Annotated in this window: 39 protein-coding genes and 1 tRNA gene; 20 read left to right on the top strand and 20 right to left on the bottom strand. The window is 61.2% G+C overall.

Going from position 1 to position 47,163, the window contains the following annotated elements; translation table 11 throughout:
- The 8 genes from VGY55_16615 to VGY55_16580 form a co-directional block, all read left to right on the top strand.
- The coding region (locus tag VGY55_16615) for a hypothetical protein (GenBank protein HEV2971601.1) at positions 1-367 on the top strand (367 nt) is incomplete at its 5' end.
- Between the two features lie 107 nt (positions 368-474).
- The gene (locus VGY55_16610; GenBank protein HEV2971600.1) at positions 475-846 is read left to right on the top strand and encodes a response regulator; all 372 of its coding nucleotides are present in this window, start codon (positions 475-477) and stop codon (positions 844-846) included.
- Entirely contained in the window at positions 839-1,951 is a 1,113-nt protein-coding gene (locus tag VGY55_16605) for a chemotaxis response regulator protein-glutamate methylesterase (protein ID HEV2971599.1), read from the top strand. The genes VGY55_16610 and VGY55_16605 overlap by 8 nt, the downstream gene beginning before the upstream one ends.
- Before the next feature lie 4 nt (positions 1,952-1,955).
- Positions 1,956-2,795 carry a protein-glutamate O-methyltransferase CheR gene (locus VGY55_16600; GenBank protein ID HEV2971598.1) on the top strand — a complete coding sequence of 280 codons (840 nt, stop codon included), beginning with the start codon at positions 1,956-1,958 and terminating at the stop codon, positions 2,793-2,795.
- 56 nt (positions 2,796-2,851) lie between these two features.
- Positions 2,852-3,337 (top strand): chemotaxis protein CheX, encoded by a 486-nt coding sequence (locus VGY55_16595; GenBank protein HEV2971597.1) that lies wholly within the window; start codon positions 2,852-2,854, stop codon positions 3,335-3,337.
- Positions 3,338-3,433: 96 nt separating this feature from the next.
- Positions 3,434-3,799 (top strand): response regulator, encoded by a 366-nt coding sequence (locus VGY55_16590; protein HEV2971596.1) that lies wholly within the window; start codon positions 3,434-3,436, stop codon positions 3,797-3,799.
- A gap of 43 nt (positions 3,800-3,842) precedes the next feature.
- Positions 3,843-4,316: a chemotaxis protein CheX gene (locus tag VGY55_16585; GenBank protein ID HEV2971595.1), complete on the top strand. Its 474-nt coding sequence runs from the start codon at positions 3,843-3,845 to the stop codon at positions 4,314-4,316.
- Positions 4,317-4,358: 42 nt separating this feature from the next.
- Positions 4,359-5,723: an MFS transporter gene (locus tag VGY55_16580; GenBank protein ID HEV2971594.1), complete on the top strand. Its 1,365-nt coding sequence runs from the start codon at positions 4,359-4,361 to the stop codon at positions 5,721-5,723.
- Positions 5,724-6,172: 449 nt separating this feature from the next.
- Here VGY55_16580 and VGY55_16575 read toward each other — a convergent pair whose 3' ends face one another.
- Positions 6,173-7,027 (bottom strand): PEP-CTERM sorting domain-containing protein, encoded by an 855-nt coding sequence (locus tag VGY55_16575; GenBank protein ID HEV2971593.1) that lies wholly within the window; start codon positions 7,025-7,027, stop codon positions 6,173-6,175.
- Positions 7,028-7,478: 451 nt separating this feature from the next.
- Here VGY55_16575 and VGY55_16570 point away from each other — a divergent pair, with 451 nt between their 5' ends.
- The gene (locus VGY55_16570) at positions 7,479-8,933 is read left to right on the top strand and encodes a hypothetical protein (GenBank protein ID HEV2971592.1); all 1,455 of its coding nucleotides are present in this window, start codon (positions 7,479-7,481) and stop codon (positions 8,931-8,933) included.
- A gap of 109 nt (positions 8,934-9,042) precedes the next feature.
- Entirely contained in the window at positions 9,043-10,482 is a 1,440-nt protein-coding gene (locus VGY55_16565) for a hypothetical protein (GenBank protein HEV2971591.1), read from the top strand.
- 124 nt (positions 10,483-10,606) lie between these two features.
- Here VGY55_16565 and VGY55_16560 read toward each other — a convergent pair whose 3' ends face one another.
- The 9 genes from VGY55_16560 to VGY55_16520 form a co-directional block, all read right to left on the bottom strand.
- Complete coding sequence (locus tag VGY55_16560) at positions 10,607-11,539, bottom strand: TIM barrel protein (GenBank protein ID HEV2971590.1); 933 nt, start codon at positions 11,537-11,539, stop codon at positions 10,607-10,609.
- A gap of 98 nt (positions 11,540-11,637) precedes the next feature.
- Positions 11,638-12,690: a class I fructose-bisphosphate aldolase gene (locus VGY55_16555; GenBank protein HEV2971589.1), complete on the bottom strand. Its 1,053-nt coding sequence runs from the start codon at positions 12,688-12,690 to the stop codon at positions 11,638-11,640.
- Between the two features lie 125 nt (positions 12,691-12,815).
- Positions 12,816-13,961 (bottom strand): DUF1559 domain-containing protein, encoded by a 1,146-nt coding sequence (locus VGY55_16550; protein ID HEV2971588.1) that lies wholly within the window; start codon positions 13,959-13,961, stop codon positions 12,816-12,818.
- A 140-nt stretch (positions 13,962-14,101) separates the two neighbouring features.
- A complete protein-coding gene (locus VGY55_16545; GenBank protein ID HEV2971587.1) occupies positions 14,102-15,262 on the bottom strand; it encodes a DUF1559 domain-containing protein in 1,161 nt (386 codons plus the stop codon).
- Positions 15,263-15,341: 79 nt separating this feature from the next.
- Entirely contained in the window at positions 15,342-16,487 is a 1,146-nt protein-coding gene (locus VGY55_16540; protein HEV2971586.1) for a DUF1559 domain-containing protein, read from the bottom strand.
- A gap of 92 nt (positions 16,488-16,579) precedes the next feature.
- A complete protein-coding gene (locus tag VGY55_16535; GenBank protein ID HEV2971585.1) occupies positions 16,580-17,731 on the bottom strand; it encodes a DUF1559 domain-containing protein in 1,152 nt (383 codons plus the stop codon).
- Between the two features lie 340 nt (positions 17,732-18,071).
- Positions 18,072-18,923, bottom strand: a complete 852-nt coding sequence (sdhB, locus tag VGY55_16530; protein HEV2971584.1) for a succinate dehydrogenase iron-sulfur subunit — start codon at positions 18,921-18,923, stop codon at positions 18,072-18,074.
- Entirely contained in the window at positions 18,920-20,935 is a 2,016-nt protein-coding gene (sdhA, locus tag VGY55_16525; protein ID HEV2971583.1) for a succinate dehydrogenase flavoprotein subunit, read from the bottom strand. The genes sdhB and sdhA overlap by 4 nt, the downstream gene beginning before the upstream one ends.
- 25 nt (positions 20,936-20,960) lie before the next feature.
- Positions 20,961-21,719: a succinate dehydrogenase gene (locus VGY55_16520; GenBank protein HEV2971582.1), complete on the bottom strand. Its 759-nt coding sequence runs from the start codon at positions 21,717-21,719 to the stop codon at positions 20,961-20,963.
- A 629-nt stretch (positions 21,720-22,348) separates the two neighbouring features.
- Between VGY55_16520 and VGY55_16515 the strand changes: the two genes are divergently transcribed.
- From VGY55_16515 to VGY55_16500, 4 genes are all read left to right on the top strand, one after another.
- On the top strand, positions 22,349-22,762 hold the full coding sequence (locus VGY55_16515) for a response regulator (protein ID HEV2971581.1): 414 nt from the start codon (positions 22,349-22,351) through the stop codon (positions 22,760-22,762).
- 513 nt (positions 22,763-23,275) lie between these two features.
- Positions 23,276-25,012, top strand: a complete 1,737-nt coding sequence (locus VGY55_16510) for a response regulator (protein HEV2971580.1) — start codon at positions 23,276-23,278, stop codon at positions 25,010-25,012.
- Positions 25,013-25,169: 157 nt separating this feature from the next.
- Entirely contained in the window at positions 25,170-26,390 is a 1,221-nt protein-coding gene (locus VGY55_16505; protein ID HEV2971579.1) for a metallophosphoesterase, read from the top strand.
- A gap of 23 nt (positions 26,391-26,413) precedes the next feature.
- Positions 26,414-26,743: a hypothetical protein gene (locus VGY55_16500; protein HEV2971578.1), complete on the top strand. Its 330-nt coding sequence runs from the start codon at positions 26,414-26,416 to the stop codon at positions 26,741-26,743.
- Positions 26,744-26,852: 109 nt separating this feature from the next.
- Here the strand turns inward: VGY55_16500 and VGY55_16495 are convergent, their stop codons facing one another.
- Positions 26,853-27,971 (bottom strand): citrate/2-methylcitrate synthase, encoded by a 1,119-nt coding sequence (locus VGY55_16495; protein HEV2971577.1) that lies wholly within the window; start codon positions 27,969-27,971, stop codon positions 26,853-26,855.
- Between the two features lie 2 nt (positions 27,972-27,973).
- A complete protein-coding gene (prpB, locus tag VGY55_16490; GenBank protein HEV2971576.1) occupies positions 27,974-28,858 on the bottom strand; it encodes a methylisocitrate lyase in 885 nt (294 codons plus the stop codon).
- A gap of 252 nt (positions 28,859-29,110) precedes the next feature.
- Between prpB and VGY55_16485 the strand changes: the two genes are divergently transcribed.
- The 3 genes from VGY55_16485 (at position 29,111) to recJ (ending at position 32,860) form a co-directional block, all read left to right on the top strand.
- A complete protein-coding gene (locus VGY55_16485) occupies positions 29,111-30,715 on the top strand; it encodes a DUF6798 domain-containing protein (protein ID HEV2971575.1) in 1,605 nt (534 codons plus the stop codon).
- A 116-nt stretch (positions 30,716-30,831) separates the two neighbouring features.
- Positions 30,832-30,996 carry a 50S ribosomal protein L33 gene (rpmG, locus tag VGY55_16480; protein ID HEV2971574.1) on the top strand — a complete coding sequence of 55 codons (165 nt, stop codon included), beginning with the start codon at positions 30,832-30,834 and terminating at the stop codon, positions 30,994-30,996.
- A gap of 79 nt (positions 30,997-31,075) precedes the next feature.
- Positions 31,076-32,860, top strand: coding sequence for a single-stranded-DNA-specific exonuclease RecJ (recJ, locus tag VGY55_16475; protein HEV2971573.1), 1,785 nt, complete (start codon positions 31,076-31,078; stop codon positions 32,858-32,860).
- Between the two features lie 5 nt (positions 32,861-32,865).
- Here the strand turns inward: recJ and VGY55_16470 are convergent, their stop codons facing one another.
- A complete protein-coding gene (locus VGY55_16470) occupies positions 32,866-33,084 on the bottom strand; it encodes a DUF2934 domain-containing protein (GenBank protein ID HEV2971572.1) in 219 nt (72 codons plus the stop codon).
- Between the two features lie 276 nt (positions 33,085-33,360).
- On the opposite strand from VGY55_16470, the gene VGY55_16465 reads away from it, so the two are divergent.
- Both VGY55_16465 and VGY55_16460 read left to right on the top strand, forming a co-directional pair.
- Positions 33,361-33,434: transfer RNA gene (locus VGY55_16465), tRNA-Val, on the top strand.
- Between the two features lie 35 nt (positions 33,435-33,469).
- Positions 33,470-34,141 carry a PEP-CTERM sorting domain-containing protein gene (locus VGY55_16460; protein ID HEV2971571.1) on the top strand — a complete coding sequence of 224 codons (672 nt, stop codon included), beginning with the start codon at positions 33,470-33,472 and terminating at the stop codon, positions 34,139-34,141.
- Positions 34,142-34,152: 11 nt separating this feature from the next.
- Here the strand turns inward: VGY55_16460 and VGY55_16455 are convergent, their stop codons facing one another.
- The 3 genes from VGY55_16455 to VGY55_16445 form a co-directional block, all read right to left on the bottom strand.
- A complete protein-coding gene (locus VGY55_16455; protein HEV2971570.1) occupies positions 34,153-35,058 on the bottom strand; it encodes a hypothetical protein in 906 nt (301 codons plus the stop codon).
- Between the two features lie 200 nt (positions 35,059-35,258).
- On the bottom strand, positions 35,259-39,569 hold the full coding sequence (locus tag VGY55_16450) for an efflux RND transporter permease subunit (GenBank protein ID HEV2971569.1): 4,311 nt from the start codon (positions 39,567-39,569) through the stop codon (positions 35,259-35,261).
- Positions 39,570-39,700: 131 nt separating this feature from the next.
- Positions 39,701-41,872, bottom strand: a complete 2,172-nt coding sequence (locus tag VGY55_16445) for an efflux RND transporter periplasmic adaptor subunit (protein HEV2971568.1) — start codon at positions 41,870-41,872, stop codon at positions 39,701-39,703.
- A 1,030-nt stretch (positions 41,873-42,902) separates the two neighbouring features.
- Between VGY55_16445 and VGY55_16440 the strand changes: the two genes are divergently transcribed.
- The gene (locus tag VGY55_16440) at positions 42,903-44,039 is read left to right on the top strand and encodes a sialidase family protein (protein HEV2971567.1); all 1,137 of its coding nucleotides are present in this window, start codon (positions 42,903-42,905) and stop codon (positions 44,037-44,039) included.
- Positions 44,040-44,048: 9 nt separating this feature from the next.
- Here the strand turns inward: VGY55_16440 and VGY55_16435 are convergent, their stop codons facing one another.
- From VGY55_16435 to VGY55_16420, 4 genes are all read right to left on the bottom strand, one after another.
- On the bottom strand, positions 44,049-44,516 hold the full coding sequence (locus tag VGY55_16435) for an arsenate reductase ArsC (protein ID HEV2971566.1): 468 nt from the start codon (positions 44,514-44,516) through the stop codon (positions 44,049-44,051).
- Positions 44,503-45,162, bottom strand: coding sequence for an aquaporin (locus VGY55_16430; GenBank protein HEV2971565.1), 660 nt, complete (start codon positions 45,160-45,162; stop codon positions 44,503-44,505). The genes VGY55_16435 and VGY55_16430 overlap by 14 nt, the downstream gene beginning before the upstream one ends.
- 32 nt (positions 45,163-45,194) lie before the next feature.
- Positions 45,195-45,542 (bottom strand): metalloregulator ArsR/SmtB family transcription factor, encoded by a 348-nt coding sequence (locus VGY55_16425; protein HEV2971564.1) that lies wholly within the window; start codon positions 45,540-45,542, stop codon positions 45,195-45,197.
- A gap of 71 nt (positions 45,543-45,613) precedes the next feature.
- A partial coding sequence (locus tag VGY55_16420; GenBank protein ID HEV2971563.1) for an HAD-IC family P-type ATPase occupies positions 45,614-47,163 on the bottom strand: 1,550 nt, incomplete at its 5' end.

Below are 47,163 nucleotides of genomic sequence, written 5' to 3'. Positions count from 1 at the left end.
CGAGGCGATCCAGGACGACACCAAAGGCGCCGTCGATGCGATCAAGCAGATCAGCGGCGTGATCAACCAGATCAACGACATTTCCAATACGATCGCCAGCGCCGTGGAAGAGCAAACGGCGACCACCAACGAGATCAGCCGCAACGTAGCCGAGGCAGCCAAGGGCAGTGGTGAAATCGCTCAAAACATCACCAGCGTCGCCCAGGCGGCCCAAAGCACGACGCAAGGCGCCGGCAACACGCAGCAAGCCGCGGACGAATTGTCTCGAATGGCCGCTGAGCTGCAACAACTCGTTTCGCGATTCACATACCAACACGAGGAACAACTCGCGCCTGGCAGCGGAAAAAGCGGGAACGTACGTCGCTAGGCGTAGTCCCACTGCCAGGCAGGGGCTTCAGTCGGTTCGCGGCTTGAGCCTCCGCTCTGTATTCCTCGGGCCGCCACTTTTTCATAGGGAGACCTCCTTTGCGTGCGATGGTAGTCGACGATTCGCGGGCGCTGAGGCGGATTCTCGGCGATATCATGCGTGAGCTTGGGTTTGAGGTGGTCGATGCCGGCCACGGCCGCGAAGCGCTCACAATGCTTGAAACCACCGGCCCGCTCGACCTGGTGTTGGTCGATTGGAACATGCCCGTGATGAATGGCCTCGAGTTCGTGCGTGCGGTTCGTGCCAACGCCGCCTACGAAAGCATGCCGCTGATCATGGTCACAACCGAGACCGAGATCGAGCAGATGCAATGCGCGCTGGAATCCGGCGCCAACGAATACGTGATGAAGCCGTTCACCGCTGACGTGATTCAGGACAAGCTCCGACTCTTGAACGTGGTGTGCGCCTCCGATGCGTAAAGCAAGAATTCTGATCGTCGACGATGCCGTGGTCGTGCGCCGCCTGGTCACGGATGTCCTTGCGGCCGAACCGGGCTTCGAAGTCGTCGGCGCGGCCGCCAACGGGCGGATTGCGCTGGCCAAGATTCCGCAGGTCAATCCCGATTTGATCACCTTGGACATGGAAATGCCCGAGATGGATGGCCTGACGACCCTGCGCGAGATCCGCAAGCTATACCCCAAGCTGCCCGTGATCATGTTCAGCACGCTCACATCTCGCGGAGCAGCCGCCACGCTCGACGCGCTTTCGTTCGGAGCCAACGATTATGTGACCAAGCCGGCGAACGTGGGCAGCATCATGGCGGGCATCCAGAGCGTTCGCAGCGAATTGGTTCCAAGAATCCGCGCGTTTTGTCCCTGGTGCAGTGACGGCGAGCAAGCCGCCTCGCCCGCGGTCGTCGCGGCGAAACCGGTTCGCGCTGCGCCGCGAATCAAGGTCCGGCCCGAGATTGTGGCAATTGGCGTGTCGACCGGAGGGCCGAACGCATTGGCGGATTTGCTCCCCAGGCTGCCGGCCGACTTTCCGTTGCCGATCGTGATCGTGCAGCACATGCCTCCGCTGTTCACCAAGCATCTGGCCACGCGGCTCAACTCGCAATGCAAATTCGAAGTCGTGGAGGCGGCCGCCGGCGATGTGTTGCGGCCGGGCAAAGCCTTGATTGCTCCCGGCGATTTTCACATGTCGCTTGTCAAGCGCGGCACTCAGACCGTGGTGCATCTCGATCAAAGTCCGCCGGAGAACTCCTGTCGGCCATCGGTCGATGTGCTCTTTCGATCGGTTGCCGATCTGTACGGGGCCCGCACCCTGGGATTGATCTTGACCGGCATGGGACAGGATGGACTGCGAGGCTGCGAATGGATCCACGACCGCGGCGGCCGCATCGTCGTTCAAGATGAAGCGACCTCGATTGTGTGGGGCATGCCGGGGGCGGTTTCCCGCGCCGGCCTGGCCGACGCCGTCGTGCCGCTCGACAGAATGGCGCCGGCAATCGAAGGCGCCCTGGCAATCACGCCGCCTGCAATCGATACCAAGATCCTCAACCATGTAGCCAGCGCGTGCGTGTAGCAACATGACTCAAGCAATCAATGCGCTCGACGCGGATAGCTTTCTTTACGTGAGCGATCTGGTGCATAAGCGGTCGGCGATCGTGCTCGAACCCGTCAAGGGCTACCTGGTCGAATCGCGCCTGACGCCGTTGGCCCGCCAACACGGTTTCGGCACGCTGCAACAAATGGTTTCGGAGCTGCGCGCGCGGTCGCCGGGCGATTTGCACCACAAGGTCGTCGAGGCGATGACCACCAACGAGACCAGTTTCTTTCGCGACATCCACCCGTTCGAGACCCTGAAAACGGAAGTGTTGCCCAAACTGATTGCCAACCGGGGGTCGCAGCGGGCATTGAACATTTGGTGCGGCGCCTGCTCGAGCGGCCAGGAGCCGTATACCATCGGCATGGTGATTCGCGAATACTTTCCAGCCCTTGCCACTTGGAATGTCAAGCTGGTAGCGAGCGATCTGTCGAGTCAAGTTTTGGCCCAAGCCCGGCAAGGTTTGTACAGCCAAGCCGAGGTCAATCGAGGCCTGCCCGCGTCGCTGCTGGTCAAGCATTTTCAGAAGTCGGGCATGCAGTGGCAAGTCAAAGACAATGTTCGCAAGCTGGTTCAATTCATGGAGTTGAATCTGATCGAAAGGTGGCCGCCACTGCCGCAAATGGACGTAATCTTCTTACGAAACGTGCTGATTTACTTTTCGACTGAAACCAAGAAATCCATCCTGGACAACGTCGGCAAGCTGCTTGCAACGGACGGGTTTTTGTTTCTCGGCGGGGCGGAAACGACGCTCAATCTCGACGATTCGTTCGAACGCGTCAACTTCGCCAAGACCGTGTGTTACCGTTTGCGCGGCAAGTGATAGCGTGTGCGGGCTCCTGAATTTGACGGCTTCCGTCACCGGAATGAGAGGCAAACATGCAATTTGCTGCCGAGGAAATCGTCCAATTAACGCAGGACATTTTTTCAACCATGCTTCTCCTCGACGTGGTTGCCGCCGCCAATGCGCCGCCGCCGCGGAACGATCCACGCCTCACTGCTTGCGTGCAAATCGCCGGCGCTTGGAAAGGCGCGGTGATGTTCGACGCGTCGGTGAGTTTTTCTCGGCAGGTCGCCGCGATCATGTTCAACGTGGCCGAGGGCGATACCACGGCGGCCGACTCGCAGGACGCTTTGGCCGAATTGGCAAACATGATTGGCGGCAACCTGAAGAGCCTGCTGCCCGGACCGTCGTTTGTGTCGCTTCCGTCCGTGACGGAAGGCAATGACTACAGCTTGAGCGTGCCGGGCACTCGGCTCATCAGCCGCGTGCAATTGGATTGCCAAGACGAATTGCTCGAAGTCGCGCTGCTGGAAGAAGAGTTGGAAAACGCTCGCTCGCCGAGTTGCTCTGTTGCCACCTAAACGCCCACACGATGTTCACTCCTGCTTTCGTACTCGCCCCATTTGGGGGAATTTGATTGACGCTCTAAACAAGGCTTTCCCAGGGAGACGGTATCCATGGCTCTCAAGGTTCTACTCGTCGACGATTCGAGCACGATGCGAAAGATCATTTTGCGGTCATTGGCCGCGGTGGGAATTCCCGAAGCAGTCGAAGCCGGCGACGGCAACGAAGCGCTCGCCAGGTTTGGCGAGCAGCCCTTCGATCTCGTCCTGACCGATTGGAACATGCCGAACAAATCCGGCATCGAATTGACTCGCGACATCCGCGCCACCGGCAGCAAGGTTCCCGTGTTCATGATCACGACCGAGGCGGAGAAGGGCCGCGTGATCGAAGCGATCCAGGCGGGCATCTCCGATTACCTCGTAAAACCATTCACCGCCGAAGTGCTCCGCGAAAAGCTGAGCAAGCTCGCTGGCGCCTGATGATCCGCGGGGCCAATTCTTTCGCACACGAAAGTCGATTCCTATGAAAGTCGAATACATCAATCCGTTCATTTCGTCGATCACCAAGGTCTTCTCGACGATGCTCAATAGCGAATTGACCCGTGGCAAGATCTATCTCAAGGATCATCATTGTCCCGAGCATGAGATCAGCGGGATCATCGGCCTTTCGGGCAAGGCGGCGGGCACGGTGGTGCTGAGCCTGAATCGCCAGGCGGCACTCTCAGCGGCGGAGGCCATGCTGGGAGAGCGCCCGCTAGAGATCAATGCCGAAGTGCGCGACGCCGTGGGCGAACTGGCCAACATGGTCGCCGGCGGCGCAAAGGCGCAACTAGAGCAATTCAACATGTCGCTCACGATCCCGACCGTCATTACCGGGAAGTTCAGCGTGCAGTTCCCGTCGAAAATCCCGCCGATCTGCGTCCCATTCGAGTCGGAATGGGGCTCGCTGACGTTGGAAGTCGGCCTCGTCGAGTCTGAGGCGCCATGCCACTGCTGAAGTCGCTCAATCCCCAATTCCTTTCTCAAAGAGGCAAGTCGTATGAGCCAGACGATTCCCATGTTGTCGGACCCTTACCGCAATGAACGAGCGGCCCGCGGAGGCACCGCGAAAAGCCCGCATTCGGCCCCGGCGATTCGCGCCGGCGTCGTGGCGGCGAATACGATCGCCTTCGCGCTCTGCTTTGCCGTGTGGGTGATGTTCGGACCGTCGGTCCGCACGATTTGCGCCGAATTGAGAATCTCGCCGACGTTGGCGAACCTGATCAAGGCGATTCCGATATTGATTGGTTCGACGTGCCGAATTCCGGTCGGGATTCTGACCGACCGCCTTGGCGCACGCTTGATGTTTCCGCTAATCATGCTGATCGGGGCAGGCGCCACGCTGGCTCTCAGCTTTGCCGCCACGCTCACGGCAATCATCATCGGCGGCTTGGTCGTCGGACTGGTCGGCACCACGTTCATCGTGGGGGCGCAGTCCACTTCGTCGTGGACGGCCAAGGAAAAGCAAGGGTTCGCCTTAGGGATCTTCGGAGCGGGTAACGTGGGCACCGCAATCACCACATTCGGCATGCCGCTGTTGCTGGTCGCGGTCGGCTGGCGAACTGCCTTGCAGACTTACGCCGGCGTTCTCGTGATTGCCGCGATTGCCTATTGGCTTGTGATGCGCAACGCCCCTCGCAAAGGCGCCGCGCCGACCCTGGCGGGACTGCTCGCGCCGCTGAAGGATCTCCGGGCCTGGAAATTCGGTCTATACTATATGGCCACATTCGGCGTGTTCGTCGCCGCGACCTTGACTCTCTCCGATATCTACATCGACGGATACGGCCTGGCGGCGACCACCGCCGGCCTATTGGCCACGACGTTCACTTTCACAGCCAGTCTCAGCCGAATCCCCGGCGGTTGGCTCGCGGATCGGCTGGGCCCCGGCATCGTCACGCGGACGTCGCTCGTGGTGACTGCGATCGGGCTGGCGCTCGTAATCGTGGGCCTGCCGCTTTGGGCTACAGTCTTGAGCGTCTTCGTCGCGGCCGTCGCGATGGGGATCGGCATGGCAGGGACGTTCAAATACATCCCCGAGCATTATCCGACCAATGTCGGCGCGGTCGGCGGCATCGTCGGGGCGCTCGGCGGCGTGGGCGGGTTCTTCCTGCCATTGCTGAGCGGGGTGATCAAGACGGCGGCTGGTTCGGTCTATCTCCAGGTTGCTCCGCTTGCCGCGCTAGCCGCGGTCGCGTTGGGAGTCTTAGTGCTCTCCGAGCGGCGGTCGAGACAGGTGACGATGCCGATCTTCGCGGGGACCAACGGCGGCTGGCCTGCTATCGCATTGCCAGTCGACGAGAGCATCGATGACATCGAAGCCGAAGAACTCGGCGAAGAGGAAGAATTAGTCGCCACGGCGCAGTAAGTACGAACTGCGAAACTTAGCGTCCGTAAGCGAAGCGCGAAGAGCCAAGTGGATAATCACTTCAAGCTCTTCGCGCTTTTTATTTCGTCAGACTCTCAATCCTTCACGCCTTTCGGCTCGCTCAAGCCGGAGCGTGCGAGCCTCCCGCGACGTCGCTCACTTTACGCTTCGCTCGAACTGAATTTAGGAGGCACCGAGCCATTCGAGTCGCTCGGCGCGGGGATTAGGGTCGCGGACAAGGTGCCGGTAGAAAGAGCCACACCAAGAAAAACTAATGCGATGAGCGGGCGGCGCAAAGAGCATGAATTCATTAGTCCCTCCACAGGATAAAGCGATTCAAGGGTTGTTCATTAGCGATTCGAATTGAAGTCGGCTGCATTTGAGCGATAGGAACTATTCTTTCAACCGTCGTGGCCGGCGCGTGAGCAGCGGCAACAATTGCCAGCGGATTAGCAGACGCCGCCGAGGTTCCAACGGCGCCGCCGAATCGAAAAGACAGGGAGACCGAGCAAACCGAGTACGGCGAGCACAAACGTCGAGGGCTCGGGCGTGGGAGGGGGTGGGTCAGGTGTCACTGGTGTGACGAGCGGGTATTGTGATTCCCGCAACAGGCTGTGATTGACCTCGTAGACGTCGAGATTGTTGACCACGCCGCCGGTGTAGTTGAACTCGCCGTTGATCCAGCCCTTGCCAGTTCCATAGTTGGCCGCGACAGTGCCCAAATCGCCGCCCGTCACGTTGCCGGTAAGCAACGTGTCGCCCAAGAACGTGTATTTGACAATGACGTCGAAAATTGAGAAGTCTCTGCCGCCCAGAAAGGCGGGAAGGGACGTGTAGCCATCGAACGAGCCCATGTCGGAACCCGCGCCTCCCCAAATCGGATTGCCGGACCCATCGTCATTCAAGATTACGCCGAGTGCGGTGATGCCGTAGCCCTCAGAATGATCGAGCTGGGCGACGCCGCTCGTGATCCCATTGCCGGTCCAATCGTGGTTCGGCCCGTATCCGGCTCGCACCATGTCAGTAATATTGGCCAGATTCGAGAGCGCTGTCGCCTTGTCGTTTGCATAAACGAGCATGTCGTTGTTGTTCAGATCAAGTTTCCCAAAATAGACGCGCGATCCGAGCGGTGCGCCGTCGTTGTTAATTGAAACGGAGCCAGAAATCGAAAATGAGGCTATCTTGGTGGCGGTGTTCGAGTTGAAGGGGTGCTGAATTAACCCCGCGACTGAAATGCATGGAGAACTTGCCATGCCAAGAGCAAAGAGTGCGATCAGCGGGCGGCGGAAACGGCATTGATTCATTAGGCGCTCCTCACGGTGCGGTGGTTCAAGAATTGTTCATTAGCGATGCCAAGGCGAATCGATCGCCGATTCAACGCTCGAAGGAAGCCATACTATGATTCAAACATCCGCCCGTAAGAGCGGCGATTGCTGCTCTGCCGAGGCGTCGCGAGTCGGGGATTCTCGATGCCCCATCGTAAATTGCCGTGCGCTCGTTGGCAAGGAAATCGACTGGAATTGACCGAGGTTTTATACGGTGACCCGCAATCGCAGTTGCCTGGTAACGAACTCCGGCTGAGCGGCGCAGACTTCGCTTGCCGCGGTCGATCGGAGTGGGAGATAATGAGTGAAGCCGCCGAGGTGGGGCGCCGCTGTGCGTGCCGGATGGGCCTTTGATTCGTTGCCTCGCCGCTCGGCATTCAGAGCGTGCCCTACCGTCTGCAAACTATTCAGTTGCCGCGTTGCGCGACGAATGACTGCTTACGAATCCACCGACGTGCCTGTGGTCTGCAAAGCCTGCGGAGCGCGGCTGAGAATCCGCCAGGGTCCGTCGGGAAAAGTCTATCCGTGCCCGAAGTGCGGCGGCCCCGTCGATCTCGATCAGCCGACCGCTCCGCCGGTGCTCGATCACTTGTGGACGCCGATTGCACCGAGCGCGGCTGCGAGCGCTCTTAACGCCGATCCGCCGCGGCGGATCCCCTCCGCTCCACGGAACGCCGCGGGGCCCAAAGGGCACCCCGTTCCCTACAGCGCTCTCGACGCTGGAGAGCGCAACATTCTTCCAGGCGCGGACAAACCACTTCCCGATCCTCCGGCTCGCAAGAAATACTTCGCAGTCGTTTGCCCGACCTGCCACACGCGGATGACGACCACGGAAGACCAGGTGGGGCAAATGCTGAAATGCCCCGACTGTCGCCGCTCGGTCGTCGTGCCGCCTGCTCCGCCGCCGCCGAAGCCGAGACGTCTTTGGAGCGAAGACGACGGAATCGAGGTGCAGTATCAGCCTGCCTGCGAACCGCCGCGGGTGAAAATAGGACCGGTCCACAATCCAGAGATTCTGGAAGTGGCGCGAGCGGAAGCCGCCCGCCGCGAGCCGCCCCCGTTGCCGCGCTGGCCGCTGGTGACCGGCGTATTCAGCTTTCCTTGCTATTCCAACGTGTGCGTTCGCTGGCTGGGCCTTTCCCTGTGGTTGGCGATCGTGCTCGCGCTCTTGCAAGGCTACATCGCCATGATGGCGGAGCGATCTCTTGGCAGTTGGATGGGCGCGGTTTTCGTCTCCCTGCTCTTGTTCGTCTCGGGAGGCGTTTGGTGGATCGTCATGTCGAGTCCGTTGCTGGCGGTGCTCGAAGACACGTCGGAAGGGGTTGACCGAGTCGAGAATTGGCCGCATTCCGTCTGGCTGTACAACAGCATTCGCGACCCGATCTTCGTATTAAACGCTGGGCTGCTGTCTCTGCTGCCCGGTGTCGCCATTGACGCGGCGCTCGGCGGCTTCTTCGTGATGAGCTGGATCGCGATTCCGATCGGCTCGGTTATTTTGTTTCCGATCCTGTTGCTTTCGATGTTGGAGGTCGATTCCGTGTTTGCGCCGGTCTCGCTGCCGGTGTGTCGGAGCATGCGAAAGGCTCGCTTGGCCTGGATTGGGATGTACTCGGAATCCGCCTTACTTTGGGCGCTCACCGGCGTTACTGCCTGGTATGCTTGGAAAAATGGCTCAATGGTCTGGCTCACCCTGGGCGCCTCGGTGGTCGTAGGTGGACTGTTCATCTATTTTCGCCTTCTCGGCCGGCTGGGATGGATTTGCAGCGAGCGACTGGCGGAGGAATCGGATGCCGGCGCCCACGCCGACGCGGATGAAAACGTCGAAGAGGACGACGACATCGAAGAAGCGCTCGCAAAGCGCGCCATGAAAGCCGCGAAACATTGACCTACGTTTCGTCATAAATCGCTTGCCGCGCTCGCTACGATTGAGGGATAATGCGGATGGGCGGCATTGATCGATCGCGTTTCTTTCGATGGCGATGGAGCGGATTAGAGTGGCGGCCGACGAACCCAACGACGTGCAAGTGGTCTGCAAGGCCTGTGGAGCGCGGCTGAAAATCCGGCAGGGCCAGCCGGGAAAGGTCTATCCCTGCCCAAAATGCGGCGGACCCGTCGATCTCAACCAGCCGTCCTCCCCGCCAGTTCTCGATCCCCTGCTGCCGGCGCCGAGCGCGGCTGCGAACGCTCTTAACGCCGAAGCGCCCAAGGTCGTTTCCTCCTCTCCGCCGAACGCCACAGGGCCCAGAGGGCACCCCGTTCCCGACGGCACTTTCGACACCGATGATTACAAAGTCCTTCCCGGCGTCGATCAGCCTGCCGCCGATTCGCCTGCTTTCAAGAGATACTTTCCGGTCATATGCCCGCTCTGTCACACGCGGATGACGGCGACGGAGGACCAAGTCGGACAAATGCTGACCTGCCCGGACTGCCGCCGCAAGGTCGTCGTGCCTCCCGCGCCGGCTGCGCCGAAACCAAGAAAGCTGTGGAGCGAGGACGACGGAGTAGAGGTGCAGTTCGAGGCGCCGTGCGAGCGGCCGCCAGTGGAGTACGTTCCGCTGCACAACGAGGACATTCTCGAAGTGGCGCGGCGGGAAGCTGCCCGCCGCGAGCTGCCGCCTTTGCCCCGCTGGCCGTTGGCGGCCGGCGTGTTCAGCTTTCCGTGCCATTCGACCGTGTGGTTGCGGTGGTGCGGGTATTCGATCTGGTTGGCGCTGGCGTTCGCTCTTTTCTACCTCGACATCTCGCTGCTGCGGTCCAACGGCCGGACGGTGACTGGGGCACTTGCTTCGATGGGCGCCATCTTGTGTACGTTGGCCGCGTTGTTCGCCTTCAGCACGTTTTGCGTGGGATTCTCTGGAAACCTGTTGGCCGTGGTCGACGACACCTCCGAGGGGCTCGACGAGATTCATAATTGGCCGGACAGCGTATTCATGAACTTTCGCTGCTGCTTTATGATCATCTGCGCCTTCATTCTATCGGCCATGCCCGGCGGCATGATCGGCGGGGCGCTAAGCGCCGCGACGGAATTCGGTTGGCTGGCGGCGCCGCTCAGCGGAGCGATCTTTTTTCCGCTCGTGCTGTTGTCGATGATGGCGGAAGGTTCGCCGCTCGATCCCGTCTCGGTCCCGGTGTGGCGAACGCTGATCACGTCGAAGTCGGCTTGGGGAGTTTTCTATGTCGAAACGATCGCGCTCGTCGGGGCGATCTTCGGAATTGTCTGGACCCTCGGGCTGCTCGGCCCGGCTTGGAGCGTTGCCCCCGCTGCAGTGGTGATTGTCGGCGGGCTGTTGATTTACTTTCGCCTGCTCGGCCGCCTGGCGCTCATCGGCGCCATCCAATCGGCCGACGAAGAAATCATCGACGACCGTCACGAAGCGGCCGATAAGCCGGAAGCAGGGCACGCTTTGCGTGCCGGCGCTGCAACAAAACTGTAATCGACGCGACGACGCGAGCAGTCGCCGATTGTTCTCGACTCGCGGAGCGCCGCGAAGGGCGTTGGCTAAGTAGGTCGCGGCAACGTGCGCAGACGACGATTACTTCCGACTGCAATCGTGGAAGTCAAACGTCGCATAGCCGCGCCGCCTGCGCGAGCGAGGCCAGCGCATCCGGCTTCTTCGGAATGAATTCCTGCCCGACGTAGCCTTGATAGCCGGTCTCGACGATCGCCCGCATGATCGGCGGGTAGAAGAGTTCTTGCGATTCGTCCAACTCGTTTCGCCCCGGCACGCCGGCGGTGTGATAGTGGCCGATGAATTCGTGATACTGCTTGATCCGGGCGATGATGTCCCCTTCCATGATCTGCACGTGATAAATGTCGAACAACACCTTCATCCGTGGGCTGCCGATCCGCTTGCAGACTTCGACGGCCATTTCGATCTTGTCGCAGAAGTAATCGGGGTGCCCTTTCATCTCGATGTTCACGCGCGAGTTGAGCATTTCGAGGCAGAGCGTCACGTTCCTTGCTTCCGCGTAGCCGACAATTTTCTTGAGGCCCGCGACCATGTTGGCCAGGCCCTCGTCGTCTGAGATGCCGCGGCGCATGCCGGAGAACGTGATGACGCTGGGGAATCCGGCGTCGCTCGTGGCGTCGATGCTCTTGCGCAAAATGGCCACGCATTCGTCGTGCTCTTCCTTGTGGGCGAACCCTTTGACGAAACCGTGGCCGGGGCTGATCGCGCAGGTCAGGCCGAGCTTCTTGAGCGTCGGCCAATCGGCGGGCGGGACCAATTCCAGCGATTTCAGCCCGAGCCGTGCCGCACCGGCGGCGAGCGTCTCGACCGGCATCGGCTTGAAGCACCAATGGATGACCGACTGGTTGATACGGCCGTTGGCTATCTTGAAATCGGCGTCCGCGGCGGTGGCGGCCAGGGCCGAGCCGACGCCCGTCAGCCCGCTTGCCGCGGCCGTCAATCCGGCGGCGCCGGCCAAGAGCGCGCGGCGAGAAAGTGCGGCGCTGAGTGCCCGTGCAGTCGAAGATTTGCGATGAGGCATGAAGTTGTCTCGGTAATGGTGAAAAGATGACAAGGTGACCGTATCGTCCGCTTGCGCGTTCACCTTGTCACCCCTTCACCTTGTCACTTGCCGATCCCTCAAGCGATCGTCACTGCCGGATCGAGGTACACATCCTGAATCTTTTGCAACAGCGCGACGCCGTCGGACATCGGTCGCTGGAAGGCCTTGCGGCCGCTGATCAGACCCATGCCGCCGGCCCGCTTGTTGATGATCGCCGTGCGCACGGCCTGAGCCAGGTCGGCCGCTCCGGCGGATGCCCCGCCCGAATTGATCAGCCCAACGCGCCCCATGTAGCAGTTGGCCACCTGGTATCGACAAAGATCGATCGGGTGCGGGGAAGAGAGTTTCTCATAAACCAGCGGCGAGGTTTTGCCGAACTTGAGCGCGGTGAATCCGCCGTTGTTCTCCGGCAGCTTCTGCTTGATGATGTCGGCCTGGATCGTCACTCCCAGGTGATTTGCCTGGCCGGTCAAGTCGGCCGCGAGATCGTAATCCTTGTCGGCCTTGAAGGCGTTGTTCCGCAGGTAGCACCAGAGGATCGTGGCCATTCCCAATTCATGCGCCCGAGCGAACCATTCGGAGACTTCCATAATCTGTCGATCCGACTCCGGCGAACCGAAGTAGATCGTCGCGCCCAGCGCCACCGCCCCCATGTCCCAGGCCCGCTCAACCGTGCCAAAGCGGATTTGGTCGAACTTGTTCGGGTAGGTGAGCAGCTCGTTGTGATTCATCTTCACGATAAATGGAATCTTGTGGGCATACTTGCGGGCGACGGCCCCGAGCACGCCGAACGTCGAGGCCACGCCGTTGCAGCCCCCATCGACGGCGAGCCGCACGATATTCTCCGGATCGAAATAGTCGGGATTTGGCGCGAACGACGCTCCGGCTGAATGCTCGATCCCTTGATCGACCGGCAGGATCGAGACATAGCCCGTACCGCCGAGCCGGCCATGGTCCAAGAGCCGAGCCAAGCTCCCGAGCACGCGCGGGCCGCGATCGCTCGGCACAAAACAGCGGTCGATCGAATCGGGCCCCGGCAAGTGCAATCGTTCGCGCGGAATCGTCTGGCAGCGATGCCCAAGCAGCCCATCGGCCTCCGCGCCGAGTAGATCGTGAATCCATTTGCTCATGGCAAGTCTCTCTGTTTCGCGCTTGCTGAGATCGCCCAACAAATCCGGATGGGAGAAGGGGACGGTCCCCGTTTTGCAGCGCGGACTTCGCAAAAGGGGGACCATCCCCGCCGGATTTGGGCGCTCTAATAATTGTTGGTGGTAATCGTTTGGCCGTCGTTCGAGAGGTTGAGCTTGTCCCAGACTCCGAGGCAGCCTGGTGGGGTGCCAGGGGTGCCCAGTTGGACGAAGTCGCTAATGAACCGCACGCTACCATCGCAAAAACAGACGTTGACGCCGCCAGTGTGCATGCTTCGCGCGCCTTGTTGCCAGTCGGGTCCGTCGCCCGACCAGCAGGACATTCCCATCCGAATCAGCTTGGCCGCGCCGCCGAGGGCGGCCTGGACTTCGCTGCAAGCCCGCGGATCGTCGGCGTCGGGCTGACTGCAGTTTGGCCCGTTGGCGACCGTGACGTAGCCGTGGCCCCAGAGGGCGCTGGGACAGGCGCCGCTCATAGCCCAAATGCCGCGGGTATCTTGGGAGATAAGGCCGGCGCGGATTTCGCCCAGCAAGATCGTATCACTCGTGCCGTCGTGGATATCGGTGATCCGCAGGGCGATATTGGCCCCCATGACGCCCTGCTTATAACGATCGGCCCAGCCGCCGCCCGACGGCGTGGTGCCGCCTTTACCGGTGCCGCTCCGAACCAGGTCGTCGGCATCGCCGTCGCCGCTGTTGCCCAAATCGCCTAAGGACGCGTTGGCCGCATAGTTGCCGCGTGCCCAGCCGTCACCCATGTTGCTGGTGTGAGCGGGGCTGGCCGAGCCGTTGAACGGCTTTTCGTTATAGGCGTCGGACGGACAGAGCATCACCGACAAGTGAATCCCGCGAGCTTTGGCGTTTGTCAGGTCGGGGATCGGCTTTGTCAGCGTGAAGCTCGAAAGCAAATCGCGCTGCTCGAGCTGCGGCAGAATGTTGATCACCCAATTCTCCGCCAATTGCGCGTTGTTGCTGGCGTTGAGGTTCGTGAGATCAAGCCTTCCGTTGACCCGCCAAGTGGAGCTGTACGGGAAGGTCTTATGGGCGGATTGGAAGTTCTGCAGGGCCAATCCCAATTGTCGGATATTGTTGCTGCATTGCACGCGGCGGGCCGCCTCACGAGCCTGTTGCACGGCCGGCAGCAATAGCGCGACGAGGATGCCGATGATCGCGATCACCACCAGCAATTCGACGAGCGTGAACGCGCGGCGGATGACCGAAAATCGGCGGTTAGCAGATCGACGGCTAGCCAATCGATGGCAGCGTCGTGGCGAGATTACTCGGTTCGTTCTCACGGGTCTTGAATGGAATGATGGTGATGAGATTCCAACCAAAAACGACATGGTCAGTGCAAAGCGACAACCCGGTTTCGTTCTTTGTCGCTAGCACTTTTTCAATAAACATTCTTGCCGATCGCAAAGCCGTCGTTCGATAGATTGAGCTTGTCCCAAACCGCCAGATGGGTCGGCGCGGTGTTGAGCTTATCTTGAAAATCCAGCTCGACGAAATCGGTGATGTAGTGGACGCTGCCGTCGCACATGCAAATGTTCCCGCCTTGGGGATGCGTGCTGCGGACGGTTTGTTGGCGGTCGGCGCCATCTCCACTGTAACAGGCCATTCCCATCTGAATCAGTTTGTTCGATCCCCCTGTGCCCACTCCGCAGCCGCTGCCGAGGGTTTGCTGGACTTCACAACAAGTCCGGCAATCGTCGGCGCTCGGATCCGCGCAGTTGGGTCCGTTGTCGTCCTGAAAATAGCCGTCACACCAAAGGGCGCTAGCGCCGCCGGTCATGGCCCAGGTGCCGCGGGAATCGAAGCTGGTCACGCCGGCGCGAATCTCGCCGAGCAATATCGTGTTGCTCGTGCCGTCGTGGATGTCATTGATCCGGAACGAGACGTTGGCGCCCATCACGCCGGCCGTGTATTTGTCGGCCCAGGCGCCAACGCCAGTTCCTTTCAGGCTGTCGTCGCCGCCCATGTAGCCCAGCGATGAGTTGGCCCCGTAGTTGCCGCGGCCCCATGTGGTTCCCATCGCGCTTACCGCGCCGCTTGTCCTCGCGTCGAACATTGTCGTATTGTAAGGATCGCTCGGACAAAGCAGCGTTGAGATATGCGCACTGCGGGGGATGTCGTTCGACTTGTCGGGAATCGGCTTTTGGAGATTGAAGGCGTTCTTAACGTCCTTTTGCTCGATGTATGGAAGGATCATGATGACCCAGTTTTCCGCCAACTGTCCGTTGTTGGCGGTCGCCAAGCCCGGAAGCGTGTTATCGAGCGTCCACTTGGGGCCGCTTCTCCAATACCCGCTATAGGGGAATTTCCTCGTCGCCGTCTGGAAGTTGAGCAGAGCCAGGCCCAACTGCTTGATGTTGTTCGAGCATTGCACTCGGCGGGCGGCGTCGCGGGCCGCTTGGATCGCCGGCAGCAAGAGCGCGATCAGGATGCCGATGATGGCGATCACCACCAGCAACTCGACCAGAGTAAATGCGCGGCGCGCCCGTTGATCGTCAAAACGTCGCCGTCCCGCGGTGGTCGGTTTCGGTACCACGGGCATTTGGTGATTGACAGAACGACACGATAACAGAGCCAGATGAGTTCGCACTTCGTACCTCGTCCTAGAGTCTTCGTCACTATCAATAATTGCTGCCGCTAATCGTCTCGCCGTCGTTGGAAAGGTTGAGCTTGTCCCAGACGCCCAGGGAAGAAGGGGCCTGGGGACCGTATTGTACGCCCAATTGAACGAAATCGCTAATGAATCGCACGCTGCCGTCGCAAAAACAAACGTTGACTCCTTGGGGATGCAGACTCCGCGCCGTTTGCTGCCAATCCGGCCCGTTGCCGGGCCAGCAGGGCATCCCCGCTCGAACGAGCGCCTGCTCACCGCCGACCGCCGCCTGGACTTCGGTGCAAGCCCGGCAATCATCGGCCCAAACCTGAACACAATTGGGACCATTGTCGTCCTGCACGTATCCATGGCACCAGAGGGCGCTGGGGCAAGCACCGCTCATGGCCCACACGCCGCGGGTATCTTGGGGAATCAGGCCGGCCCGGATTTCGCCGAGCATGATCGTTCCGCTCGTGCCGTCGTGGATGTCGGTGAGCCGCAGGGAGACATTGCCCCCCATTACGCCGCACAGGTACTTGTTGGCCCAGGCCGGTATTCCGTCGCCAATGACTTGGCTGGTGTCGCCCATGTAGCCGAGCGATGCATTGGCCGCATAATTTCCGCGGCCCCAGTTCTTGCCCATCGATGAAGTTAACCCGCTGACCGTGCCATCGAAAGGGGTGGCGCTGAACGGGTCGGTCGGACAGATCATCGTCGGAATGTGGGCGCCGCGCAGCGTGGCATTCGATGAATCTGGAATCGGCTTGGATTGATTCCAAGACTTGTATAAGTCTCTCTGCTCGATGAACGGCAGGATGTTGATCACCCAGTTCTCGGCCAGATTGCCGTTATTGGGCGTCGTCATGGCCGAATTGAGGCTTGTGCCGGCGGGAACCAGTTGGTTCCAATGACCGACTTGCCGCCAAGTCGAACTGTAAGGGAACGTTCGATGGCCCGATTGGAAGTTAAGCAGGGCCAGACCTAACTGCTTGACGTTGTTCGAGCATTGCATGCGGCGGGCGGCGTCGCGCGCCGCTTGAATGGCCGGCAACAACAGTGCGATGAGGATGCCGACGATGGCGATCACCACCAGCAGCTCGACCAGAGTAAAGGCGCGGCGCAGACCAAGGTCTTGAAAGCCTCGCCAAAGCGCGGATGGCCGGCTCGTCTTCATGAGATCTGAACGATGAACAGGCGACGACGCGCCGACAATGTGAAAGGCGTGAAAGCGATCACCCGGTTTCGTGCCGTGTCGCTCGCACCTTTTCAATAAGCGGCCTTGCCAAGCGCAAAGCCGTCATTGGAAAGATTGAGTTTATCCCAGACTGCCAGATGGGTCGGGTTCGTGTTCAGAAAATCTTGCACGTCGCGTTCGACGAAATCGGTGATGTAGTGGACGCTTCCGTCGCACATGCAGAAGTTCGCGCCCTGCGAATGCATACTGCGGGCGGTCTGCTGGCGGTCGGCGCCATCGCCATCATAACAGGCCATTCCCATCTGAATCAGTTTGATTGAGCCCCCTGCGCCTAGTCCACAGCCTCCGAGGGTTTGCTGGACCTCGCAGCAAGTCCGGCAATCGTCGGCTCGTGGATCGGGAGCATTGGGACCATTGTCATCCTGAAAGTAGCCGTGACACCAGAGGGCGCTGGCGCCGCCGGTCATGGCCCAAGTGCCGCGGGTGTCGAAGCTGGTGACGCCGGCGCGGATTTCGCCGAGTAAGATCGTGTTGCTCGTGCCGTCGTGGATGTCGGTGAGCCGGAACGAGGTGTTGGCGCCCATCACGCCCGCCGTGTATTTGCCGGCCCAGGCCGCCACTCCGGTTCCTTGGAGGCTGTTGTCGCCGCCCATGTAGCCCAGCGACGAGTTGGCCCCGTAGTTGCCGCGGCCCCAGAGTTTTCCCATCGCGCTGACCGAGCCGTTTGTCCGACCGTCGAACAACGTCGTGTTGTAAGCATCGCCCGGACAAAGCAGAGTTGAAATCTGCTGGCTGCGAGGGATGTCGTTCACGGCAGCGGGAATCGGCTTAGTCAGATCGAAGGCGTTCTTGATGTCCCTTGCCTCGATGTACGGAAGGATCATAATCACCCAGTTTTCCGCCAACTGCCCGTTGTTGGTCGTCGTCAGACCGGGAAGAGTATTATCGAGCGTCCATTTTGGTCCGCTCCTCCAATACCCACTATAGGGGAATCTCCTGGTCGCCGTCTGGAAGTTGAGCAGGGCCAAACCCAACTGCTTGATGTTGTTGGAGCATTGCGTTCGGCGGGCGGCGTCGCGGGCCGCTTGGATCGCTGGCAACAACAGCGCGATCAGGATGCCGATGATGGCAATCACCACCAGCAGCTCGACCAATGTGAACGCGCGGCGGATGGCCGCTAATTGAGAACACTTTCGCGATGGCGAATTCGAGGGAGTCGTCATGGCTTTTCCTAAGGGGTTCGAGGAATAGGAAGGGTATGAAGTTATCGACGAATTGAATTCAATGCGATTGCATTGCGGGCGCAGCGGAACGCTGGTTGCGATGCTGGCTCAATCAAGAACAACTGACGAGATTAAAATATCCCATTAACATTACCAATTTTGGGCCGCGAACGGAAGCAAAAACCGTCAGAGGAATTAGGGTGTTCTCGTCAAAATGAGCCGGGGCATCCAGTATACTCATTGATATGCCCCTATAGTAGGGTATTGCCGCGTTCGGTTCGCAAGCGAACCGGCTAACGACCGACTTCTGGTCTCCGACGCCTGATCTCCGGCCTCCGTCTTACTCTCTCCCAAAAAACCACTTCACGGTTCGCACCGTGGCCGCCCAGCCGGCTTGGCCGATCGAGCGGGTGAGCGGGATGCGCTTAGGGCAAACGGCCACGCAATTCTGGGCGTTGCCGCAGATTTGGATGCCCCCTTCGGCGGTCAAGGCGTCGATCCGCTCGTTGGCGTTCATCGCACCGGTCGGATGGGAGTTGAAGAGCATCACCTGGCTAATGGCATGGGGCCCGACAAAAGCACGGCGATAGGCCTCCTGCTCGCGGGCCTCGAATTGCTCGGCGCTCTCGCCTTCGTGCCGCTGAAGTTCGATCTTCGCGTATTGCGGACAAGCCTCTAGGCAGCAGCCACAGGTCATGCACTCGCTCAGCGGATAGCATTCCTGCTGCAATTCGGGCGAAATCCGCGGACCCGGTCCAAGATCGTAGTATCCATCGACCGGAATCCAACAGCTCAGCTTTTTGAGCGCCTCGAACATTCGCCCGCGATTCACGACCAGATCTCGCACGACGGGGAATTTCGACATCGGCCGCAACTCGATTTCCTCGGGATTCTCTTCGAGCAATCGATCGACCAAGGCCGAGCAAGCCTGCCGCACATGGCCATTGATCACCATCGTGCAAGCGCCGCAGACTTCTTCCAGGCAGTTGCAATCCCAGGCTACCGGGGCCACCTTCTCGCCGTCGATCGTCTCGGCGCGAGCGGCGATCCGCTGGAGCACGCTAATCACGTTCATATCGCTCTCGCGCGGGATGCGATGCCGTTGCCAATAGCTGGGCTGGCCGGGGCCGTCCTGGCGGAGGATGCGAACTTCGATCATATCCGGATGGCCGTTGCCGTTATGCTCAGTCATGTACTCGTCACTTTCGCCGGGATGGCCGTGGGCGCCCCATTGCCGCTTGCCGGCTTAGCCTGCTTGGCCGCTTGCCGTTCCTTCCACACTTGTTCGATGAGTTCCGCGCCGACGAGACCGTATAGCCGCGGGCGGGGCGGGATCAACGACGTGTCTACCTCCTCGTAGGTCAACTGCGGCTCTCCGCTTGAATCCAACACGGCGATCGTCGATTTCAGCCACTTGCGCGTGCTCTCCTCAAAGGTGTCGCACCAAACTTCGGCCAAGCGCCGACGCTCGCTCGCATCGGTCGCATCGACGCCGGGCGGGGAGAACTCCGGCTTGAAATGCGCGCCGCGGCATTCGTCTCGCTGCCGCGCTCCCTTGAGGATCGTCTTGGCGAGCGGAAACATGTCGATGAGCGCCTTGGTGAACAGCACGTTTTGATTCGTCCAATTGCCCGTGTCGGAGAGCGAGCAGCGCTTGGCGGCCGATTCGAGCTTTTGCACCTCGCCATAGGCTTTGTCGAGTTCGTCGTTGTGCCGCACGACGGTGGCGGCGCGGGTCATCGCGCGGCCCAATTCCTCGTGAATCAGGTATGGGTTCTCGCCGCCGGCGGGGCGCTTGAGCAACGCTTCGTGCCGCTCGCGATGATGCTTGACGGCTTTCTCGAAGAGACCGGCCGGCTGATCGGCGGCCGATCCACCTGTCAGCGATTTGAGCCGCGTTTCGACGCCCGGGGCGACGATCAGGCCGCTGAAGATGCAGCTCAACAGCGAATTCGCCCCCAACCGATTCGCCCCGTGATATTGGTAGTCGCACTCACCGATTGCGTACAGCCCCGGGATATTGGTCTGCTGATTGCGCGGCGAGCCGATCCGCAGGCCCCCTTCGGGCGTCCGCTCGTAATCGACCCACAGACCGCCCATCGAGTAATGGACGGCGGGGAAGATCTTCATCGGCACGACGCGCGGATCGACCCCTTGGAACTTCTCGTAGATGTCGAGAATCCCTTCGAGCTTGAGATCGAGCACGGCTCGGGGGATGTGAGTCAGATCGAGATAGACGCAAAGCCGGTCTTTCTCGACGCTCAGTCCTTCGCGCGTGCAGACGTTGAAGATCTCGCGGGTGGCGATGTCGCGCGGCACGAGGTTGCCATATTTCGGGTAGCGATCTTCGAGGAAATAGTATCGCTCGGCCTCGGGGATTTCGCGCGGATCGCGCGGATCTTGCGGAGTTCGTGGGACCCAGACGCGGCCACCTTCGCCGCGAGCGCTTTCGCTCATCAGGCGGAGCTTGTCGGCCCCCGGCACCGCCGTGGGATGGACCTGAATAAATTCGCCGTTGCCGTATTTCGCTCCAGCCGCAAACGCTCGGCTGGCGGCGCTACCGTTGCAGGCCATCGACATCGTCGAGCGGCCGTAAATCAGCCCGCACCCGCCGGAGCCGATGATCACCGCGTCGGCGGGGAAGGCTCGCATCTCCATCGTCACCATGTCTTGACCGACGCAGCCGCGGCAGTTGCCCGAGTTGTCGAGCACCGGCCCGAGGAAATCCCAAAACTCGTATTTCGTCACCTTGCCGGCGACTTCCCAGCGCCGCACTTGCTCATCCAGCGCGTAAAGAAGTTGTTGACCTGTGGTGGCGCCGGCGAAGGCGGTCCGCTTGAAGAGCGTGCCGCCGAATCGCCGCTGATCGCGGAAGCCCTCGGGCGTGCGGTTGAACGGCACCCCGAGCCGATCCATCAGGTCGATGATCTTCGGGCCCCAATCGACCATTTCCTTCACGGGGGGCTGATGCTGCAAAAAGTCGCCGCCGTAGACGGTGTCGTCGAGATGGAGCCATTCGCGATCCCCCTGCTGGCGCGTGAGCGCGTTGACGCTGTTGATTCCGCCTTGCGCGCAGACGCTGTGCGAGCGCTTGACCGGCGTGAGGCTCATCACGTCGACGTCGATCCCCAACTCGGCGAGTTTCATGGCGGCCGACAATCCGGCCAGCCCGCCTCCCACGATCATTACGCGCTGCTTCGCCATGTCGTTAAAACCCTTTTGGCTTCGTTCACTTGCTCTTCGACTCGTCGAAGCTTGCCACGGGGACTTGCCCGGCCTCCATCTTCTGCACCTCTTCGATCCGCTGTTCGATGCCCTGGGTCTGCTTGACGTCGACTTGGCCAAATCCGATCAGGGAACTCAACCCGACGATCCCCAGGAGAATTCCGAACGCCAGGCAAATCCAGCCGGCTCGCCGCATGGCACACTGCGTTGTCCAGATGCCCCAGGTGATTCCTTGCGTCCATAGGCCGTTAGCCAAGTGGAAGACACTGGCCAGGATGCCGATTCCGTAGAGCACGCGGGTCGAAAACGCCGCCAGTGCCGTGGCGACCGACGAAGTAGCGGCCTCGGCGTCAAACTTCCCGCCCCCGAAGGCCGTTCCCATTTTATGCATCTGGATAACATGCCAGAGAATGAATGCGAAAGCGATCATCCCGGTCGCCCGCTGAAGCGTGTAGCGGATGTTGCCGTTATAGGGATAGGCGGCGGCGTTCGGCATCGCGCCGGAGATAATCACGAATCCGATCGCCGCGTGGAACAGAATTGGAAAGAAGATGAACCCCCATTCCACCACGGGCAAAATGATCCCGAGAGAATGGATGCGGTTGACCTGAGCCTGATACGTTGCCGGGCTGTCGAGCACGGTCGCGTTGGTCAGTAGATGAACGACCAGATACGCGCCGATCGGAATCAACCCGGCCAGCGAAAACAGACGGTAGATCAGGAACTGATGACGAGCGAAAAACGAGAGTTCGTTCTTTTCCACATAAACCTTTCGCGCCGCGAAACAGCGGAGATTCGCGGGCTGGCGCTTCCTTGGAGCCGACGTTTGCGCGCTCCCGAAAGATTCAGAGTATAAGCCGCGACCCCAATCCCGCAACCGCCTTGATCGCAAAGTTTGAAATGCTGAACGTTCGCGACGGATGACTCCATCGTTGGCCCGAATGCTCGGTCATGCATTTCGAATCTCCTCACCCAGAATTATGTGTGCTCGATCAACCGCAGCCGGATCCTTGCTCGACTGTTCTCGGCTCCAATCCGAGCTTGGTGGCACTGTTTGAAGAATCGAGATAGGGACCAAGCTCGTTTCGTACTTCGTACTTTGTACTTCGCACTTGCTCCTCCTGCCCAGATGGCAGCGGTTGCCGAGAAAACTGTCATTCGCGGTTCTTTGCAGTCCGCCTATTTTGACTTTCTCGGCATCTCGGAATATGCTACAAGCATCGGCCATATCGGCACTTATGGACGATGATCGTTCGCGGCCCAGCAGCAAGCAGGGTTCGGCACTCTTCTTGCTCAATGCAATTTGGCGTCGGGGCTGCGCCCATGCGACGAGAGATAAAGGCTGTCGGCCAGCGGCCCTGATGGTAGAGTGCAGTCAAGAAGGCGGATTTCGTGGTTGTTCCTTCCCTGTTGATTACTGATGACGATACGGCGTTCCGCGAAACGTTGTGCGGTTTGTTTCAGCCCCGCGGGTTCCGGGTTTTCTCCGCGGGGGATGGCGAGGAAGCGCTCAAGATTCTGGGTCAGGAGAATGTGCATTTGGTGCTGCTCGATATGCACATGCCGCGATTGACGGGCCTGGAGACGCTCCGGCGCGTGAAGCTGTTCCGATCGCGGCTCCCTTGCATTCTGCTTTCCGCGCGGATGGACGAGGCATTGGCACAACAAGCACGGATGGCCGAGGCGTTCTCCGTACTGGCCAAGCCGGTGAGCCGACTCTCGATCACCAACGCCGTGGATCACGCACTGCGGCGGATTTACGGCTGGCCAGATGAGCTGCGCGATCCTCAGACCGGCGAACACTAAGGGAGCTTCAAAGCTGTTTTGATATTTTTGGGTGCCATGCCCACGCGGGGCACCCGCGCCAGCGGGTCGGCGTGGACATGGACTGGGTTGGCGCATGGCCACTCAGAGCAGTGGCCGTGGCACCCGTCAAATCAAATTTGAAGCCCCACTGACGTTCATGGCCGCTTGGCAGCTTTCACCCCGGCGGCCGGGTGATTCGTTTTAGTCGGCTCCTGCACGATCTGCCGGATGTTCGGCCGGAGTCGCATTCATCATCCTGAGCGCTGCTGGAAAATCAGGTAGTCCTTGGCGCCGGCTGAATAAGCAGCGAGTTCGAGGCCGATTCAGCCTATAAGCGCCACAAACCCGAATTGTTTAACCCGGAGCCAGCGGCGACGGCGATGCGGCGCGCGAGCAAAGGCACAATCGCCGCTGGCTCCGGGTTAAAACGAATCCGTGGTTGTTTGCGCCGCGAGCTAATCCTATAATACTAACGACTACATTGATAAGTCCGTTGGATGGGAGTCTCTCGGATTGCCGGCTAAGCGCAAAATCCTGTTTCTTCGCGATGCGAACGACGGGCAGAACCTGCCGCCCGTGAATCTGGCATCCTACATCGGCGACAATGTCGAGGTGGACGAGGTTCGCAGCCCGATGCGAGCCCTGGCGCGACTGGCCCACGAATCCTACGCGGGCGTTTTCGTCGATGGGGAGCATCTCAACGAGGCGTTTCGGATTGGCAAGCTGTTGCAGAACGAGCGAATTCTGCAAGGCATGCCCGATGGCATCGTGCTGGTCGACGCCGACAATACGATCATCTGGGGCAATGGCCGCGTGAAGGAATGGAGCGGCCGGGACTCGGTCGTGGGGATGAATTTCTACGCGGCGCTCAACAGCCCCGAGATTCTCGGCCCGGATTTTTGCCCGTTCCATTCGGCCCTGGCCACCGGCAAAGACAGCACGACGACGCTGCGCTCCGGCGACAACCGGTACTTCCACGTCCATGCCGCTCCGGTCTCGGAGCCGGGCAGCCCGCCGCTGCACCTGATTATCACGGTCCATGACGTAACGAAAGAAATGCTCCAGCAGCAGAAGCTGGCGGCCATCCATCAGGCAGGAATGGAGCTGGCCGACCTGACTCCCGACGAACTCGCGCACATGACCGTCGAGGAGCGGATCGAGCTGCTGAAATCGAACATCCTGCACTACACGAAAGACCTGCTGCAATTCGACGTAGTCGAAATCCGCCTGCTCGATCAGCAGACCGGCAAGCTTGAGCCGCTGTTGGCCGTCGGCATGGAGCAGTCGGCCGCGGATCGCGTGCTCTATGCCAAGCCGCAAGACAATGGCGTGACGGGCTTCGTCGCCGCCACCGGCAAGAGCTATCTCTGCGAAGACACGACCGAAGACCCGCTCTATCTCGAAGGCTGTAAGGGGGCCAAGAGTTCGTTGACGGTGCCGCTGATCTTGCACGACCAGGTCATCGGCACCTTCAACGTGGAAAGCCCCGAGCCGCGCGCCTTCAGCGAGAGCGACTTGATGTTTCTCGAGATTTTCACGCGCGACGTGGCGGTCGCCTTGAACACGCTCGAGCTACTCCACGCCGAAAAGGCCAACGCCGCGGCCCAGAGCGTCGAAGCGATTCACGGCGCCGTGGCCCTGCCGGTCGATGAGATTCTGAACGACGCCGTCAATGTGATGGAGCGCTACATCGGCCACGAGCCGGAGGTGGTCGAGCGCCTCCAGAAAATCCTCCGAAACGCCCGCGACATCAAGCAGGTGATCCAAAAGGTCGGGCAAAAGTTGGCCCCGACGCAGGCGACTCCGCATGCCAAACAGCCCGATAAGCGCCCCAGCCTCCGCGCCCGCCGCGTGCTGGTCGTGGATTCCGACGATACGGTTCGCAGCGCCGCCCACGCGCTCTTGGAGCGTTACGGCTGCATTGTCGAGACGGCCCACGACGGCGCCGAGGCGATCTGCATGGTCCGCAACCTATCGGACGACGACGGCTACAACTGCATCATCGCCGACATCCGCCTGTCCGACATGAACGGGTATGAATTGATGCTCAAGCTCAAGGACCTGCTTGGCACGGTCCCGCTGGTGCTGATGACCGGATTCGGCTACGATCCGGGGCACTCGATCGTCAAGGCCCGCGCGGCCGGCTTGCAACAGCAAATGGTGCTCTATAAGCCGTTCCGCTTGGACCAATTGCTCGACACCGTCGAGCGGGCGGTCGCCATTCCGCGGCCGGTCCAGCAGCCGCTATGAGGTCAATGTCGAATGTCGAAATCCGAATGTCTAAGGAATGACGAAGCACGAATGACCGGTCGCGGCGGATCTTCGGCATTCGTGCTTCGTCATTCTTTCGTCATTCGTCATTAGTCATTCGTCATTTCTCTGGTCTCCTTGCTGAAGCGGCTGATCCATGCGGTCGTTCGATATCATTCTGTCGTTATCGGCTCTGTTGGGGCACGCGGCGATTTGCGTCGGGGTGCTCAATCGCAGCCACGCGGTCGGAGTTTCGCGCGGATTGGTCAAGTCGCTGACGGTTCTGGGCTTTGTTTTGCTGCCGCTTCTGCCCGCGATCGCTCTCTGGCCTTTGCTCGGCGAAGGCGCCACGCCGGCCGTTTTGCAAGTCACGACGGGAGGAGCCGGCTGGTGGCTGGCGTATCTGATTCCGTGCTGGATCGCGGCCGCCGTGGTTATCTTCCGCTGGGTGCGGCGCGAATTGCTCCGCTATCAGCCGGTGGTCTTGCAATCCAACCACACGCTCAAGATCGACATCGCCGAGCGGCTCGGGCATCGGCCTGTCCACGGACTCTTTTGGCGCATGCTAACCAGCCTGCCCGGCAATCAAGACTTAATCGCCCATTTTCACGAAGAGTCGCTCGAATTGCCGCGACTCGATCCGGCGCTTGACGGCCTGTCGATCCTTCATCTTTCGGATTTCCATTTTACCGGCCGAATCGGGAAGGAATTCTTTCAAGAACTGACGCGGCTGGCAATGGAAAACCCGCCCGATTTGATCGCGCTGACGGGCGATTTCGTCGACAACGCGGACTGCATCGACTGGATTCCAGACGCGCTCGGCGCGCTGACGGCCGGGCATGGCGTCTATTTCGTCCTCGGCAACCACGATCCCCGAATGCGGCAGGTGCCTCGGCTGCGGCGCGCGCTCACCGGAGTCGGTTTCGTCGATTTGGCGGGGCGTTGGCTAAAGTTGGACATCAACGGTCGCCCGGTCGTGGTCGCCGGCAACGAGATGCCCTGGATTCCGCCCGCGCCGGAGATGCGCGATTGCCCGGCGGAGATCGGCGGCTCGCGGCCGTTTCGCTTGCTGTTGGCCCACACGCCGGATCAGTTGCCTTGGGCGCGGCAACACGATTTCGATCTGATGCTGGCCGGTCACACGCACGGCGGGCAGATTCGCCTGCCCTGGATCGGCCCGATCTTTTGCCCGAGCCGCCACGGGCTGGAGTACGCCTCCGGCATGTTTCACGAGCCACCCACGGCGCTGCACGTTAGCCGGGGAATCTCCGGCGAAACTCCGTCGCGCTGGTTTTGCCCGCCCGAAGTTGCCCGGCTGATCCTTCGCTCACCAGCTCGCGGCGAGCAACGCGGCGCGTCACCGAGTTCAGACCGTTAACTTCTTCGCGGAGCCATGTCGTTATGTCTGATCGAGAACGTTGGATCGTCTATCCTTTGCTGTTCATGACGCTGGGAATGACATTTCGCGATAAGATCATTCCGCCCAAGCAACTTTGGGCGCGATCCGTCGTTGTGGTCAACGAGGACGAAAAACCATTGGTCGCGATTGATTCTTCCAAGGAAGGTGGAGTGATTCGCCTGATTCGTGAGGACCAGAGCTTGAATCTTGTGCTCGGACACGAGGGATCGTCGTCGAGCCTGTTTGTGGAAACGCCGACGGATCGCGGAGCGGTCCTCCACCCCGTCGTCGGCAATCTACGCAGATTCGCGCCGAACCAGCCGGATCATTAGTTGCTCGAGATACCGCAGTTCAACACGACGCCTCCCAAATCGCGAGGACAATCGCAATCGGCCGATCGTGGCGCGGAGAGGAGCGAGAAGTGATCAACTTGCGCGTCGTTCATCGCGATTCGAGCGGCGCCCAGGGCCGCTGCGCCGGGCCGGTGTAACGCGAGAGCGGGCGAATCAGCCGGTTGTTGTCCAATTGCTCGATCACGTGGGCACTCCAGCCGACCACGCGGGCCACGACGAACAGCGGCGTGTAGAGATCGACCGCTAGTCCGAGATAGTGGTAGAGCCGGGCGCTCGGCCAATCGAGATTCGGCGGCAGTTTTTTCTCCTCGCGGACGATCCGCTCGATTAGGTCGGCCATCGCCTCCATGTCTGCATGACCGGTTTCCGTGGCGAGTTGCGCACATAACGGTTTGAGCAACGTCGCCCGCGGATCGCCGTCCTTGTAAACGCGGTGCCCGAAGCCCATGATCCGCATCTTGCGGGCCAGCGCGTCGCGAATCCAAGACTCAGCCTTGTCGGCCGAGCCGATCTCGTTGAGCACGTCCATGACCCGCTCGTTCGCCCCGCCGTGCAGGGGCCCTTTGAGCGCGCCGATCGCCGCCGTTATTGCCGAGTGCAAATCAGCCAACGTCGAGGCGACGACGCGGGCCGTGAACGTCGAGGCGTTGAATTCGTGCTCGGCGTAAAGAATGAGCGACATCTCCATCGCTTGCACCGCCTGCGGACTCGGCTCACGGCGGCGGAGCATCCAGAGCAGATTCGCCGCGAACGGGCGATGCTTGTCGGCGGCCACCGGCTCCTTTCCCTGCCGCAGCCGATGCCGGGCCGCGAGCACAACCGGAAGCTGCGCCAAGAGCCGCTCCGCTTTCCGCAGATTGGCGGCATGACTGTTGTCCGCGGTTTCTGGGTCCCAATGCGCGAGCAGGCTGCAACCGGTCCGCATCACGTCCATCAACGGGGCGTCGTGCGGAATCAATCGCAAGGCCTCGATCACGGCATGTGGAACCGTCGCATGGTGCGCGAGCCGGTGCCGAAACGCGGCCAACTCATCTTGCTTCGGAAGTTCGCCGTAGAGCAGCAAGTAAGCCACTTCATCGAACGTCGCACGGTGGGCCAGATCGTCGATCGTATAACCGCGATACGTCAAGCCGCCGGCGATCGTGCTCACCGCCGTCTCGCCGGCAATGATTCCTTCTAATCCAGGTCGATAGAGCGCTTCGGTCATGTTCATTCATCCTCTTCGCCGCCAAAATAGCGCCGGTCGCGTGCTTCGTAGTCGGCATATCCCAACAGGTCGTACAACTCCTGCCGCGTTTGCATCAAATCCAGGATTCCGGCTTGAGTCCCTTCGTCGGCCAACAGGGCCAGGGCCGCTTCGACCCCCTTCATCGCCACCCGCAGCATCGTCACGGGGTATAACACGGCCGCGTAGCCGAGGTCGGCCAACTCGTCGAGCGTCAAGAGCGGGCTGCGGCCGAATTCGGTCATGTTCGCCACGAGCGGCGCGTCCACCTCATCGGCGAATTTCTCGAACTCCGTCCGGTCGGTCAACGCCTCGGGAAAAATCCAATCCGCCCCCGCCGCAAGATACGCCTGCGCTCGGTAGATCGCGTCTTCGAGCGAGGTGACGCCGCGCGCATCGGTCCGCGCGATCAGTACGAGATCGGGATCGCTCCGCGCCGCGGCCGCCGCCCGCAGCTTCGCGCACATCTCAGCCGGTTCGATGAGTGATTTGCCCGAGAGGTGCCCGCAACGTTTTGGCAATCGCTGGTCTTCGATCTGAATCGCGGCAGCGCCGGCCGATTCCAGCTCGCGGACCGTCCGCTCGACGTGGATCGCCGCGCCAAAGCCCGTATCGGCATCGACGATCAGCGGAATCTGAACGCCGCGAGCCAAGCGGGCGGTCTCGGCGGCCAATTCGCTGAGCGTGAACAACCCGACGTCGGGCAGCGCCAGCGCTCCGGCCGAAAATGCCGCCCCCGAGAGATACACCGCGTCGAAGCCGGCTTGCTCGATCAAACGGGCCGTTAGCGCATTGAATGCGCCCGGCACCTGGATCGTGGAGTCGGCCACGGATTGCCGCAGCAATTGTCCCGGCGATGAGGTGGACACTCTGGCGGCCTCCACGGATTCAGATTGTCAGCGGCGCGAAGTGGAATGCCGCGAATATACGGGCCGCTCGGCGGCGCTGGCAAGGGAGCGACGGCAGCATGCGGTGAGATAGCCGGAAATGAACGTGAATAAACGGAAATGAAGGCAGATTTCAAGTGGGGATCAGTACGTAATCCTCTGGCCTCTTCGCCATCGGTCGAGTAGTCTGGTTTTGAAATCTGAAATCTGAGGTTGGACACCTACGATCAATTGATGGAAAGTTCGCTCGCCGATCCAGTTTCTCCGCTCGTCGATTCGCCGACCGCGCCGCGCTGGCGAGCCGTGGTCGAGGTGTTGCTCATTTTTCTGGTCTTCTCTCTGCACGGCGCGTGGCCCGTTCCCGATGTGAATGAGCCGCATTACCTCTCGAAGGCCAGGCACTATTGGGACCCCAATTGGTGCTCGAACGATTTTTTTGTCAACACGGCCGATGCCCACCAGGTATTCTATTGGACTTTCGGCTGGCTGACGCGCTGTTTGCCGCTGGATCAAGTTGCCTGGCTGGGGCGATTCCTTACTTGGGGACTGCTCGCCTGGGCATGGCGGCGGTTGAGTTGGGCCGTGCTGCCGCGAGCTTGGCTAGCGGTGCTGGCGGCCGAACTGTTCGTGATGCTCAATGAAAATGCCCACATGGCCGGCGAATGGGTCATCGGCGGCGTGGAAGCGAAGGGATTTGCCTACGTGCTGGTGCTCCTGGGGCTGGAAGCGATCGTGCGCGGCCGCTGGAATCGCGCTTGGCTGCTGCTGGGAGGTGCAAGCTGCCTGCACGTGATTGTCGGCGGCTGGGCGACTGTCGCCGCCGGGCTGGCGTGGCTAACCGCCGGGGACGATCGCCCGCCGATTCGCGCGATGTTGCCAGGCCTTTTCGGCGGACTGGTCTTGGCGATGCCGGGGCTATGGTTCGCGCTGTCGCTCACGCATGGAGTCGATGCGGACACGCTGCATCAAGCCAATGCCATCTACATCTGGCAACGATTGCCCCACCATCTCGCGGCCGACCGATTCAAAGAGGGCTTTCCCAGCCGGCATCTCATGATGTGGGGATTGTGGCTCGTGCTCGTGACCGTGGCGCCGGCCGACGCGGGGCAGCGGAGATTCCGCTGGTTCGTGAGCGCGGCGATGTTCTTGGCGCTGATCGGCTATGGATTGGTCTGGTTCGCCGCATGGGACCAGGATTCGGCCGGCACTCTGCTGCGATTCTATTGGTTTCGGACGTCGGATGTATTCATTCCGCTCGGCGTGGCAATGGTCGGTTTGTGGTTCGTCGATCAAATGGGGCAAACGCGGCCGGTCGCGCGCCGCCTGTGGCTGGCCGGTTTGATCGCGGTGGCCGGTTACGATTTGTGGACGCAAGGTCGGCACCTGCCGCTAAGTCTGATCGATTCGGATGTCGCGTTTGTCGTTCCGCGCGCCGACAAGGACCTCGCCTACGACGACTGGCTGCAAACATGCCGCTGGATAAAGGAGCATACAGATCCGCAGGATCAATTCCTGACGCCGCGAATGGCCGCCACGCTCCGCTGGTACGCCGACCGAGCCCAGGTCGTGAATTGGAAGGACATCCCGCAGGATGCCGCCGGGATCGTCGAATGGTGGAAGCGGATCCTCGATGTCTACACGCTCGCCCAGGAAAACCCGCCAAAGTGGCTCGATTCGCTGGCCTGGCTCAGCCCCGCTCGGCTGAACGAGCTGGCCCAAAAGTACCACGCCCAGTACACCATCGTGCAGCTCGGGCCAGACATTCCGCGGCTGACTGCGAAGGCAGTGTTTGGAAACAATTCCTACGCCGTCTATCGGCTTCCGCTAGCGGAGAAGTAAACGCTGCGGCGAGCTACACTACCCTCTGGTCAGAGCGTGCTACTCGCGGTTAAAATGCGGGCCGCGAATTGAGCCAAACGTTACCTCGCCGTGGTTGTTTTTCAGGAGTCGTCCAGATGGGAAAGAGCAAAAAGAAGATTGAAACCGTGTTTCTCGTTTGCGACGAGACCGGGGATTACAACTACGCGCTTCGCCGCAAGTCGGGAGGCGAAAAGCTCAAGTTGAAAAAGTATTCTCCCCGCCTCCGCCGCCATACGCCGCATACCGAGAAGAAGAAGTGAAATCGTAGCCGACGCTGTCAGCGTCCGCCACGAGCCAACCGGCATCGCTCCCTCCAAACGCTGAACGGATTCGAATCTCATGGCCAAACGGTGGCGGATTCGCCCCCATGATCCGGATCGGATCACCGCGCTGCAGCGCGAGGCGAATGTCTCGGCCGTCGTCGCTCAGTTGCTCATTGCCCGGAGCATTTGCGATGCCCGGCAGGCCCAGGAATTCTTGAACCCGAAGCTCAGCGGTCTGCGCGATCCGGAGCAATTGCCGGGCGTGAGTGCGGCCGCCGAGCGGTTGATGCAAGCGATCCGCGCCGCGCGGCCGATCGTGGTCTATGGCGATTACGACGCCGACGGAATCACCGGCACGGCGGTGCTGTTCGAATGCCTGACGTTGCTCGGGGCCAAAGTCGGCTACTATGTGCCGCATCGGATCGACGAGGGATATGGGCTGAACGACGAGGCCCTGCGCACTCTCGCCGCTCGTGGAACGGCCGTCATCGTCACCGTCGATTGCGGCATTGCGAGCATCGAGCAAGCCGAGACGGCCCGCGAGCTGGGTCTCGAACTAATCGTCACCGATCATCACGAATTCGCCGAGCGACTCCCCGCCGCCGCGGCGATCGTGCATCCGCGGCTCCCCGGCACGGCCTATCCCTTCGCGGGACTTAGCGGCTCGGGAGTGGCGTTCAAGCTGGCCTGGGCGATCTGCCAGCGCGCGAATGAATCAAGTAAAGTCAGCCCGCGAATGCGCAGCTTCCTCGTGCAAGCGGTCGGGCTGGCCGCGATCGGCACCGTGGCCGACGTCGTGCCGCTGTTGGATGAAAACCGAATCCTCGTACGGCATGGGTTGGCAAGCCTCGCGCAGGGCGCCGGCCTCGGGATGCAGCGCCTGATAAAGTTGACCGGCCTGCACGAAAAGGCCTGCTTGGATTGCGAAGATATCGGTTTCACGCTCGCCCCCCGGCTCAACGCGGCGGGGCGGCTCGGGCAAGCACAATTGGCCGTCGAACTGCTCACCACGTCGTCGACCGAGCGGGCCGCGGCATTGGCAGACTATCTGCACGAACTCAATAGCAGCCGCGAAAGTCTCGAGCGCAGCGTTTACCTCGCCGCCTCGAAACAAGCCCAAGAGCAGTTCGATCCGCTGAACGACGCGGCGCTGGTCCTGACCGGGCGCGATTGGCACCCCGGCGTCATCGGGATCGTCGCGGGCCGATTGGCCGAGAAACATCACCGGCCGGTCGTGATGATTGCGCTCGATGGCCTCGGGGTGAAGCCGGCGATCGGCTCGGTCCGCGGCGTGCCGGGATTCCACGTGCATCAGGCGCTTGCCGAGTGCTCGGAACATCTCACGAGCCACGGCGGGCATGCGGCGGCTGGCGGTTTGAAAATCGACGAGCAGCGGATCGATGGCTTCCGCGACGACTTCTGCCAATTTGCCGCCGGGATTATAAGAGACGAGGACCGCGTCGCCGAGCTATGGATCGACAGTGAAACGCCGTTCAGCGCGCTGACGATGCACACTGTCGAACAAATCGAGCAACTCGCCCCGTTCGGCCAAGGCAACCAGCGGCCGCTCCTATCCGCGACGGGTGTCCGCTTGGCCGAGCCGCCGAAACGGATCGGCGGCGGGGGCCGGCATCTCAGCCTGCGGCTCGCGCAGCATGGCGTCAAACTGCGCGGCGTAGCTTTCGGCGGCGGCGATTGGGCCGTCGAACTCGGGGCGACCGCCAGCCCTCTTTCGTTGGCATTTCGCCCGATCATCAATAGCTTCAACGGCCGGCGGACGGTGGAATTGCACGTCGTGGACTGGCGCTGCGACGAAACGGCGGCAACTACGCCCGCCGCGCCCGCCCTCGCGAACGGCTGACTTGTCTAACGACGCGCGCCGTGCAGGATTTCCGTTTCGGCAGCTAACCAGAATTCAACTCCATCGCCAGCCGGGCAGCCCGCTTCCTGCCATTTCCTGTAGGCCAGCGGCCGAACCTCGTCTATCCAGGCGCCACGATCTTCTGCCTGTCGCTCGGGGATCGGCGGCTTCGACTGTGACTGTGATGGTTGCTGTCGAACGGGCCGCTTCTTGAGCGTCAACATGGTTCTTCCTCCTTGAGTTCTTGGGACCGTGCTCGACCTTGCCGGCACTGGATTCCCAAATCAATCTCCAACTTTTCCGATTTCATGCCGGCCGGGAAACAATCCAAGCCGACATCGATCACCATCATCATAGCCCGATGCACATGCCAGGGCTATCGCATCTATATTTTCAGAAGCCAACGTTCACCCTCCAGCCCCCGCCTCTTGACGCTAACTGCCGCGACCGTCAAATTTAGGTACCGCAATCGATGCCGCGAAACTGGCCGGCATCGCCGCGGGCGATTAGCTCAGTTGGTTAGAGCACCAGCTCGACAAGCTGGGGGTCACAGGTTCGAGCCCTGTATCGCCCACTCGAAATTTGACATCTGAATTCGGAGGGCCGCTCATGATTCTACGAACAAGCTTCTGCGCCGCGCTCGTGGCGTTCGCCCTGGTGCTAGCGATGCACGCTCCTTCAGCGCGCGCGACGGTGATTCCTCTGCCCGCGACGGGGACCGATTCCATCGGCAACGCACTGCCCGGCGGTAGCGCCGATCCCCATTACACCGTGACGGGCCCCGGCATTCCGGGCGGCGGGTCAGCAGCCGTGTATAGCCCGCCGAACTTGTGGGGCCAATGGGTGCCTAACGACGCACACTCGGCATGGATCGGCTGGAGCGACAACTCCGACACCAGCCCCCACGGGAACTACACCTTCGAACTCAAGTTCAGTCTCGCCGGCTTTAATCCGGCGTCCGCCTCGCTCGGCGGCTCGTGGGCGGCGGACCAATTCGGCTCGATCAACTTGAACGGCAATTCGACCGGCGTCTCCGTCCCCGACGGGAATTGGAATGCCGCCAACGCGCCGAACCTGACTCCCTTCACCATTTCGTCGGGTTTCCAGAGCGGGATCAACACGCTCGATTTCGTCGTCGACGAAACAGACGGCTTCGACGGACTGCGCGTCAGGAACCTTTCGCTGACCGCGACCGCCGTGCCCGAGCCCTCGGCCCCTTGCCTCCTTTTGACTGCCGGCGCTTCGGGGTTGTTCGGATTGATCTGGAGGCGTCGCCGGTAAATCGAAACGAATCAGTTCTTCCCGGCCGACGACGAGGATGACGGTGTCGACGAAGCGGATTGCGAAGTGGAGGTTGACGACGACTTGGTTTCGCGGGCTTCGGCTGATTTCGTGGCTCGATCGGCGAGTTGCATCGCCACGCGGATTTCTTCCGGCGTGAAGTAGGCCTCATTGCCGCCGATCAGGTGGTGGATCTTCTTGTCGAGCAATTGCTCCCACGTCATGTGGTTGGCCAGGTGCCAGGCGGCGGCCTGCGCGGCGCGCTGATTGATCTGCCCAGTGGCGAGCATCTTGCACAGTTCTTGGACGCTGGCATCGCTGGTGAAGGTTTCGATCGGGCGGATCTCGTAGGGGACGTTGGGGGCGGGTTCTTTCTTTCCATGTTCGAGGCAGACCGTCTCGATCTTGATCTTGGCGACCTTCTCGGGCGCCACGTCGAAGGCGCCGCCGCCGCCACGCTGGCCACCGCCTCCGCCGCCAATACCTCCGAGGCCGCCGCCGCCACCGACACCCTGGTTTTGGTTGTTGCCGCCGCCGCCGTAGCTCTTGTTGGACTTAGTGGCGCCTACCTGGTTCTGCGCGAGCACGGGAACCGCCGCAAAGGCGTCGGGGAGCTTCACCGTCAGCGGCGCATCGGTGTTGTTGGTGACCAGCAATTGCCCTTCTTTGGAATTGTGGGCTATATACTTCACTTGAACGTCGCCGCTTTTCATCGCGTCGAAGAGATCGACCGAATTCTTATCGGGGGTCGCCTTATCGGACCCAGCGTTATCGATCGGCGCCTTATCGGGCGACTTCACTGCGGCATCATGACTCTTGTCGCTCGGTTCCGCGGCTTTGGACAACGCCAAGGGGAGCGCGGCGGCCACCGCCAGCGCGATCGCGCCGGCCCACTTGAATTGAGAAGCCGATGCCATGAGAAGATCCTCCCGTTATTCGGACCGAGTGAAAGTGTAAAGTGTGAAACCTGAAATCTCAGGTCGCAAATATGAAATCTCGAATCGAAAAGCCCGCTGGTTGCCTACTTAATAAGATACTTACTCGCGGCGCACAATCCAAGCAAAATCCGGCCGACCGAAAAAGCGGGCCGAAAGCAGAAAACCGCGAATTGCCGTTGTCACGCAGTCACCTTGTCGTTTCCGGCGGCTGCCTGCTCCTCCGTCAGGCCGTGCAACTTAAGCCACCGATACCGGCGGACCCAGTAGAAACGAACCGGCAGGAACAGGTCCACCACCTCATCCGAGACTAACAGACCGCCCAACACTGGCGCCGCCATCGCCGAGATCACTTCATGCCCGACGCCGCTCGTCCAGAGCATCGGCGCCAGGGCCACGATCGCGACCCCTTCGGTGAGCAGCTTCGGCCGCAGGCGATGAACCGCCCCCTCGACCACCGCTTCCTTTAACTCTTCGAGCGATTTGATGTTTTTTATTCCGCCCCGCCGTTCGAGCGACTCGCGCAGGTAGACGAGCATGATGATGCCCGTCTCCGTGGCCATGCCGAAACAGGCGATGAAGCCGACTTGCACGGCCACGCTATAGCTGTGACCGGTCAGCCAAAGGAAGAAGACCCCGCCGACCAACGCCTCGGGCACGGCCATCATCATCAGCACGGCGTCCATGAGGTCGTGGTAGGTCAGGTAGAGGATGATGAAGATCAGGACCAGCACCAGCGGCAGGACGATTCGCATCGTGCGGTCGGCCCGCAGCTTGTGCTCGAATTGCCCGCTCCATTCCAGGTGCATCCCTTGCGGCAGCTTGACCTTTTGATCCACCAGCCGCTGGGCCTGCTCGACGTAGCCGACGAGGTCGGGCGTGTTCACTGTGACTTGCACATAGGAGCGGAGCATCCCGTTTTCGCTCTTGATCTCTGACGGACCCTCGACAATCCGCACGTCGGCAACGCTTGCCAACGGAATTTGAAGCGGGCGGCTTGATCCGACAGCCGGCGTTTTCGCCGGTCCGCCGCCCATTCCGCTCATCGCCGAAGAGGCGTCCCCCGTCATCGCGCCGGCGGCGGCGGTGACCAGAAGGTTCTTGATCTCTTCGAGTCCGGCCCGTGCATCGCGAGCGTATCGGATGCGGATCGGATACCGCTCGCGGTTTTCAAGTTTTTCGGTGATCGGCTTGCCACCGAGCGCCACTTCGATCACGTCTTGCACGTCGCCGACGTTCACGCCGTAGCGGGCCGCCTTTTCGCGATCGACCGTGATTTCCAAGTATCCCTTGCCGACAATCTGGTCGGGCACGACGGCCACGGTGCCCGGCACGGCTCGGAGCACCTCGGCGACGTTCTCCGAGACGGCCTGGATTTGGTTTAAATCGCTGCCAAACACCTTGACGCCGATCATCGTCCGTACGCCGGTGGCGAGCATGTCGATCCGGTTGATGATCGGCTGGGTGAAGATGTTACTCCAGCCGGGAACCTGGATCGTGCTGTCCATTTCCTTGACAAGGTCGTCCTTCGACTTTCGCCAGAGGAGCAGGCCGCGGGCGAAATCTTTGTCGAGATCGGCGCGAAGCGTTTGGAGCGCGATTGCGTCGGCTGGGGCTTCGCGATTCGCGGTTCCCTCTCCCTTTGGGAGAGGGTTAGGGTGAGGGGCATTGTTGGCAGAGTCGCTCGGCGCTGCACCCTCACCCCGGCCCTCTCCCAGAGGGAGAGGGAGGTTGAAGCGACCTCCGGCCGCCGACCCCTGACCTCCGACCTCCGACTTCCGACGCCTGCTCCGCAGTTCCTCGATGCAATCCTGATCGTAAGTCGCGACCGCTTCGTCGAAGACTTCGTAGTTCATTTTGCCGACCATCTCGCTCCAAGCTTGCTCGCGGCGGTCTTGGATAAACGCGAGCATCGAGGTAAATAGCGTTTGCGGCTCCATCCCGAGTTGCTCTCCGAGCGCGGCGAGCGCTATCTGCACGTCGTTGCGCGGTAGGTCCATCAATTTCGGATCGCGCAGATCGACCAGCTTGTTGTGATCGAGCGTTTCGGCGACCTGGCGAACCAATTCGTTGACATTCTCCTGCGCGGCGCCCGTGGCCAGAATCGGGCCAAACTTCGCGTAGAGCTTGTCAGTGAGCTGCGCGATGCGGGCCTCGTCGAGCGGTTTTGCCAGCCGGCCGGACCGCTGCCAGATTTCGGCAAGCTGGGTAATCAACTCGCGAGTCAGCCGCGGCGACAGTCCTTGCTCGAATGCCGTGTATTTCGCCAGGACGAAGTTCCGCAACGTCCCGTCCAAGCGGCCCATCGCGGCCATCGTGGCATCGTTGATCATGTTTTGCCGCGCCGCGCTGTCGGCCGGCGCCTTGACGAGTCCGCGACTCTCGAGCGCCGCCAGCACAACTCCCGTCTGCGCCATTGCGTCCTCGTAACGCAGCAATCGTTTCGGCCAGAAATCAGTGGGCCGGAGGTTGACGACCGTCTCGACCATCTCGAGCGGCGCCGGATCGGTCGGCGTCTCTGCACGCCCCGCCTTTCCCACCACTTGCTCGACTTCGGGAAACTGCCGCAGCATGGCGTCGCGGGCCTTGAGATCGTCGGCCGCTTCGGTGACCGACGCCCGCGGCACCGTGACAGGCATATCGAGAATGCTGCCTTCGTCGAGCGGCGGCATGTATTGCTCGCCGATCCGGCGGAAATCGGACGCGATGAATCCCAGCACGACCAAACTCGCGAACGACAATCGCTGCCACATCCGGCCATCGATGAAGAAAACCGTCGCGATCGTCACGACGGCGAACACAAACATGTACGAAGCATGCCAGGAGAATCCCGTCAGCGCGTTGAGCGGAAACAAGCCCGCGCCGAGGAGCAGCAGCACGGCGAACAGCCAGAGCACGATATTGCGATGCGGCATCGCCCAATTGAGCACCGGTTTGTAGATGTCGATCAGCGTGCGCACCAGCCAGTTCTCTTCCTCGCGCCGCAGCCGCCCGCGAATGAACGTCGGGATCAACGCCGGCACGAGCGTGATCGACAGGATCGCCACGCCAATCATCGCGAAGCTCTTCGTGAACGCCAGGGGATGGAACGTTTTCCCCTCTTGCCCGGAAAGAGCGAACACCGGGATGAACGAGATCAGGATAATCATCACCGAAAAGAAAATCGGCCGGCCGACCGTGCGGCATGCCGGAATAACCAGCTCGCGGATGTCGCCGGTCACGCGGCGATCGCCGAAATGGGCCGTGAGGTGGTGGGTGGCATTCTCCACCATCACGATCGCCTGATCCACCAGGATGCCGATCGAAATGGCGATTCCCGCCAGCGACATGATGTTCGACGGGATGTTGAAGTGCCGCATCAAGATGAACGACACCAGCACCGAGAGCGGCAGAGTGAGGCAGATCACTACCGCACTGCGGAAGTGCATCAAGATCAACAGCACGGCCAGCGAGGCGATGATCATCTCGTGCGTGAGCACTTCGGTGAGCGTGTGAATCGCTCCGTGGATCAGCCGCGTGCGGTCGTAGAAGGCCACGATCCGCACTCCCTCGGGCAAGCCGGGCTGCAATTCGACGATCTTCTGCTTGATTCGCTGGGTGACGTCGAGGGGGTTTTCGCCGTGCCGCATCATCACCACGCCGCCGACCACTTCATTGCCGTTCTTTTCGAGCACGCTGCGGCGGAACTGTGTGCCCAGGCCGACGGTCGCCAAGTTGCCGACTGTGATTGGTGTGCCGGTGGCTGGGTCGGCCTTGACGACGATCTGCTCGATATCGCGCTTCGACTTGATCCAGCCGACGCCGCGGACCAGATATTCGGCGTTGCCCTGATGAATCACGCGGCCGCCGACGGACGAGTTCGAGCGCGCCACGGCCGCGTAGAGATCGCCGAGCGTAATGCCGTAGGCTCGCAGCTTGTTCGGCTCGACGTCGATCTGATACTCGATCGGATAGCCGCCGACCGAGGCGACCTGCGCCACGCCGGGAACGGAATTGAGCTGATAGCGGACAGTCCAATCCTGTATTGCCCGCAATCGCCCGAGGTCTTGCCCTTCACCTTCGACCGTGTACCAGAAGATTTGCCCGAGCGCCGTGGCGTCCGGGGCGAGATACGGCGTCACGCCTTGCGGCAGAAATGTGCTGGCCAGCGCCAGCCGCTCGGAAACGCGCTCGCGGGCGAAATAGAAATCGATGTTGTCCTCGAAGATGATGTTGATCATCGAGAAGTTGAATTCGCTCGACGATCGCACCGATTTCACGCCCGCCAATCCCTGGAGATTGACCGAGAGCGGATAGGTCACCTGGTCTTCGATCTCGCGGGGGCTGCGCCCCATCCAGTCGGTGAATACGATCACCTGATTTTCCGACAGGTCGGGGATCGCGTCGATCGGCGTATTGACGACCGAATGGATCCCCCACACGACCACCGCCAACGTCGCGATGATCACGAGGAACCGATTGCGGATCGAGAATTCGATGATTTTTTCTATCACTGAATCGGGACTGGGGGCCGGGGACTAGGGATTGGGGAAGGCGATCTGCGTAGGGTGTGTCAAGCGGTTCCTCCGCGCAGACGCACCGTGAACGACCGAAGTGCGGTGCGTCTGCGCGGACTTGACGCACCCTACCGTTTCTTGGTTTCCTCCTTGATTGCTTGCTGCATCTGCGCCAGTTTCTCGATCGTCTTCCGCGGGTCCTTGGTGGCTTCTTCCTTGCACTGGTCACAGCAGAGGAACGCGGTCGTGCCGGGAACCAATTCCACTTTGAACGGAACTCCCATCGAGCCCAAGGCCGCATCCGTGATCGGGCAGTTCTGTTGGGCCAGCGCCGCGGCGCGGTCGGCTGGCGTGAGCTTGTCGAGGTTCTTGAGGTTCTCGGCCGTCGGTTTGGTGAGCGTCATCGGTTCGGTTTGAGTCGCGGCACTGCCTCGAGTCGGCGATTCGCTGCTTCCCTCGTTCTTGGCGGGAGCAGCTTCGTCACTCCCCTCTCTCCTTGCGGGAGAGGGGCCGGGGGTGAGGGGTGCGGTGCGCGCGACCGCCGACGGCCCGCCGCTGGCCCCGATGTACGCTGCCGCGGCCGCCGGATTGAGCTTCGAATCGGCATCGACCAAGAACGCTCCTCGGTCCGCAACGCGGTCGCCCGCCCGCAGCCCCTTCACGACCGGAAAGAAACCGCCCGCCTCCGGTCCCAACTGCACTTCGATGCCGTCAAACGTGCCCGGCTCGCGCTCGACGTAAACGACCTTCTTCGATCCGGTGTCGATCACGGCCCGCTCCGGCACGGTGAGCACGACGCCCTGCGGCGGCGGCGCGAGGGCGACCAGATATTCATCCTTGGCGGCGTCGAACTTCTCGATGCAATTCTTGCAGCAGAGAAACACCATCTTATCGCCCGCTTGTCGCTTCACGGGCGCCCCCATACTGCCGAGCTTGTTGCCGGTGACGGGGCAGGTCTTCTGGAATTCGATCAGCGATTTGTCGTCGGTCCCCTTCGGACCCGCTTGAGCCGCGGCCAGCGTGCTCTTGAACGGCTCGATCTCTTGAAACGGTACCTTCACCGTAACATTGGCGTACATGCCCGGGCGCAGCTCGTGGTCGGGATTCGGCAAATCGATCCGGATGCGGTTCGTGCGGCTGGCCGTCTCGACGTGCGGATGCACGAGGAGAATCTGGCCGTGAATCACCTGGTTCGGCAGCCCTTCGACCGTTACCTCGACCTCCTGCCCGGCGTGCAAGAGCGGAATGTCGTTCTCGAACACGTCGGCCTCGATCCAGGCATGCGTCAGATCGGCGATGTCGAACAGCGTCATGCCGGCATCGACTTTGGCGCCCTGCACGATTGCTTTGTTGATGACGTGCCCGCTCACCGGCGAGCGGATGACGAGGCCGGTTGGCGCGCGTCGCGTCGATTTGATATCGTCGATTTCGGAATCCGACATACCGAGCTTTCGCAAACTCTCCGTGGCCTGATCGGCCTGCGCCTTGTCGTCGTGCTTCAACGCAACGAGCAGCTCGCGCGAGGCGACGACCTCGTCGATCTCGTTGTCGGCGATCCCCAAGTTCTTGAGCCGCTGCTTGCCGCTCTCGACCAGATCGGTCGCTCCGCGATTGAGCGCCAGCACCAGGTCGTCGGCAGTGCTCTGCAAATCCGGGCTGTAGATCAGCGCCAGCGGCTCCCCTTGGCGGACGCTGACATACGTCTTATCGACATACAGCTTATCGACGAACCCGGCCGTGCGGCTGACGATTTGCGACTGCCGCGACTGGTCGTAATCGACGACGCCGTAAGTGCGAATCTCCTTCACCAACGGGCGATATTCGACCTCGGCCGTGGCGACCCCGGCCATCTGAATCCGCTCGGGCGAAAGCTGCACGCGGGCGGTGACCCCCTCGGGCAAATCCGCGCGCGCTCCCTTCTTGTGCAGCGACAAGGGCATTCCGCAGATCGGGCACTTTGGAACCGAGCCGTCGGGCTCCAGTCCGTCGCGCACAACGGAAGGGTGCATCGGGCAGAAGTATTCCGTATCGGATTGCGCTTTCGCGGCAGTGGAGGCCGCCGGTCGGGTCCATTTCTCCCAGAAGTTCTTGATCGTTTCCCACTTGCCGATCAAGACAAACGTCACGACGAGGATCAGGATAAACCGCATGCGGATCTCGATCACCTTGAATAGAAAGCGCACGCGCTTCCAGCCGGTGATCGGTGGGGTCGCCGCATGATCGGGCTTGAAAACGTCCGCGACGATAGAGGGCGGAGTGGATTCGGGAGGAGTGTTGGAAATCGGATCTTGATGAGCCATGAAGCACCGGTATTTCTTGGTCGATTCGACCGAACGATTCCGTAAGCGATTTTGGGGTCCGAATGTTACGAGTACCGCCACTTTGGGGGAATGTCAGTTTCGCGAATGAGCATCCGGCTCGGTACCATTCCGAGAGGAAAGTTGGCGTCAACACTGCTTGCCTGCCCAGTATTGAACTCAGCGCATGGAGCCTTGTGACGACGGCCGTCTGAAATTCAATCCGACCTCTTCACGGGCGATCAGTCCGTGCAATGAGCGGAATGGTCGGAAAGGCGCCGTTCGGCGGGCGCGGCGGGAAGATTGAAGCCGCGCGGAAGCGGCATCAAATGAGAAGATGCCCGAGCGTCACAATCAGATCGACCGGCGGACCGGTGTGGACGTTCTCCGGTCGATCAGAATCTCTAAACCCGCGGTGCGCGAATTCAACTGTCAGCGCGCTCAACGCCGGCGCGCGATTATTGTGTGGCTTGGTCACGGTCGGCTGCACCGCGTGACGGACGGCGATCACCATTTGGCAACGATGCTGATCGTCGGAGAATCCCTTGCCAGTTGGCGCACGGTTGGTCTGAGGGAGTGCGCGAATGTTGTGGTCGCCACCGCAGCAACACGAGGGTCGGTTGCCGTTCCGACCAATCTCCGTGCATGAGTTGTGTCTCTCGGCGGCCGGTGCGGCTTCGTTCGACCGGCACGAGTCAGTCGCTGAAGAATGATCGACGGAGCACGTTGCACCGCAACAGCATTTGAAGCAGCCGCAACTCGTCGTCGGCATGCCACTGACAACTGCCAGCGGCACCATCGCCCAAATCACGCCGGAGAACGCCCAGCGGTGGAGCAATCTAGTTAGAGCCTTGCTGTTCGTCACAAGTCATTCCTTCCGGTGCGCAGCTAATTGTAGCTGACAGGCCCTACAATGCAAATCAACTCTTTGCTCGCTCCGCACCCTTCCACTCCATTATACTTTATCGGCCTTCTGTCTGCCGCGAAATGTGAATCAAACCAAAAGGCAAAGATTCTCAAAGGGGTGAAAACCGTGGGCCGAATCGTTCTCATCACCGAAACGTTCTTTGCGACTTTGTTGTGCCTTCCGCGACCGGTTGCCGCGGTGGAATCGGTCAGCGTCGTGATGAAGCCCGCCTTCCCGGAAGCGCGGCAGCCGCAAGTTGCGGTCAGTCCGCTCGGGAAGGTTTATCTGGTCTTTGGAGCCGGGAATTCCATCTTCTGCACCGTATCGGACAATGGGGGAAAAAGCTTCGGCCAGCCGAGCAAGGTTGGCCAGGTAGGCGCCTTGGCCCTCGGAATGCGCCGCGGGCCACGCATCGCCGCGGCTGAGAAATCGGTCGTTGTCACGGCGGTAGGCGGCGAGCGCGGACATGGCCAGGACGGCGATCTATTGGCGTGGCGATCCGATGATGGTGCGAAGACGTGGAAGGGACCGGTGCAGGTCAACGGCGTCCCGGCCGCGGCCCGCGAGGGGCTTCATCACTTGGCCGCGGCGCCAGACGGCACGTTTTATTGCGTCTGGTTGGATTTGCGTGAGAAGAAGACGCAAGTGTACGGCGCGAGATCGACGGATGGCGGCGATAGTTGGCACGACGAAAGATTGATTTACAAATCGCCCGACGGGAGTGTCTGTCAATGCTGCCAGCCGCAAGTCGCCTACGGCCCGGATGGCGGCCTGCACGTGATGTGGCGCAACCAGTTGTCGGGCAACCGCGATATGTATTTCGTCAACTCCAAAGACAACGGGCGAACATTCGATCGAGCCGCCAAATTGGGCCATGGCACATGGCCGCTCGACGCCTGTCCGATGGATGGCGGCGGATTGGCTTGCGACACCGACGGCCGCGTCGTCACGATCTGGAGACGAGACAAGGAGATATTCCGGTGCAGTCCCGGGGAGTCGGAAACTCTGCTGGGCGAGGGGGGACAAGGTTGGGCGGCCGCCGGAGCCGACGGAGTCTACTTGACATGGACCACCGGTCGTCCAGGGCACGTCATGCTGTTGCGACCGAACTCGGACACGCCGGCGGAACTGGCCGAGCGCGGATCGAATTGCGTCGTTGCCGGCGCGGCGAACGGCAAGGGCCCGGTCATCGCCGCCTGGGAGTGCGCGGACAACGACGGACCCGATCGAATCCGCGCGGTCGTTTTGGATCGCGGTCGGTAGTGTCCGCGCTTATTCAACCTGTCCGCCAACGACGCTGTCCAACTGGCCGGACGCTTCGAGGTCGCTCACCCAGTCGTCGATCGCGGCGGCGATCGCGGCGCGGACCTCGCGGAATTTCTCCAGCTTTTCCAAGTCGGTGCCCTGGAAAGCCGGCGGATCGTCGAACGGCCAGAAGAAACGCTTGACCATGCCGGGAAAAATGCGCGGGCAACTTTCGGCCGCGTTTTGGCAGACGATCACCAGATAATGCACCCACAGCTTGCCGAGATACTCCGTGACTGATTTCGACCGCAGCTCGCTCGTGTCGATCCCGATTTCGTTGAGCACCTGGAGCGTGAGCGGATGAATGCCTTTTGGCTCCATGCCCGCGCTAAAGGCTTCAAACCGGTCGCCATGTTTTGCCCGGAGCAACGCTTCAGCCATTTGGCTGCGGCATGAATTGCCGGTGCAAAGGAATAGCACGTTAAGCTTTTTCATGATTCTCCTCCTCGGTTCGAACGCAATGGAAACCGATTACTGCGACGAGTGCGCCGAGCGGCGGAGCTATGATGTATAGCCAGATGTATTCGAGATTCCCGCTGACGACGGCGGGGGCGAGCGAGCGGGCCGGGTTCATCGAGGCCCCCGAGATCGGCCCGCCGAAAAGCGCCTCGAACGCGATCACCCCGCCGATCGCGATCCCGGCCAGCAGCCCCTTCTCTTTCGATCCCGACGTCACCGTCAGAATGACGAACATCAGCATCGCGGTCATCACGGCTTCGAGCGCGAACGATTGTTGAGCCGATCCGGCCGGGCGCGTGACCCCCAGCGTCGGATGATCGAACATTGCCCGCATCAGGCCGCTGGCGGCCAGCGCTCCGACCATTTGGCTCAGCAGATACGGCGCAATAGCTCGGCCCGGCAGGCGACGCGCGAACCAAAACCCCAGCGTCACCGCCGGATTCAGGTGCGCGCCCGACACGTCGCCGACCGCGTAGATCATCGTCATGACCACCAGACCGAAAGTCAACGCGATGCCGACGTGCGTCACCTGCCCATGCGACACGTCGTTGACCACGATCGCCCCGGTGCCCGCGAAGACGAGCGCAAACGTGCCAATGGCTTCGGCGACGAGCTTATTCATGCGTGTAAGCGAATAGATGGGCGCAAAAAAAACTAACAGCAACGTTTCCCGCGGACGGCGAGTCGCTTCGCGTCCGTGGCCAGTTCCGGTACGTCGTTGAAACAGCTTGCCAGGCATTCGAGCAGCTTGCCGTGAAACGCGTTGCGAGCAGGCGCAAGGCGATAATAGCTCCACAAACCTTCGCGGCGGGCGACCACCAGGCCGGCCCTCCGCAAATAAGCGAGGTGCCGCGAGGCCTTCGGCTGCGGCACGGCGAGCGTGCCGACCAGATCGCAAACGCATAATTCCCCGCAGCGAAGCAAGTGCAGAATGCGCAGCCGCGTCAGGTCGGAAAACGCCCGAAACATCAAGTCGACGCGGTTTATCGCCTTGGTTTTCATATTCGTGTTCGCGAATATAGTTTAGGCGTGGGAAATGGTCAAGCGGCAGGTCGGATGGCATCGGCGACGGGTCACAGCCGCAGCCGTCGCAGCCGCAGGGCGTTGCTCACCACCGAGACGGAGCTGAAGCTCATCGCGGCCGCGGCGATGATCGGGCTGAGAAGGATTCCGAAGAATGGGTAGAGCACGCCCGCCGCGATTGGCACACCGAGCATGTTGTAGATGAAGGCGAAGAACAGGTTCTGGCGAATGTTCCGCATCGTGGCCTGGCTGAGATTGCGGGCGCGGGCGATCCCGCGGAGGTCTCCTGTGACGAGCGTCACGCCGGCGCTCTGCATGGCCACGTCGGTCCCCGTGCCCATCGCGATGCCCACCTGGGCTTGGGCCAAGGCGGGGGCATCGTTCACCCCATCACCGGCCATCGCCACAATGTGCCCTTCGGATTGAAGGCGTTTCACGACCTCATGCTTCCGCTCAGGGAGCACCTCAGCTTCGACTTGATCGATCCCCAGCTTCCGTGCCACTGCCTCGGCCGTCGTGCGGCTATCGCCGGTGAGCATGACGATCCGCACTCCGCATTCGCGCAGCGATTGGATCGCCTCGGCAGTGGAGGGCTTGATCGGATCGGCGACGCCGAGCAGCCCCGCCGGCTTGCCGTCGAAGGCTAGGAACATGACGGTTTGGCCGTCGCGACGCAGTTGTTCCGCTTCGCCCGACAATTCGCCGAGCGCGACGTTCTGCTCGTCCATCAACTTGCGATTCCCCAGCGCGGCCTTGCGGCCGCCGATCGTTCCCGTGATGCCGCGACCGGTCAACGATTGAAAATTCTCGGCGCTGGTCATATCCAGCCCGCACTCTTGCGCGGCGCCCACGATCGCCGCCGCCAAAGGATGCTCGCTGCCCCGTTCCAAGCTCGCTGCCAGACGCAAGACTTCGGAATCTTCGCCGGTGGACGAGGTTGGAGGTGCACCCGGAACGGCACGGAGGCCGTTCCCTACAGGGGCGTCCGTAGGGAACGGGGTGCCCTCTGGGCCCCGCGGCGTTCCGGGGCTGGCCACCGGCACAATCGACACTAACCGCGGCTTGCCCTCCGTGAGCGTGCCCGTCTTATCGACGACGAGCGTATCAACCTTTTCCAAAACTTCGAGCGCCTCGGCGTTTTTGATGAGCACCCCGGCATGCGCGCCGCGGCCGATTCCGACCATGATCGACATCGGCGTGGCCAGCCCGAGCGCGCAAGGGCAGGCGATGATCAGCACCGCCACGGAATTGACCACGGCATAAGCAAGGGCCGGCGTCGGGCCAACAAGCGCCCAGACGACGAACGTGACGACCGCGACGGCGATAACCGCCGGGACGAAATAGGAAGCGACCGTGTCGGCCAGCCGCTGGATCGGCGCTCGCGAGCGCTGTGCGGCGCTGACCATTTCGACGATTTGGGCCAAGAGCGTTTCACTGCCGACCTTTTCCGCTCGCATCAGAAATCCGCCCGTTCCGTTCACCGTCCCGCCGATCACACGATCGCCGGCGCGCTTCTCGACAGGGATCGATTCCCCCGTCACCAGCGATTCATCGACGGCGCTCGAACCTTCGAGAATGACGCCATCGACGGGCACCTTTT

The sequence above is a fragment of the Pirellulales bacterium genome, from assembly GCA_035939775.1.
In the GTDB taxonomy this organism is placed as follows: domain Bacteria; phylum Planctomycetota; class Planctomycetia; order Pirellulales; family DATAWG01; genus DASZFO01.
This window is presented reverse-complemented; position numbering and strand designations above follow the sequence as displayed.

Excerpts from the sequence above, each read along its gene's own strand:
- VGY55_16610 (HEV2971600.1), top strand. The coding sequence starts at position 475 with ATGGTAGTCGACGATTCGCGGGCGCTGAGGCGGATTCTCGGCGATATC.
- VGY55_16605 (HEV2971599.1), top strand. The coding sequence starts at position 839 with ATGCGTAAAGCAAGAATTCTGATCGTCGACGATGCCGTGGTCGTGCGC.
- VGY55_16600 (HEV2971598.1), top strand. The coding sequence starts at position 1,956 with ATGACTCAAGCAATCAATGCGCTCGACGCGGATAGCTTTCTTTACGTG.
- VGY55_16595 (HEV2971597.1), top strand. The coding sequence starts at position 2,852 with ATGCAATTTGCTGCCGAGGAAATCGTCCAATTAACGCAGGACATTTTT.
- VGY55_16590 (HEV2971596.1), top strand. The coding sequence starts at position 3,434 with ATGGCTCTCAAGGTTCTACTCGTCGACGATTCGAGCACGATGCGAAAG.
- VGY55_16585 (HEV2971595.1), top strand. The coding sequence starts at position 3,843 with ATGAAAGTCGAATACATCAATCCGTTCATTTCGTCGATCACCAAGGTC.
- VGY55_16580 (HEV2971594.1), top strand. The coding sequence starts at position 4,359 with ATGAGCCAGACGATTCCCATGTTGTCGGACCCTTACCGCAATGAACGA.
- VGY55_16575 (HEV2971593.1), bottom strand. The coding sequence starts at position 7,027 with ATGAATCAATGCCGTTTCCGCCGCCCGCTGATCGCACTCTTTGCTCTT.
- VGY55_16570 (HEV2971592.1), top strand. The coding sequence starts at position 7,479 with ATGACTGCTTACGAATCCACCGACGTGCCTGTGGTCTGCAAAGCCTGC.
- VGY55_16560 (HEV2971590.1), bottom strand. The coding sequence starts at position 11,539 with ATGCCTCATCGCAAATCTTCGACTGCACGGGCACTCAGCGCCGCACTT.
- VGY55_16555 (HEV2971589.1), bottom strand. The coding sequence starts at position 12,690 with ATGAGCAAATGGATTCACGATCTACTCGGCGCGGAGGCCGATGGGCTG.
- VGY55_16545 (HEV2971587.1), bottom strand. The coding sequence starts at position 15,262 with ATGCCCGTGGTACCGAAACCGACCACCGCGGGACGGCGACGTTTTGAC.
- VGY55_16540 (HEV2971586.1), bottom strand. The coding sequence starts at position 16,487 with ATGAAGACGAGCCGGCCATCCGCGCTTTGGCGAGGCTTTCAAGACCTT.
- VGY55_16535 (HEV2971585.1), bottom strand. The coding sequence starts at position 17,731 with ATGACGACTCCCTCGAATTCGCCATCGCGAAAGTGTTCTCAATTAGCG.
- sdhB (HEV2971584.1), bottom strand. The coding sequence starts at position 18,923 with ATGACTGAGCATAACGGCAACGGCCATCCGGATATGATCGAAGTTCGC.
- sdhA (HEV2971583.1), bottom strand. The coding sequence starts at position 20,935 with ATGGCGAAGCAGCGCGTAATGATCGTGGGAGGCGGGCTGGCCGGATTG.
- VGY55_16505 (HEV2971579.1), top strand. The coding sequence starts at position 25,170 with ATGCGGTCGTTCGATATCATTCTGTCGTTATCGGCTCTGTTGGGGCAC.
- VGY55_16500 (HEV2971578.1), top strand. The coding sequence starts at position 26,414 with ATGTCTGATCGAGAACGTTGGATCGTCTATCCTTTGCTGTTCATGACG.
- VGY55_16495 (HEV2971577.1), bottom strand. The coding sequence starts at position 27,971 with ATGACCGAAGCGCTCTATCGACCTGGATTAGAAGGAATCATTGCCGGC.
- VGY55_16485 (HEV2971575.1), top strand. The coding sequence starts at position 29,111 with ATGGAAAGTTCGCTCGCCGATCCAGTTTCTCCGCTCGTCGATTCGCCG.
- rpmG (HEV2971574.1), top strand. The coding sequence starts at position 30,832 with ATGGGAAAGAGCAAAAAGAAGATTGAAACCGTGTTTCTCGTTTGCGAC.
- recJ (HEV2971573.1), top strand. The coding sequence starts at position 31,076 with ATGGCCAAACGGTGGCGGATTCGCCCCCATGATCCGGATCGGATCACC.
- VGY55_16470 (HEV2971572.1), bottom strand. The coding sequence starts at position 33,084 with ATGTTGACGCTCAAGAAGCGGCCCGTTCGACAGCAACCATCACAGTCA.
- VGY55_16460 (HEV2971571.1), top strand. The coding sequence starts at position 33,470 with ATGATTCTACGAACAAGCTTCTGCGCCGCGCTCGTGGCGTTCGCCCTG.
- VGY55_16455 (HEV2971570.1), bottom strand. The coding sequence starts at position 35,058 with ATGGCATCGGCTTCTCAATTCAAGTGGGCCGGCGCGATCGCGCTGGCG.
- VGY55_16445 (HEV2971568.1), bottom strand. The coding sequence starts at position 41,872 with ATGGCTCATCAAGATCCGATTTCCAACACTCCTCCCGAATCCACTCCG.
- VGY55_16435 (HEV2971566.1), bottom strand. The coding sequence starts at position 44,516 with ATGAAAAAGCTTAACGTGCTATTCCTTTGCACCGGCAATTCATGCCGC.
- VGY55_16430 (HEV2971565.1), bottom strand. The coding sequence starts at position 45,162 with ATGAATAAGCTCGTCGCCGAAGCCATTGGCACGTTTGCGCTCGTCTTC.
- VGY55_16425 (HEV2971564.1), bottom strand. The coding sequence starts at position 45,542 with ATGAAAACCAAGGCGATAAACCGCGTCGACTTGATGTTTCGGGCGTTT.